The 57,671-nt window shown below is 41.4% G+C and carries 57 protein-coding genes and 3 pseudogenes; 40 read left to right on the forward strand and 20 right to left on the reverse strand.

Going from position 1 to position 57,671, the window contains the following annotated elements; genetic code table 11:
- Positions 1-262: 262 nt before the first annotated feature.
- From ACFOU2_RS15830 to ACFOU2_RS15850, 5 genes are all read left to right on the forward strand, one after another.
- Positions 263-1,765 (forward strand): spore germination protein, encoded by a 1,503-nt coding sequence (locus ACFOU2_RS15830; protein WP_377916757.1) that lies wholly within the window; start codon positions 263-265, stop codon positions 1,763-1,765.
- A 27-nt stretch (positions 1,766-1,792) separates the two neighbouring features.
- A complete protein-coding gene (locus ACFOU2_RS15835; protein ID WP_377916759.1) occupies positions 1,793-2,884 on the forward strand; it encodes a GerAB/ArcD/ProY family transporter in 1,092 nt (363 codons plus the stop codon).
- The gene (locus ACFOU2_RS15840; protein ID WP_377916761.1) at positions 2,881-3,960 is read left to right on the forward strand and encodes a Ger(x)C family spore germination protein; all 1,080 of its coding nucleotides are present in this window, start codon (positions 2,881-2,883) and stop codon (positions 3,958-3,960) included. The genes ACFOU2_RS15835 and ACFOU2_RS15840 overlap by 4 nt, the downstream gene beginning before the upstream one ends.
- Positions 3,961-4,485: 525 nt before the next feature.
- Positions 4,486-4,665 carry a hypothetical protein gene (locus ACFOU2_RS15845; RefSeq protein ID WP_377916763.1) on the forward strand — a complete coding sequence of 60 codons (180 nt, stop codon included), beginning with the start codon at positions 4,486-4,488 and terminating at the stop codon, positions 4,663-4,665.
- 155 nt (positions 4,666-4,820) lie between these two features.
- Positions 4,821-5,174, forward strand: coding sequence for a hypothetical protein (locus ACFOU2_RS15850; RefSeq protein ID WP_377916764.1), 354 nt, complete (start codon positions 4,821-4,823; stop codon positions 5,172-5,174).
- 35 nt (positions 5,175-5,209) lie between these two features.
- Here the strand turns inward: ACFOU2_RS15850 and ACFOU2_RS15855 are convergent, their stop codons facing one another.
- Both ACFOU2_RS15855 and ACFOU2_RS15860 read right to left on the reverse strand, forming a co-directional pair.
- A complete protein-coding gene (locus ACFOU2_RS15855; protein ID WP_377916766.1) occupies positions 5,210-5,767 on the reverse strand; it encodes a PadR family transcriptional regulator in 558 nt (185 codons plus the stop codon).
- Between the two features lie 66 nt (positions 5,768-5,833).
- The gene (locus tag ACFOU2_RS15860) at positions 5,834-6,451 is read right to left on the reverse strand and encodes an L-2-amino-thiazoline-4-carboxylic acid hydrolase (RefSeq protein WP_377916768.1); all 618 of its coding nucleotides are present in this window, start codon (positions 6,449-6,451) and stop codon (positions 5,834-5,836) included.
- 288 nt (positions 6,452-6,739) lie between these two features.
- Here ACFOU2_RS15860 and ACFOU2_RS15865 point away from each other — a divergent pair, with 288 nt between their 5' ends.
- A complete protein-coding gene (locus tag ACFOU2_RS15865; RefSeq protein ID WP_377916770.1) occupies positions 6,740-7,378 on the forward strand; it encodes a serine/threonine protein kinase in 639 nt (212 codons plus the stop codon).
- A 148-nt stretch (positions 7,379-7,526) separates the two neighbouring features.
- Here the strand turns inward: ACFOU2_RS15865 and ACFOU2_RS15870 are convergent, their stop codons facing one another.
- The 3 genes from ACFOU2_RS15870 to fdhF form a co-directional block, all read right to left on the reverse strand.
- Complete coding sequence (locus ACFOU2_RS15870; RefSeq protein WP_377916772.1) at positions 7,527-8,579, reverse strand: P-loop NTPase; 1,053 nt, start codon at positions 8,577-8,579, stop codon at positions 7,527-7,529.
- 299 nt (positions 8,580-8,878) lie between these two features.
- Entirely contained in the window at positions 8,879-9,358 is a 480-nt protein-coding gene (locus ACFOU2_RS15875; RefSeq protein ID WP_377916774.1) for a DUF1641 domain-containing protein, read from the reverse strand.
- Positions 9,359-9,374: 16 nt separating this feature from the next.
- Complete coding sequence (fdhF, locus tag ACFOU2_RS15880; protein WP_377917013.1) at positions 9,375-12,296, reverse strand: formate dehydrogenase subunit alpha; 2,922 nt, start codon at positions 12,294-12,296, stop codon at positions 9,375-9,377.
- 733 nt (positions 12,297-13,029) lie between these two features.
- Here fdhF and ACFOU2_RS15885 point away from each other — a divergent pair.
- The 4 genes from ACFOU2_RS15885 (at position 13,030) to ACFOU2_RS15900 (ending at position 16,600) form a co-directional block, all read left to right on the forward strand.
- Entirely contained in the window at positions 13,030-13,374 is a 345-nt protein-coding gene (locus ACFOU2_RS15885; protein WP_377916776.1) for a DUF2294 domain-containing protein, read from the forward strand.
- 29 nt (positions 13,375-13,403) lie between these two features.
- Positions 13,404-14,186: a formate dehydrogenase accessory sulfurtransferase FdhD gene (gene fdhD / locus ACFOU2_RS15890; protein ID WP_377917016.1), complete on the forward strand. Its 783-nt coding sequence runs from the start codon at positions 13,404-13,406 to the stop codon at positions 14,184-14,186.
- Between the two features lie 434 nt (positions 14,187-14,620).
- Positions 14,621-15,421 carry a formate/nitrite transporter family protein gene (locus ACFOU2_RS15895; protein WP_377916778.1) on the forward strand — a complete coding sequence of 267 codons (801 nt, stop codon included), beginning with the start codon at positions 14,621-14,623 and terminating at the stop codon, positions 15,419-15,421.
- A 264-nt stretch (positions 15,422-15,685) separates the two neighbouring features.
- Positions 15,686-16,600 (forward strand): glycerophosphodiester phosphodiesterase, encoded by a 915-nt coding sequence (locus ACFOU2_RS15900; RefSeq protein ID WP_377916780.1) that lies wholly within the window; start codon positions 15,686-15,688, stop codon positions 16,598-16,600.
- 365 nt (positions 16,601-16,965) lie between these two features.
- Here the strand turns inward: ACFOU2_RS15900 and ACFOU2_RS15905 are convergent, their stop codons facing one another.
- The 3 genes from ACFOU2_RS15905 to ACFOU2_RS15915 form a co-directional block, all read right to left on the reverse strand.
- Positions 16,966-17,295, reverse strand: coding sequence for a hypothetical protein (locus tag ACFOU2_RS15905; RefSeq protein ID WP_377916782.1), 330 nt, complete (start codon positions 17,293-17,295; stop codon positions 16,966-16,968).
- Between the two features lie 247 nt (positions 17,296-17,542).
- Entirely contained in the window at positions 17,543-17,842 is a 300-nt protein-coding gene (locus ACFOU2_RS15910) for a DUF6509 family protein (RefSeq protein WP_377916784.1), read from the reverse strand.
- Between the two features lie 385 nt (positions 17,843-18,227).
- Entirely contained in the window at positions 18,228-18,653 is a 426-nt protein-coding gene (locus tag ACFOU2_RS15915) for a hypothetical protein (RefSeq protein ID WP_377916786.1), read from the reverse strand.
- A gap of 536 nt (positions 18,654-19,189) precedes the next feature.
- Here ACFOU2_RS15915 and qoxA point away from each other — a divergent pair.
- The 4 genes from qoxA to qoxD are packed head-to-tail and all read left to right on the forward strand — an operon-like array spanning position 19,190 to position 23,097.
- On the forward strand, positions 19,190-20,164 hold the full coding sequence (qoxA, locus tag ACFOU2_RS15920; RefSeq protein ID WP_377916788.1) for a cytochrome aa3 quinol oxidase subunit II: 975 nt from the start codon (positions 19,190-19,192) through the stop codon (positions 20,162-20,164).
- 17 nt (positions 20,165-20,181) lie between these two features.
- Positions 20,182-22,146: a cytochrome aa3 quinol oxidase subunit I gene (qoxB, locus tag ACFOU2_RS15925; protein ID WP_377916789.1), complete on the forward strand. Its 1,965-nt coding sequence runs from the start codon at positions 20,182-20,184 to the stop codon at positions 22,144-22,146.
- Positions 22,147-22,149: 3 nt separating this feature from the next.
- Positions 22,150-22,797: a cytochrome aa3 quinol oxidase subunit III gene (qoxC, locus tag ACFOU2_RS15930; RefSeq protein ID WP_377916791.1), complete on the forward strand. Its 648-nt coding sequence runs from the start codon at positions 22,150-22,152 to the stop codon at positions 22,795-22,797.
- A complete protein-coding gene (gene qoxD / locus ACFOU2_RS15935) occupies positions 22,798-23,097 on the forward strand; it encodes a cytochrome aa3 quinol oxidase subunit IV (protein WP_377916793.1) in 300 nt (99 codons plus the stop codon). It begins immediately after the preceding gene.
- 102 nt (positions 23,098-23,199) lie between these two features.
- Here the strand turns inward: qoxD and ACFOU2_RS15940 are convergent, their stop codons facing one another.
- Entirely contained in the window at positions 23,200-23,388 is a 189-nt protein-coding gene (locus ACFOU2_RS15940) for a hypothetical protein (RefSeq protein WP_377916795.1), read from the reverse strand.
- A gap of 89 nt (positions 23,389-23,477) precedes the next feature.
- Here ACFOU2_RS15940 and pgmB point away from each other — a divergent pair, with 89 nt between their 5' ends.
- Positions 23,478-24,152, forward strand: a complete 675-nt coding sequence (pgmB, locus tag ACFOU2_RS15945; protein WP_377916797.1) for a beta-phosphoglucomutase — start codon at positions 23,478-23,480, stop codon at positions 24,150-24,152.
- A 47-nt stretch (positions 24,153-24,199) separates the two neighbouring features.
- On the opposite strand, the gene ACFOU2_RS15950 is transcribed toward pgmB, so the two are convergent.
- Together ACFOU2_RS15950 and ACFOU2_RS15955 are read right to left on the reverse strand one after the other, a co-directional pair.
- Entirely contained in the window at positions 24,200-25,090 is an 891-nt protein-coding gene (locus ACFOU2_RS15950; protein ID WP_377916799.1) for a YitT family protein, read from the reverse strand.
- A gap of 599 nt (positions 25,091-25,689) precedes the next feature.
- Complete coding sequence (locus tag ACFOU2_RS15955) at positions 25,690-26,205, reverse strand: DUF3231 family protein (protein ID WP_377916801.1); 516 nt, start codon at positions 26,203-26,205, stop codon at positions 25,690-25,692.
- 567 nt (positions 26,206-26,772) lie between these two features.
- Here ACFOU2_RS15955 and folD point away from each other — a divergent pair.
- Complete coding sequence (folD, locus tag ACFOU2_RS15960; RefSeq protein ID WP_377916803.1) at positions 26,773-27,627, forward strand: bifunctional methylenetetrahydrofolate dehydrogenase/methenyltetrahydrofolate cyclohydrolase FolD; 855 nt, start codon at positions 26,773-26,775, stop codon at positions 27,625-27,627.
- A gap of 231 nt (positions 27,628-27,858) precedes the next feature.
- Here the strand turns inward: folD and ACFOU2_RS15965 are convergent, their stop codons facing one another.
- Positions 27,859-28,311 (reverse strand): hypothetical protein, encoded by a 453-nt coding sequence (locus ACFOU2_RS15965; RefSeq protein WP_377916805.1) that lies wholly within the window; start codon positions 28,309-28,311, stop codon positions 27,859-27,861.
- A 265-nt stretch (positions 28,312-28,576) separates the two neighbouring features.
- On the opposite strand from ACFOU2_RS15965, the gene ACFOU2_RS15970 reads away from it, so the two are divergent.
- The 4 genes from ACFOU2_RS15970 to ACFOU2_RS15985 all read left to right on the forward strand — a co-directional run bounded on the left by ACFOU2_RS15970 (position 28,577) and on the right by ACFOU2_RS15985 (position 32,571).
- The gene (locus ACFOU2_RS15970) at positions 28,577-28,714 is read left to right on the forward strand and encodes a hypothetical protein (protein WP_377916807.1); all 138 of its coding nucleotides are present in this window, start codon (positions 28,577-28,579) and stop codon (positions 28,712-28,714) included.
- A 141-nt stretch (positions 28,715-28,855) separates the two neighbouring features.
- Positions 28,856-29,455, forward strand: a complete 600-nt coding sequence (locus tag ACFOU2_RS15975; protein WP_377916809.1) for a sigma 54-interacting transcriptional regulator — start codon at positions 28,856-28,858, stop codon at positions 29,453-29,455.
- Positions 29,456-29,650: 195 nt separating this feature from the next.
- Positions 29,651-30,799 carry an iron-containing alcohol dehydrogenase gene (locus ACFOU2_RS15980; protein ID WP_377916811.1) on the forward strand — a complete coding sequence of 383 codons (1,149 nt, stop codon included), beginning with the start codon at positions 29,651-29,653 and terminating at the stop codon, positions 30,797-30,799.
- Positions 30,800-31,155: 356 nt separating this feature from the next.
- Positions 31,156-32,571, forward strand: coding sequence for an NAD-dependent succinate-semialdehyde dehydrogenase (locus ACFOU2_RS15985; RefSeq protein WP_377917018.1), 1,416 nt, complete (start codon positions 31,156-31,158; stop codon positions 32,569-32,571).
- A 97-nt stretch (positions 32,572-32,668) separates the two neighbouring features.
- On the opposite strand, the pseudogene uraA reads toward ACFOU2_RS15985, so the two are convergent.
- Both uraA and ACFOU2_RS15995 read right to left on the reverse strand, forming a co-directional pair.
- A pseudogene (uraA, locus tag ACFOU2_RS15990) lies at positions 32,669-33,936 on the reverse strand (uracil permease).
- An 833-nt stretch (positions 33,937-34,769) separates the two neighbouring features.
- Positions 34,770-35,672 carry an aldo/keto reductase gene (locus ACFOU2_RS15995; protein ID WP_377916813.1) on the reverse strand — a complete coding sequence of 301 codons (903 nt, stop codon included), beginning with the start codon at positions 35,670-35,672 and terminating at the stop codon, positions 34,770-34,772.
- Positions 35,673-35,856: 184 nt separating this feature from the next.
- Between ACFOU2_RS15995 and nagA the strand changes: the two genes are divergently transcribed.
- The 9 genes from nagA to ACFOU2_RS16040 all read left to right on the forward strand — a co-directional run bounded on the left by nagA (position 35,857) and on the right by ACFOU2_RS16040 (position 42,696).
- Positions 35,857-37,038 carry an N-acetylglucosamine-6-phosphate deacetylase gene (nagA, locus tag ACFOU2_RS16000; RefSeq protein WP_377916815.1) on the forward strand — a complete coding sequence of 394 codons (1,182 nt, stop codon included), beginning with the start codon at positions 35,857-35,859 and terminating at the stop codon, positions 37,036-37,038.
- A gap of 2 nt (positions 37,039-37,040) precedes the next feature.
- Positions 37,041-37,799 carry a glucosamine-6-phosphate deaminase gene (gene nagB, locus ACFOU2_RS16005; RefSeq protein ID WP_377916817.1) on the forward strand — a complete coding sequence of 253 codons (759 nt, stop codon included), beginning with the start codon at positions 37,041-37,043 and terminating at the stop codon, positions 37,797-37,799.
- Positions 37,792-38,523, forward strand: coding sequence for a GntR family transcriptional regulator (locus ACFOU2_RS16010; protein ID WP_377916819.1), 732 nt, complete (start codon positions 37,792-37,794; stop codon positions 38,521-38,523). Before nagB ends, ACFOU2_RS16010 begins: the two co-directional genes overlap by 8 nt.
- A 2-nt stretch (positions 38,524-38,525) precedes the next feature.
- Positions 38,526-39,053, forward strand: coding sequence for an N-acetylmuramic acid 6-phosphate etherase (locus ACFOU2_RS16015; RefSeq protein ID WP_377916821.1), 528 nt, complete (start codon positions 38,526-38,528; stop codon positions 39,051-39,053).
- Positions 39,050-39,277, forward strand: a complete 228-nt coding sequence (locus ACFOU2_RS16020; protein ID WP_377916823.1) for a hypothetical protein — start codon at positions 39,050-39,052, stop codon at positions 39,275-39,277. Before ACFOU2_RS16015 ends, ACFOU2_RS16020 begins: the two co-directional genes overlap by 4 nt.
- Positions 39,271-40,635 (forward strand): N-acetylglucosamine-specific PTS transporter subunit IIBC, encoded by a 1,365-nt coding sequence (gene nagE, locus ACFOU2_RS16025; RefSeq protein WP_377916825.1) that lies wholly within the window; start codon positions 39,271-39,273, stop codon positions 40,633-40,635. The genes ACFOU2_RS16020 and nagE overlap by 7 nt, the downstream gene beginning before the upstream one ends.
- A 113-nt stretch (positions 40,636-40,748) precedes the next feature.
- Complete coding sequence (locus ACFOU2_RS16030) at positions 40,749-41,573, forward strand: YihY/virulence factor BrkB family protein (RefSeq protein ID WP_377916827.1); 825 nt, start codon at positions 40,749-40,751, stop codon at positions 41,571-41,573.
- Positions 41,574-41,851: 278 nt separating this feature from the next.
- A complete protein-coding gene (locus tag ACFOU2_RS16035; RefSeq protein ID WP_377916829.1) occupies positions 41,852-42,289 on the forward strand; it encodes an FAS1-like dehydratase domain-containing protein in 438 nt (145 codons plus the stop codon).
- Positions 42,290-42,306: 17 nt separating this feature from the next.
- The gene (locus tag ACFOU2_RS16040) at positions 42,307-42,696 is read left to right on the forward strand and encodes a MaoC/PaaZ C-terminal domain-containing protein (protein ID WP_377916831.1); all 390 of its coding nucleotides are present in this window, start codon (positions 42,307-42,309) and stop codon (positions 42,694-42,696) included.
- Positions 42,697-42,886: 190 nt separating this feature from the next.
- Here the strand turns inward: ACFOU2_RS16040 and ACFOU2_RS16045 are convergent, their stop codons facing one another.
- Positions 42,887-43,168 carry a diaminopimelate epimerase gene (locus ACFOU2_RS16045; RefSeq protein WP_377916833.1) on the reverse strand — a complete coding sequence of 94 codons (282 nt, stop codon included), beginning with the start codon at positions 43,166-43,168 and terminating at the stop codon, positions 42,887-42,889.
- Between the two features lie 189 nt (positions 43,169-43,357).
- A complete protein-coding gene (locus ACFOU2_RS16050) occupies positions 43,358-44,263 on the reverse strand; it encodes a LysR family transcriptional regulator (protein WP_377916835.1) in 906 nt (301 codons plus the stop codon).
- 325 nt (positions 44,264-44,588) lie between these two features.
- On the opposite strand from ACFOU2_RS16050, the gene ACFOU2_RS16055 reads away from it, so the two are divergent.
- From ACFOU2_RS16055 to ACFOU2_RS16075, 5 genes are all read left to right on the forward strand, one after another.
- A complete protein-coding gene (locus ACFOU2_RS16055) occupies positions 44,589-45,290 on the forward strand; it encodes a CoA transferase subunit A (protein ID WP_377916837.1) in 702 nt (233 codons plus the stop codon).
- The gene (locus tag ACFOU2_RS16060) at positions 45,291-45,968 is read left to right on the forward strand and encodes a CoA transferase subunit B (RefSeq protein WP_377916839.1); all 678 of its coding nucleotides are present in this window, start codon (positions 45,291-45,293) and stop codon (positions 45,966-45,968) included.
- A gap of 330 nt (positions 45,969-46,298) precedes the next feature.
- Positions 46,299-47,399, forward strand: coding sequence for a citrate/2-methylcitrate synthase (locus tag ACFOU2_RS16065; protein ID WP_377916841.1), 1,101 nt, complete (start codon positions 46,299-46,301; stop codon positions 47,397-47,399).
- A gap of 284 nt (positions 47,400-47,683) precedes the next feature.
- Complete coding sequence (locus ACFOU2_RS16070; protein ID WP_377916843.1) at positions 47,684-48,739, forward strand: extracellular catalytic domain type 1 short-chain-length polyhydroxyalkanoate depolymerase; 1,056 nt, start codon at positions 47,684-47,686, stop codon at positions 48,737-48,739.
- 187 nt (positions 48,740-48,926) lie between these two features.
- Positions 48,927-49,469, forward strand: a complete 543-nt coding sequence (locus ACFOU2_RS16075) for a DUF420 domain-containing protein (RefSeq protein WP_377917020.1) — start codon at positions 48,927-48,929, stop codon at positions 49,467-49,469.
- A 196-nt stretch (positions 49,470-49,665) separates the two neighbouring features.
- Here the strand turns inward: ACFOU2_RS16075 and ACFOU2_RS16080 are convergent.
- Positions 49,666-49,836, reverse strand: a pseudogene (locus ACFOU2_RS16080) (NAD(P)-dependent oxidoreductase); the annotation flags it as partial.
- A pseudogene (locus ACFOU2_RS16085) lies at positions 49,835-49,936 on the reverse strand (Rrf2 family transcriptional regulator); the annotation flags it as partial. The pseudogenes ACFOU2_RS16085 and ACFOU2_RS16080, both read right to left, overlap by 2 nt.
- Before the next feature lie 328 nt (positions 49,937-50,264).
- On the opposite strand from ACFOU2_RS16085, the gene ACFOU2_RS16090 reads away from it, so the two are divergent.
- From ACFOU2_RS16090 to ACFOU2_RS16115, 6 genes are all read left to right on the forward strand, one after another.
- Complete coding sequence (locus tag ACFOU2_RS16090) at positions 50,265-51,335, forward strand: sulfite oxidase (protein ID WP_377916845.1); 1,071 nt, start codon at positions 50,265-50,267, stop codon at positions 51,333-51,335.
- Between the two features lie 16 nt (positions 51,336-51,351).
- Positions 51,352-51,747 (forward strand): secondary thiamine-phosphate synthase enzyme YjbQ, encoded by a 396-nt coding sequence (locus ACFOU2_RS16095; protein WP_377916847.1) that lies wholly within the window; start codon positions 51,352-51,354, stop codon positions 51,745-51,747.
- A 286-nt stretch (positions 51,748-52,033) separates the two neighbouring features.
- Positions 52,034-53,812: a LytS/YhcK type 5TM receptor domain-containing protein gene (locus ACFOU2_RS16100; RefSeq protein ID WP_377916849.1), complete on the forward strand. Its 1,779-nt coding sequence runs from the start codon at positions 52,034-52,036 to the stop codon at positions 53,810-53,812.
- Positions 53,790-54,536: a LytR/AlgR family response regulator transcription factor gene (locus ACFOU2_RS16105; RefSeq protein ID WP_377917022.1), complete on the forward strand. Its 747-nt coding sequence runs from the start codon at positions 53,790-53,792 to the stop codon at positions 54,534-54,536. The genes ACFOU2_RS16100 and ACFOU2_RS16105 overlap by 23 nt, the downstream gene beginning before the upstream one ends.
- Before the next feature lie 329 nt (positions 54,537-54,865).
- Complete coding sequence (cstA, locus tag ACFOU2_RS16110) at positions 54,866-56,659, forward strand: carbon starvation protein CstA (RefSeq protein ID WP_377916851.1); 1,794 nt, start codon at positions 54,866-54,868, stop codon at positions 56,657-56,659.
- A gap of 273 nt (positions 56,660-56,932) precedes the next feature.
- On the forward strand, positions 56,933-57,055 hold the full coding sequence (locus tag ACFOU2_RS16115) for a hypothetical protein (RefSeq protein WP_377916853.1): 123 nt from the start codon (positions 56,933-56,935) through the stop codon (positions 57,053-57,055).
- A 62-nt stretch (positions 57,056-57,117) separates the two neighbouring features.
- Here ACFOU2_RS16115 and ACFOU2_RS16120 read toward each other — a convergent pair whose 3' ends face one another.
- The gene (locus ACFOU2_RS16120; RefSeq protein ID WP_377916855.1) at positions 57,118-57,327 is read right to left on the reverse strand and encodes a hypothetical protein; all 210 of its coding nucleotides are present in this window, start codon (positions 57,325-57,327) and stop codon (positions 57,118-57,120) included.
- Positions 57,328-57,333: 6 nt separating this feature from the next.
- The gene (locus ACFOU2_RS16125) at positions 57,334-57,507 is read right to left on the reverse strand and encodes a hypothetical protein (RefSeq protein ID WP_377916857.1); all 174 of its coding nucleotides are present in this window, start codon (positions 57,505-57,507) and stop codon (positions 57,334-57,336) included.
- Positions 57,508-57,671 lie beyond the last annotated feature (164 nt).

A 57,671-nucleotide genomic window follows, 5' to 3' on the forward strand; every position in this document is an offset into this window, starting at 1 on the left:
CTTCTCCCCCTTTTATAAATCTTCGTCTTTTTGTATAAAGATGGTTTCATTTATAGATAATAGAAGTATCATTTGCAAATCGTGACAATCGATCATAATTTTTGGGAATGGAGAAATCTATTTCCTTATTATTTTTGAAGGAAAGGGACAATTTCTCTCTATTATCCGTTTATGTACTAGAAAGCCAAAAACAAATCGAACGGGCTTTCAAGAAGGTAAAGGCTCCTTTCTAACGGCCTTGATATGGTGGGGGTGAATGAAGATGTTTAACTGGCTTCAGTCCAAAAAAAAGAAAAAAGCTCAAACAAGCAAGCCTGCTCCTACTCTATCCGGTTTATTTGATACGTTGTCAGGTTCCAGCGATTTTCTTCATTTCACTTTTGAAACAGACGGGAAGTCATGCCAGGTTACATATATTAAGACGCTTGTAAATCCAGATTTTATACATACTCATATTTTATCTCCCCTAAGTAAAAAAGACTTCAGAAACCTTGAAGATATTGGGGAGCTGCTGCCAATCGAAAACATAGTTATCACGGATTGTGTTGAAGAAATTCAGAATAAAATCATGAGTGGTCATATTTTTATTCAAATGAAAGAGAAGGACCGCAAAGGGGTTCTTATATCGGCTGTCGCTAATGAAACAAGGCAGGTAACCACTCCCGAGGTTGAGTTTAGCGTTGTTGGTCCGAAAGAGGCTTTTGTAGAGTCATTGGATACGAATATCAATTTAATTCGAAAAAGACTGCCTCTTCCTCAATTGCAAGTAAAAGAAGTTCGGGTAGGGAAAATTTCAAAGACCAGGGTAGTCGTTCTATATATTGATGGAATTGCCAATCAGGAGAATATCAACACCGTTATGCAGCGGATTCAAGACTTGGAATATGACCAGATTTCGGATAGTTCCTTTATTACTCAAATGATTGCCGATAACAGCAACTCGCCTTTTCCCCAGTTTGTTGATACGGAAAGGCCCGATCGGGTAACAAGCGTGTTGTCAGAGGGGAAAATCGCCATTATCGTTGACGGTTCTCCACACGCCTTTACCGTGCCGATCACATTAGTAGAATTCTTTTCGGCTTTTGAAGATTATTTTTTACCGTGGCACATTGCCTCAAGCTTTCGTTTAATTCGACTTGGGGCCGTTATGTTCTCGGTCTTATCAACGCCCCTGTATGTAGCGGTCCTAACATACCATTACGAAATGATCCCAACTAGATTGCTGGCTACGCTCGTTTCATCCAGAGCCGCAATTCCGTTTCCGCCCATTATAGAGGCCGTTATATTAGAGCTTACCATTGAATTGCTGCGGGAAGCCGGGGCGCGCCTTCCGACGAAGGTCGGCCAGACGATTGGTATCGTAGGCGGTATCGTAATCGGGACAGCGTCAGTGCAAGCAGGATTAACAAGCAATGTACTTCTTATCATTATTGCATTGGCAGCACTCGCTTCCTTTACAACACCTATTTATCAGATGAGTAATACGATCCGGCTTATCCGCTTTCCATTTCTTTTATTTGCCCAACTCTGGGGAATTATAGGTGTTTCGATGTGCTTTAGCTTTTTTCTAGCCCATCTGCTAAAGCTTACATCAATCGGACGTCCATATTTAGCGCCTATCTATCCTCTTCGCATAAAGGATTTAAGGGACGCTTTGTTTCGATTGCCGTTCAGCTGGCAGGCAAAGCGGCCGATTCAGATGCGCCCGGAGGATTCGGCACGATTTGACAAAGGTCGCGCTCTTGCCAAAAAAGACAATAAGTAATAAAAAGTGTGGGAAAGATGGTGGCTTATGCAGCCTGTAATAACTGAAAAAGAACAAGTTTCTTCATTTTTAACTTTTTATCTTATCCATTCCATGCAAATAGGAGTGGGCATTCTCGGATTTGAACGCTATATTGCCAAGGATGCCGGGTATGATGCCTGGATCTCCATTATTCTCGCGGGAATTGGGATGCATGTCGCGCTCTGGCTGTCTTACAAAATTCTTGATAAGAGCAATGGAGATCTTATTGAAACGCATGCCCAGTTGTTCGGGAAATGGATAGGCGGATTTTTGTCCTTTTTATTTGTCCTTTATTGCCTTGTGCTTGCGATCACCGTTTTACGGACATTTACGGAAATCGTACAAGTATGGATATTTCCAGAGTTGTCCACCTGGATTTACAGCGGTGTGTTTATTTTGCTGGCCCTCTCTTTTGTAGCGGGAGGATTCCGCGTCGTGACGGGTATTTGTTTTTTTAGCGTGCTCTACGGGCTGCCGCTTCTTGCCGTCAAATATTTTCCATTAAAGTACGGCCATTTTGAACATTTACTGCCGATTTTCGATCATTCTCCTGGAGACATCATGAAAGCCGCACAAACGATGACTCTTAATTTTATTGGGATTGAGCTTTTGTTTTTATATTATCCTTTTATCAAACATGCAAAAAGCTCTCAAAAATGGGCTCACTATGGGGTTCTTTTCACGACCGCCGTTTACTTGATCACGGCACTCGTTTCTTACGTTTATTTTAGTGAAGGGCAATTACAGCGCATTACTTGGGCTACTTTAACTTTGTGGAAAATTGTTGATTTGCCTTTTATTGAACGATTTGAGTATGCTGGTCTCGGCATTTGGGAGACGGTTGTTTTGTCCAATATTTGCTTGAGTTTGTGGGCAGCTTATCAAGGAATCAACCGCTTATTTTCCTTGAATTCCAAGATGATCATGTTCGCCCTCGGGGTTATCACTTTACTAGGGTGCGGGCTGTTGGTAACGCGTGCTCAGATTGACTTATTGAATACCCTTGTATCGAAAGCGGGATTTTATGTTCTTTACGGCTACATACCGTTTCTTTTTATTACTCAACTCATTGTATTGAAAGTAAGGAGGAACCAATGATTAAAAAAAGGAGTCTCCTATTATTCATTGTCATTGTACTGGCAGGCTGCACCCCTTCCGCAAGCATTGAAAATATCCAGCTCGTCCAAACGCTTGGGGTGGATGAAGCCGGTGAGAATAAAGTGAGGGCAACGGCTGCTACAACTATTTTCACTCAAGGACAGCAAGGCGCAAGTTCTAAAACGGAGACGTTTACGTCTGTTTCACATATAATGAAAGATGTTCAAAGAATTTTACAGGGGCAATCGCCTAAACCGATTCGGCTTGGGAAAATGAAGGTCGTCCTTTTTGATGAAGAATTAGCACGCCGGGGACTGTTTCCATTTGTTGATGCATTAGGAAGGGATCCAAGAATTGGAAGACTTCTCTATCTTTTGATCGTTGAGGAAGACACGAAAAAGTTATTGGAAGGGAACTATCCGTCCAGTTCAAATGTTTCGGAATATTTGCTGGAAATGATGGAGCATAACATGAAGCAAAATGTTCCCCATTTTAACATACATGATTTTTTTTACACTTATGACGGGAAAGGGATGGACCCTTTTCTTCCTTTAATTAAAAAAAATAAAGATAAAATTGAGATAACAGGGTTGGCGTTATTTGATGATGATAAATATGTTGATTCGATCTCTTTTCGGGACAGCTTCGTTTTTAAAATGTTACTGGAAAACTTTCAGAATGGCTTGTATGAGGTAGAAGCGGGAGAAGATGGTTATTTGGAGATTGAAACGATCAAGTCTAAAGTAAAATATGAGATCAAGAATGGAAATGATCATCCTCGTATTTCCATCTATGTAAAGATGCAGGGATTTATTGAAGATGAAATAGGGGTAAATTTAAAGGGAAACCGAAATTTACAAGAAATAGAAAAGAAAACAGCAAAGGACCTTGAAAAGAAATCACTTAACATGATTCGCAAATTCCAAGAAAAGGGCATAGATCCTCTTCGATTCGGGAGCAGAGTTAAATATGTAACCAGAAACTGGAGCGAAGAAAAATGGGAGGGACAATACCCTTCAACGGACTTTCGAGTCAATGTTGATGTTAAGATTATACAAAAGGGCATTTTAGAATAAGCGGGACACTATTTTTTCTTGTTTTCGGCAACGAGCAAGACGGCTACGGGAACAAGCATTACCCATACATGAAAAAAGCGTGTCAAGCACACTTGCACTTGATACGCTCTACACCAGGTCTGTTTAGTTCCTGTCTTTATCGGACTTGCTCAGCAGGACATTGAATAAGAGTGTACTTAATCCAATGACTACTGAAAAAATGGCACATACAGCCGTAACTGTATTGCTGTCCATCCTCAGCACCGCCTTTCTGTAAAAGTTCTTCGTTTTGTCATACGAAGGACTTTTTTTGTCATGAAAAACATAAACAAAAATGAGAAATGGTGGTATATATAGTAATGGATTAAATATCGTGCCGGTCCTGGTACTTTAAAATCCGTAAATGCTGCTTTAGCTAAATGGAAAGTACATCCTTTATTTTGTCTGAATCAAGCTTGTCCAATACCTTCGTTAGATAATATATTTTTAAGAAGATGCTGTTGTTTTGCTCACTGCCCGATTTTAATAGAATAGGAGATGTTATGGATGAAACGATTTCACTGCTGTGCGACTTGCATCCATTTTAAACCAGTTAAAACAGAAAGGGGTATGACGTATTTTTGTTCCCGCTTAGGATATGAAACAGATCCAAAGTATCAATTCAATTGCTGGAGTCCGACAGAGACGGTCCGTAAGTTGATAGAAAAGGAAAAAGGGAAGGGCTAAAATATATCAACTCTATGACAAAACAAGAAAAATTGTAAAACAATGTAATGCTCTAGAAAAGCAGCTGTAAAACAGCCTTGGTATAATGAAAGAGGTAACTAGTACCTATATTACCTTAAGTGATTTAGAAGAACGCGGCAAGGAAGGGGAGCCTTATGGATTCATACATTAAAAAATCGTTAGAGGAATGGAAAGAAGAAATCTCCGAACTATTAGGTGCAATCGATGAGGAGTATGAAAAAGTGAAACAAGAGTTAAAACTCTATTCCTATAAATACGGGATTACAAAGCAAGTGATTCAATCAACGGTAAATGATGAAATCATCAATAACATTCGGGAATTATATCATAAGCCTTTTGAGGAGAAATACAACGAATTGAAGGAAGAAATAAAAGATTTGGAAGAAAAACGAAAGGTATTCCAAATGTTTGTGAACAAAATCGATGAGGTCAGCCGAAAAGAAGATGTAAAACAGCCTTACATTCCGAATGTATTGCAAACTACATAATGAAAAAGAGGCCGTTAAAAAAACAGCGGCCTCTTTTAATGGGTATCATTTTTCATGAATTGAAGCTCTTCGATCACTTCATCTAAAAACCGCAGCTGCAAATCGTACTGGCCGAGTATATTGGTGAAAGTGAGTTCTGTCAGTTTTCCCGCTTTCATATGGCGGGCTTTGGTGTGCATCCCGGTCTCAAGTGCTTGTCGTTCCTGTTGGAGAATTCGTTTTTGTTCTTCCACAGCGTTCATCAGTTCATTCACGTTTACACGGTTATTCGGCATGCTCAGCATAGACAGACCGGTATAAAAAACGGTAGGCAGGACAACCGAAGATTGTTTAAACGAATCAATCAATAGTTGATCATATTCGTCTACGCCTTTTTCGGTCACTTTGTAAATGGCTTTTGAGCGGTGGCCTGTCGTTTCGACCGATTCGATTTCCACCAATCCTTCTTTTTCCATCTTTTTTAACGCGTGGTAAATGGAACCAGGGAGAATGCCTGCCCATTTATCGGTCTGGCTAGTTTGCAAAAGTTGCTGGATTTCATAGCCGGACATCGGCTTCATTCGTAAAAGACCTAATACCATTAATCTTGTCATAAAGCCTCCCCAATCTACATTAGTCAACGTTGAGTATATTGAGATAAAAATAACATAATTTAACTATTAATGTAAAGATTTATGTCTTAAATTTTCGAATTGAAAGGAGCAGTGAGGATCGCCTTTTGACAAAAGCTGAGGACGCTCAAAGCGAACGCCGTACTTTGGGTTTTTCAATAAATCCCCCCATATATTATCAAGGCTGCAAAAGAGAGGCATCATTTCCAATGCATCATGTGAGCGGAAAAAATCAAAGAAGAAGCATTTCTTTATATGAAAGTGATAGTTCCGATCAGTATCCGTCAAAATATCATATTGGAAATGTTGATCCCCATAATGATTCACTTGTTTCCATTTGGAGATGTTCACGATTCGTTTAAAGGGAGTCGGATCGAGCCTTAAAAACAGTTTCATGAAGAAACGCTGCTTTTCCTGGCTGTGTTCAACTAAACTGTATCGAATGATGGATTCCCAGTCTTTGATGGAACGATCCTTTAAGGTTTGGAATGTAGAAAGTACCATTGATGTGAAGATAATATTCAGTTCCGTCGGTTTATCCACTATCCATGATTGATTTTCTTGAAGAATGATTTTATAGCGTTGTTGTATCTCTTGAACAATGTCACCGTCTACCTTTTTACTTAATCCTTTAAAATACTGTTTCTCGATGAATTTTTTCATCATAAAAAAGCCACCTTTTCATTAAGATTGTTTATTCAATGTTGAGTATATAACGTTGAATTAAAAATAACACAATTTACCTTTTATTGTAAATAGGTTAAGGAAAATATAACGAAGGAGAATGACCATGATAGGAGCAGCTGTTCAATATGAAAAATAATGAACAATGTTCATCCAGCTATTGATTTAGTAGACGATAAAATTTATGATTAGAGACAATTAAAGAAAATCATAATGGATGATGAAGAGGTTTGGAATAACTAGAAGCCTGACATTTGTAAGGATGGTAACATGCGAGAACGATTAATTCAGTTAGTGGAACAAGAACTTTTACCGAATGTGAAATTGCAAGCCCCCGTTTTGAATAACCCCATTGTCGTGCAGGAAGTCCCGGATGGATGGGAATGCATCGGAAGAGGGAATTATGCGGCAGTATTTGTGCATCGCCAGTTTAAAGGTTGGGTCGTGAAAGTGTATGCCCATCATTACGAAAGTGTGGAAAAAGAAGTGAGCGTGTACCATCGGTTAGGGGTTCACCCTGCCTATTCAAAGCTTATCGCAAGCGGGCCAACATACTTGATTTTACAACGCCTAAACGGCGTAACATTATATGAAGCGGTTCACAAGGGAATTCCAATTCCCGAAAGTGTCATTAAAGACATCAACAAAGCGCTCGAGTATGCGAAAAAGAGAGGATTGAACCCGATAGATGTTCATGGGAAAAATATCATAATGAATGAAGGCAGAGGATATGTGGTCGATGTATCGGACTTTTACAAAAAAGGGCGAGACCGGAAATGGAAAGACTTAGTGAAAGCTTATTATCGCGTTTATTTGCCGTTCATTTACAAATATCGGCTTCGCGTGCCGTATTGGTTGTTGGATGTGGCACGCCATTCATACCGATTTTATCGCAGATTTAAAAAATAAAAGAAGAGGGATGTTTAAGAGGAAGCAGTAATCGTGGACATTTATATCCCAATAAAATAAAAACTTGGCAAATGCCAAGTTTTTTATGTTTCCACTGGAATACCTGTATTTTTCTTTAAAAGAGGGGAGGACATCCCCTTCTTTTATATCATCCATTATAAATGATATCTTCTGCTAAGCTCGTAAACACTTCACCGATTAATGAGTCCTCATCATATACAGAAGATCCGGTGTTTTCTTCCGGCTGAGCAAATGGAACTCGGGCAATTACATTTGTTTTTAACTGCTCTGCAAGCGCATCTCCACCGCCTTGGCCGAATAAATATTTTTTCGTTCCGTCTTTTTCTTCATAATAGGCCATGTTTTCCACGACACCAATGATCTCATGTTTTGTATGAACCGCCATCGCACCTGCTCTTGAAGCGACAAAAGAGGCTACATTATGCGGAGTGGTGACGATAATTTCTTTTGCTTGAGGAATCATGGCTGCCACATCAATCGCGACATCACCTGTCCCAGGAGGTAAATCAAGGAGAAGGTAATCCAATTCTCCCCAGTGGGTGTTGACCAAGAAATTCCGAATCCATTTGTTAAGCATTGGGCCGCGCCACATGACAGGGTTATTGTCAGGAGCGAAAAAGCCCATCGACATGACTTTCACACCATAACTTTCAATCGGAATCGCAGTTTGATCGATCATCGTCGGTTTTTGATCAATTTTCATCATGGCCGGGATACTGAATCCATAGATGTCCGCGTCAATAATGCCGACACGCTTTCCTGCACGGGCCAATGCTGCCGCGAGATTGATGGTGACTGTTGATTTACCTACGCCGCCTTTACCGCTTGTGATCGCAATGAATGTTACGCCGGAATCAGGACGCAGCATTTTCGGCACCCCCGTGTCAGTCGTTACTTCTTTTTTAAGAGACTGTGTTAAAGCGGCAAGTTCTTCTTTTGACATCACTCCAAACTTTAGCATAACAGAGGCAGCGCCAAGTTTTCGAAGGGCATCTTCGATATCTTGTTGGATTTTGGCTTTCAGAGGACATCCTTGAATCGTCAATACGACCTCTAGTTGAACATGAACGCCATCTATTATTTGAATATTTTTTACCATATTTAAATCTACAAGGCTTTTATGAAGCTCTGGATCCTGGATGGGTTTAAGAGCTTCTAATACTTGTTCCTTTGTTAACATGATAACACTCGCTTTCTAGCTCTATTAAAATTTTAAAAAGGAAGGGGACTTGTCAGCTGTCCCCTATACTTTAAGGATTTATCTATAAATGAAATGGGCCCTTTCACGAAAGGGCAGGTCAATCTATTGATAGGAGAAGTTATTTCCTAAATGGAAATAGTCTAAACAGCATTCCTTCAAAAATTTTAAGAAAAGAAATCACCGTTCCTCCTTATTCATGTTTCGTCAACAAGCTAAAGTGAACGGTGATTTATGAAGAGAAGTCAAAAGGATAGCTTGTCCTTTTAAGCACTCTTTGTTTAGTCTTTTAATCCTTTGCCCATGCCTTTAAGGAAATGCATACCGAAACCGATTGCACGGTTTATATCCGGATCTTTCATGGCTTTCATCAAATCAAAAAGTCCGACTTGTTTCTTGCTTTGTACATGTTGGTTTGCTTCGTTCATTCCTGTAACAACGCTATTGACCAGTTTTGTCGTCATTTCAGGGTCAATATTCGTTAACGCGCCTGCCGCGCCCATTGCATTGTTGATTAGATTGGTGATTGGTTTACGTGAAACCTGACCAAGGGCGATTTTGGCGATTTTGTCTTTTGCCTGAAGCATCGAATTTGCGGCTTCGAGTATGCCGCTGTTATGGAGCTCCCGGACAATTTCAAGCGTTTGGTTGAGTGCCTGATCGTTGTCGGCTAGAAGAGCTTTTAGCTCTTCCAGCTTTTGTTGTTTCATTTCTTCTTCTGTCAGTGCATTTTTTTGAATCATTGTAATCGGTTTTGCCATGTTCACACCTCCTCTATTAATCGACTAATGATACATAATCCGGGCGCTGCCACTTACGCTGTACTTCTACACCGTTTTGCGGATGGCGCTTTTTATTTCTTGGGCTTGTTTTTGGCAATGGAATCTGGCCGTCTTCACGAATTACTTCCATCCGTACCTTTGTCTGTTTATAAGCAGGTGTGTGCGTCACAACATCGAATCCATTTCCTGTAAGCAGGTTGACCGCTGTCTCATGGCTCGTGGAGTGCATTGGTACATAAATGTCTTTTCCATGAACGCGGTCAGTTATTAACGCATTGAGCTTAATGGAACCATATGGAGATGATAGACGGACAAGAGAACCGTCTTTCACACCGCGCTCACGCGCTAATTCCGGTGAAATTTCCACAAATACTTGAGGGAGCTTTTTGTTGATTCCATCTGATTTTGTGGTCAAATTTCCTTCATGGAACTGTTCAAGTAAACGTCCGTTGTTGAGCGTTAAGTCAAACTCAGCCGGATATTCCACAGGCGGAACATATTCAAACAGCGCCAGGCGTGCTTTTTTATCCGGGAAGTTAAAGCCGTCCAGGAACAACACAGGTGTGTTTGATCCATCTGGTGAACCCCAGTTAAAGCTGTTCCATCCTTCCAATACGTCGTAATTACATTGGCTGAAGAATGGTGTCAAGCTGGCCATTTCCGCAAAGATTTCGCTCGGATGCGTGTAGTTCCATTCATAGCCGAAACGTTTAGCAACCTCCATGAAAATCTGCCAGTCCGGCTTGCTGTTGCCAAGCGGATCCAGAGCTTTATATAAACGCTGAACACGGCGTTCTGTGTTTGTGAATGTTCCATCTTTCTCCAATGAAGGTGCACCAGGCAAAATAACATCTGCAAATTGGGCAGTTGTTGAAAAGAAAATTTCCTGTACAACTAAGAAATCAAGTTTTGAAAGCATTTCCTGTGTATGGTTGGAATCGGCATCAACCCATGCCATTTCTTCACCGGCAATATACATACCTTTTAGATCACCGCGGTCAATCGCTGCAAGCATCTCAATGTTATCAAGACCTGGTTTCGGTGAAATGCTGACACCATATGCTTTTTCGAATTTCGCACGGGCTTCATCATCGGCAACTTGCTGATAACCAGGGAAAATATTTGGCATTGTTCCCATGTCAGAAGCACCTTGTACATTGTTATGTCCGCGCAATGGGAAAGCACCTGCACCAGGGCGGGCCATATTCCCGGTAATAAGAAGCAAGTTAGCGATAGCAGCAGATGTATAGGAACCGGCAATGTTTTGTGTAACACCCATTCCCCAGCAGATAGCTGTGCCGTCTGCATCACGGATCATTTCGGCTACTTGAATCAATGTTTCCTTTTTAATTCCTGTTTCTTTTTCTGCAAATTCTAATGTATAACGTTCAAGGATTTTAACGTACTCATCGAAGAAATTCACTTTTTCATCAATGAACTTCTGGTCATGCCATCCCTGGTCAATCATGTATTTAGCTACCGCTGCAAGCCATACATAATCTGTTCCTTGCTTAGGACGGATGAATAGATCCGCACGATCGGCCATTTCATGTCTGCGCAAGTCAACAGAGATTAATTTTTGGCCGTGCAATTTATGTGCACGTTTAATGCGTGTCGCTAAAACCGGATGTCCTTCCGCAGGCGCACAGCCGACTAAAATGACAAGGCCGGCAGCCGCAATATCTTTAATCGTTCCAGAGTCGCCGCCGATTCCTCCTGTTTGCTGTAATCCCCATGAAGCCGGTGATTGACAATAACGAGAGCAGTTATCCACGTTATTTGTTCCAAATACTTGGCGGGCCATTTTCTGCATTAAGTAGTTTTCTTCATTTGTCATTTTGGAAGAAGAAATAAAACCGAGCGCATTGCTTCCATGCTCTTCTTTGATGGCACCTAATTTGCTGGCAACAAGGTCTAATGCTTCGTCCCAAGTTGCTTCAACAAACGCATCGCCTTTACGGATCAATGGTGTTGTAATACGTTCGCTGCTGTTGACGAAATCCCAGCCGAATTTTCCTTTTACACAAGTAGAAATGGCGTTAACCGGTCCATCGGAAGGTTGAACTTTAAGAATCTTGCGTCCTTTTGTCCAAACTTCAAATGAACATCCTACGCCGCAGAACGTACAGACCGTTTTTGTTTTTCTTGTGCGTGTGTCACGCATCGCTGCTTCCACTTCAGAAATGGCAAAAATGCCGCTGTAGCTTGGCTCTACTTCTTTTACAAGATCAATCATTGGGTTTAGCATGTCTTTTTCCAGTCCTGACATGAAACCGGCTTCGCCAAGCATTGATTTTTCCATCAAGGCATTACATGGACAAACAGTCACACATTGGCCACAGCTCACACAGGAAGAATCGTTGATGGAAACGCCATCATCCCAGATAACACGAGGACGTTCTGCTTCCCAGTCGATCGATAATGTTTCATTTACTTGAAGGTTTTGGCACACTTCCACACATTGACCGCATGCGATACATTGGTTCGGATCATAGCGGTAGAACGGATGGGACATGTCGACTTCCGTCGGGTCCACTTTCGGTCTGTACGGATATTTTTGATGCTCAATCTCCATGAGCTCGGCCGTATTATGTAACGTACAATTTCCATTGTTATTGTCACAAACCGTACAGTACAATAAGTGGTTTTCTAATAAACGATCCATCGCTTCATGCTGCGCTTCTTTTGCACGAGTTGATGATAGCTCGACATTCATGCCGCTGCAGGCTTTTGTGGAACAGGAACGAACCAATTTTCCGTCCACTTCGACGATACAGGTGTCACATGTTTGAATCGGATCGACTTCAGGCACGTAACAAATTTGCGGATGCGCGATACCGTGTTGGTTGATGACCTCTAAAATCGTCGACCCTTCTTTAGCCTCATATTCTTTGCCATCGATGATGACATTCATCATTTTGTCACTCAATCTAGAAACCTCCTTTATAAACCATAAAAAACCACCATAAGTACACAAACCTTAATACTTAATATAGGAAGGCTTGTTGTTCTTATGGTGGAATAGTTCATTAGCAGACCTTACTAATCTACCAATCCATCAATTCAATTTGTAGACCGATAGAACCATAACAGGACCTCTATCACGATTCCATCTTAGCCATGTAACATTATAGCGCTAACTTTGTAAAGATACAACAAAAACTAAAAAGATTAACGTAGAACCATTGAAATGGCAAGAACCAAAGATGAAAATTCAAGAAGTTTTAAAAAAGAAAAGCGGAAGCAAGCCACATTTCGACTAAGAACAGCCACGTCCTGTGGCTAACGTCGAAATTCTCGCCATCCATGGCTCTTACCGATAGGGTGTTGGAGCTTCAGAGAAGGAGTCGCTCTTTGACTCCGCAGGAAGAAGCGAACCAGCCGTACGGTTTGGCTTGCGAAGCTGGACAAAAAAGAAAAGCGGAGCAAGCCCGTTTAAACCGATAGGATGTTGGAGCTTCAGAGAAGGAGTCGCTCTTTGACTCCGCAGGAAGAAGCGAACCAGCCGTACGGTTTGGCTTGCGAAGCTAGACAAAAAAAATCCATCATATTACTTTTTTTTTTGTAATTGTTGATTTATGATTATGAAATTGAGAAAGAAAAAGAATATAAAACAAAAATATTCATTTGGAGGATAGGGGATTGTAAACGTGTCAAAAAAAGTACATGAATTTAACGATATTATTCGAAAACTTCGGAAAGACCTATTTGGCAAAGGGCCTGAACGCATTCACACCGTGTTTGTAGAAAATATGGCCGTTTCTACTTTATATGGGAATTTAACCCCGACGGAAAAATTTATCGCGGGAACTCCGGATGGGAGAGATGCCGTACACAACGCGAGAACGAAAATGATCCAAGAAGTGTATGCCCAAAAAACGCCGGAAGGGATGGAAGAGTTGATGGGTGCCAAGCTTGTTCATTTGTTTTCCGACATGAAGGTGGAAGAAGACGTCGCTGTTTCCGTGTTTATTTTTGAGAAAAACATAATATGAGGAGAGGATTCACCATGAAGCCGGCAGAAATGAAACGAAAGATTCTTCGTTTTGAAAACGGTCACATGAATCCGGTTGAGGATACGATTGTGACGGAACATCCGGTGACCATCAAGATTAACGAACAAGAATTTGCTACGATGGTTTGTACACCGGAATATATTGAGGATATGGTAGTAGGATTTTTGGCATCTGAGGGTGTTATTCGAAAATATGAGGATATTGAAGAAATATGGGTGCAGGAAAAGGAAGGATTTGCCCATGTGAAAACGAAAGGCATCAATCCATATTATCAAAACTTCCAAAGCAAGCGTTATATCACGTCCTGCTGCGGCATGAGCCGACAAGGCTTTGTGTTTGTAAACGATGCGATGACAGCGAAAACAATGGAAGACGTTCATGTCACCCTGTCTGTACAAGATTGCTTCCGGTTGATGAAGGAGATGCAAAGTTCGGCGACAACCTTTCAAGCAACAGGAGGCGTGCACAATGCCGCATTATGTGATGCGAATGGTATTGTGTTAAGCAGAATGGACATTGGGCGCCATAATGCACTTGATAAAATTTACGGCCATTGTTTAAAACATGATATTTCGATCCGTGATAAAGTCATTGTGTTTAGCGGCCGCATTTCATCAGAGATTTTATTGAAAGTCGCTAAAATTGGTTGTGAAGTTGTATTGTCAAAATCCGCTCCAACCGAATTAGCGCTGCAATTGGCGGAACAACTAGGCATTACGACCGTAGGATTTATCCGGAATGATTCGTTGAATGTGTATACGCGGCCGGAACGGATTCGCGTTCATTCTTAACGAAGTTCAAAAAGAATTCAAAAAAAGTTCGAAAAAGATTCAAAAAAGATTCAAAAAAAATTCGAAAAAAATTCAAAAAAAGTTCAAAAAAATGTTGATGTTTAAAATTCCTCTTGCTATAATGAGATCGCTCGAATGTGTGAAATGGAAAATATGCAAGTTCTGTGTATTCTCTATTCGATACATATAGGTGATGATTGATTTTTCTATACTAAAAACGTGTAGGGATATTAAGCAACATCCAAGTAAATCTTGTCGATCGGCAAGGTTTGTTGGATGTTGCTTTTTTTGTTACAGCCATGTTAAGGGCTACTACTGGTGATGGTTGCCTCATTCGTGCGAAATGGCCATTCCGCATAAATGAGGCAAAATAGAGAAAAATCGACATCGTTTTTTTTAAAAGCCTTTATTTTAATAATTTGGAGGAATTTTATATGGCATTTTTTAAACCAAATCAAATTGCCGAGGCGGTGGTTGAGGCAGGGGTGCAAAAAACAAAACTGCCGCTTCCTGCACTGCTTATCCTTGGGTTTATGGCAGGGGCCTTCATTTCATTGGGTTTTTTACTCGACATTCGTGTGATTGGTAATTTACCGCCGGAATGGGGAAGCCTGGCCAGCCTGTTAGGAGGAGCTGTATTCCCGGTTGGGCTTATGCTGGTTGTACTTGCGGGGGGAGAGTTGATTACAGGGAATATGATGTCTGTGTCAATGGCTCTTTATTCCCGCCGGATTGCCGCTGCGGATTTAGCGAGGAACTGGTTTTGGGTGACTGTCAGCAATTTTGTTGGAGCTTTATTTGTGGCTTACTTTTTTGGACATATTGTCGGGCTGACAGAAATGGGGCCATTTCTTGATAAAACAGCGGCGATTGCACAGGCAAAAGTGGAAGAACCTTTTGGAAAAGCCCTAGTCTCAGCAATCGGCTGTAACTGGCTTGTTTGTCTTGCCATTTGGTTGGCATTTGGCGCACAAGATTTAGCCGGCAAAATTTTAGGTATCTGGTTCCCAATCATGGCGTTCGTTGCCATCGGTTTCCAGCACGTTGTCGCAAATATGTTCGTCATTCCAGCAGCCATCTTCGCTGGAAAAGTGACATGGGCCGAATACTTCCAAAATTTCGTTCCTGTCTTTATCGGCAATGCAATTGGAGGAGCGCTGTTTGTCGGGTTTGCGTACTTTATGGCATACCAAAAACGTACTGTGCAACAATCAGCTATGAAAAAAGCTTCGTAATGATTTAAAAAATGTCTGCAGTCCTTGAAAAAAGTTCATATTTTCAAAGGGCTGCAGACATTTTTTACGGGGGAAAGGAGATTAAGCTACTTTCTATGAATCCAAAGTTATAGGTTTCTTCATTTCGCCCTATAAAGAACTAGAATATAATGGGTTATTTTACCTGTTTTTTGTTTGTGAATGTAAGTTTTACAATCTATTAGAATTGTCTTTACATTTCTCTTTTACAGTAAATGTTGTAATAAATGAGAGGAGAAATGTTCTATGAAAAATTGGGTAAAAAAATCAGCATTCGTTCTGTTAAGCGCCGGGGTTGTCATGCAAACAACGGCACCGGTTTCCATGGCGGCAGGTACGACATCTGCACAACCTGAACTGTCTTCACCTGAAACGAAAATTATTACAGCCGCTCATCGCGGTGCCTCGGGTTATGCGCCTGAGCACACACTTCTTTCATATGAAATGGGAGAGAAAATGAAAGGTGACTACATTGAAGTTGACCTGCAAATGACAAAAGACGGCGAATTGATTGCCATGCATGATGAAACGGTAGACCGTACGACAAACGGAACAGGCCTGGTTAAGGATATGACGTTAGAAGAGATCAAAAAGCTTGATGCAGGCTCATGGTTTAATGAAAGATATCCGCAATATGCAAAGCCTGAATATGCAGGACTTCAGGTACCGACGCTGGAAGAAATATTCAAGAAATTCGGACGGGGAGCGCAATACTACATAGAAACGAAATCTCCGGGAGTATATCCGGGCATGGAAGAGAAGTTACTGGAACTGCTTGAAAAGTACAAGCTAACAGGGGAAAATGGCTGTTCAAGCCATGTATTGATTCAATCGTTCAGTCCGGAAAGTTTGAAAAAAGTTCATGAAATGAATCCATCGCTACCTCTTGTACAACTTCTTTGGTACGATGCTCCGGCTTCTATCTCTGATGTAGAGTTGGAAGACATTAAACAATATGCCATTGGGGTAGGACCGAACTTTGCCAAAATCGATCAGGCATATGTCCAAAAAGTAAGAGATCATCACTTATTGATCCATCCTTATACTATCAATGAAAAAGAAGAGATGAGAAAAGCATTGGAGTGGGGAGTTACGGGTGTGTTCACCAATTTCCCAGATCGTTTCAACGAAGTGATCCAGGAGTATAAAAGCCAAAAATAGTCTTAATATATAAATCCAATTTAATTTTTTAACCTCTGTCACCGGTCCTTCTTCTATTTGCGCCTTTCTGTTTTTTTTATCTTAGATGAGCTTACAAAGGTCTTCGTATAAGCGGCTGGCAAGAGCCCTTAATGTCGATTGGCAGCCGCTTATGCGTAAAGAATTTGACATGGGCGTTTTGTCCATGTCAAATTCTTTATGTGGATTTATATAGAAAAGGACAAGGAACCAGGGGCTCCTTGTCCTTTGTCACCCCATCCAATCCGTTCTGGTTAAGTGTCCCGCAACGATCGCGAAATTGAGGGGATAGGGTAACAATTTTAGTATATCCTATTTTTAACTTTTTATCATCATTCATGATTGAGTCATGCGAGCATGCGCTTTTTCTCGAAGTTTCCCCGGACGAGCTTTAAGTCTTGTCCCTCTATAATGAGGTTTATTAATACACCATTAAAGATGTCATGATTTGTTTTTTTGTAGTTGGATTGCAAATATTGAACGCGATACCATTTCTCTTCATGCTGAAAATACATATAACGTCCCCATGTATAATCAATCCAAAATTTCACTGCTTTTCCGTTCAACCTTTTTGGCACATAGCCCCATGTCCGCCCTTGATGAGACCCTCCCATTTTTGGTTCCGATGTATTGATGGCTTTATAGTATAATCTATTTTTCAAATCGTATAACATCATCCCGAATCTCCCTCCTTCACGAACCTTTATTAGTAGCATTATAGTCAAACTTCGAAAATATTAGACTAGCTTATCTCGATTTTTTTTCATGAAGACCAAAAAAATCAGGAGAAGGGGGATAGCGTGAACTGATCACAACACGACTTCTACATAGTCGTTTGATGTTACTTAAATAATATGAAAGGATTGCTATAAAAAAGGATGGCTTCGTAGTGGACTGTTACAGTCTTGAAGTCATCCTTTCATATTATTCCGAAGGCAGATTTTCCTTACAATACGCGGCGATTATTTCTTCTTCTTCCTCGTCAAGCCAAATGTCGATGTATTTTTCTTCTCCTTTTTCGTTCCTTTCGAACACATGGTACTGATTAATATGGGAGCCTTGTTCATCGACTACATAAATGACTTTGATGCCTAATTCATTTTCTGTATGAAGCTCATCATCTTCAGGAACAGCTATGTTTAAAAAGAATTCATACCGGTTTCCTGATAAGATTCCAAACGGATCATCCAATAATTCGACTGTATGACCTAAAATGGTTAACATGATCTCATCCTTTCATTGTTACGCACGCCAACGACTGCGGCAACATCTATTATAGCCGTATTTCAAGTAATATAAAAACAGGATCTAACAATCTTTCTGTTAAACAGGCATCACATAAGAAACGGCCCTAAGTGCAACTTTCTTTAAAAACTTTTCACTGCAACGGTTTTACCTTATCATAACTCCCCAAAATATCAAGTACATGGGAGAGCGGCTCGTTCCTTTCAGTTTTAAAACCTGTTTACTTTGGTTTTCCCCCATGTTGGTGACTGTCTGTTAAGTACTCCCATTCTTCGAGCATTTCTTGCTTGACTTTTTGTCCCCATTTCTCCATCGCATCACCCGTGAATTGCATAATATCTTTTACTTCCTCCGAGACATGATTTCATTTTTTCTGGACCGCTGCAAGAGGAACGACTTGATCGAGAAGGACAAAACCTGTACTGTGCGTAAAAAGTGTTTTTAGAAAGTCAAGTGCTTCTTTTCTGGTAAGGGGATGCCACTCATCGGTGCTGCTCTGTTCATGAAATAAGAAAAATTTAAAATTAGAGGGGTTCATTTTCCCTAGAGTCGGGTTTACTTTCATCGCTGTAAAGAACGTTTTTTTACCTGCCGCGTAGGCCGAATAGAAGAGGCCGGGTAGTATAGCCGGTATAGAAGGGGGAAACGCCTCCATGGCCATAATTTCAGCGGCCGCAATACCTGCCGCTGCGGTGATGGAGACCTTGACGCATCGTTCAAGGGCATCGATGAATTCTTGTTCATCCATTTTTGGATAAATAATGCGGATATGGATTGAAAGAGTCGACATTCGGGTAAATACACACTGATTTAGGCTTTTATTTCGTATTATGGTGAATTGTGGAACATGGTCTCTTTCCCAAACGAGGAAGCAATCTTTGGTATTGACAGTGTGTTAAAGAGGGAGAAAGAATAAGGCGGATGGATGTACAGTGGTAAAACATAGAAACAGGCTGGCGGGACATGAAACGTATAAATTCCATATGCATACATGGAAAATTCTCCTTATGTGTTTTTTCTTATTGATTTAGCCTTTTTAAAGGTCCTATCTACTCTCTGTTTTTTGATTTCCAGGGGTTGATAAATATGAAGGATGATAAAAAGAAAGTTTATTAATATAGCAGCATATAAAAAAATTTCCAATTTTGTTACGAAAATGTGAAAAAAATTTGTCTACTTTTCGAAAAAACGTCAAAAAGTGATAAAAATCACAGATATAGTGTTCCGTTTTTTACAGCTTCTGATACTATATGTACGTGAACATTTAATCTAATAGTAGTATGAACTTATTTACTTATGAGTTATTAGAAAGGAAGGTGAACAAAGGTGATGAAAAAACTTAAACCATTTTTAAGTATGATGGTTGGGGCACTTTTTTTATTCGTTTTAAGCGGCTGCAGCCAATATGCTATATTCGACCCAAAAGGTCCTGTTGCTGAAACACAAAAAGACCTGATCATGTATTCGATCTACTTTATGATCTTTATTATGGTTGTTGTGTACGTCTTATTTACCTTTGTTATTGCAAAATACCGTGACCGTAAGAATTTCAATGAAAAGGATTATGATCCTAATTTCCACCACAGCACGAAGCTGGAAGTTCTTTGGACGATCATTCCTTTGATCATTGTTATCGCTTTATCCATTCCGACGGTTAAATCGCTTTATGAATTGGAGAAAGCGCCAAAAGCGACTGCACATAAAGAGCCGCTTGTTATCCATGCTACTTCTGTTGACTGGAAATGGATCTTCAGTTATCCGGAAGAAAATATCGAAACGGTGAATTACGTAAATGTGCCGGAAGATCGCCCGATTCTTTTCAAAATCACTTCTGCAGATTCTATGACTTCTTTCTGGGTTCCGCAGATTGGCGGTCAGGAATACGGAATGCCTGGAATGACTAATGAATTGTTTCTACAGGCTGACGAACCTGGAACATATGACGGAATGAATTCCAACTTTACAGGTAAAGGCATGGCACATCAAAAGTTTAACTTTGTCGCTATGAAAGAAGCGAACTATGAAAATTGGGTAAAAGAAACCCAAAAAACAGCACCAAAATTAACAGAAGAAACATACGAAAAATTAATGTTGCCTGAAACAGTTAAAGAAATGACATTCTCAAACACTCACCTGGGTATTGTCGACCATGGTATCGATTCAGGAACATATGCGATGAAAATTCGTGAAAAATATGGGGTTGAAACAAACCCTCATGGTGATGAAGGAAACAGCCATAATGCAGAGTCTTCCCATGGCGGCTCTCATGCTCATCACGAACATCACGAACATCACGAATAAGAAAGGGGGAGCACAGAATGTTTGAGTTTATAAAGGACAATTTAATCCTTAATGATCCAATGATTATTGGAGCGAATATTTCCATTTTGTTAACAACGGTTGCCATTATCTTCGTTCTTACTTATTTCAAAAAGTGGAAATGGCTTTGGACTGAGTGGCTAACAAGCGTTGACCACAAAAGAATCGGAATCATGTATATCATTGCGGCCATCTTGATGCTTTTCCGCGGCGGCGTGGACGCATTATTGATGAGAGCGCAATTAACAGTGCCTAATAATGGATTTTTGACATCTCAGCACTATAATGAAATTTTCACAACACACGGTACGATCATGATTATTTTCATGGCTATGCCGTTCATAATTGGATTAATGAACGTTGTTGTTCCATTGCAAATTGGAGCAAGGGACGTAGCGTTTCCATATTTGAATGCATTAAGTTTTTGGGCATTCTTCTTTGGAGCTATTCTTTTCAACATTTCCTTTGTATTTGGCGGATCGCCGGATGCAGGTTGGACGAACTATGCTCCGTTAGCAATTGAAGGAAGTACTGGACCTGGAATCAACTATTATTTACTTGGTCTTCAGATTTCAGGGATCGGTACACTTATGACAGGTGTTAACTTTATCGTAACAATCATTAAAATGCGCGCACCTGGCATGACATTAATGCGTATGCCTATGTTTACATGGACAACGCTTGTTACTGCGTTTATTATCGTGTTCGCGTTCCCGGTATTAACAGTTACGTTAGCATTAATGACATTTGACCGTTCATTTGGCACTCACTTCTTTACATTAGCCGACGGTGGAATGCCGATGCTTTGGGCGAACTTGTTCTGGGTTTGGGGACATCCTGAAGTATATATTGTTATTTTGCCGGCGTTCGGTATTTTCTCTGAAATTATTTCGACGTTCGCCAAGAAAACATTGTTTGGTTATAAATCAATGGTTATCTCCATTGTGACTATCTCTTTCCTTAGTTTCTTGGTTTGGGTTCACCACTTCTTTACAATGGGTGGATCTGCGGCAGTTAACTCTGTATTCTCGATCACAACAATGGCGATTGCCATACCGACAGGGATGAAGATCTTTAACTGGCTGCTTACTCTTTATAAAGGCCGGATTGAATATACTGTACCGATGCTTTGGGCTGTCGGATTTATTCCAACTTTCCTAATCGGTGGGGTAACAGGGGTTATGCTTGGAATGGCATCAGCCGATTTCCAATATCATAATAGTTATTTCCTTATTGCCCACTTCCATTACACATTAATTGCCGGAACTGTATTTGCATGTTTCGCAGGTTTTGTGTTCTGGTATCCAAAAATGTTTGGTCATAAATTAAATGAGCGAATTGGAAAATGGACATTCTGGTTCTTTACAATTGGATTTAATGTCTGCTTCTTGCCGCAATTCCTATTAGGATTCGACGGTATGCCAAGACGTATTTACACGTATGGTGCAGAAGAAGGCTGGACTTCTTTAAACGTTCTTTCAACTGTTGGAGCTTTAGGAATGGGTATTGCCTTCCTTATGCTTGTATATAACGTATACTACAGCTTCCGTCACGCTGAAAGAGAGCAAACAGGAGATGCATGGAACGGACGTACACTTGAATGGGCAACATCATCTGCCGTTGCTCCTCACTATAACTTTGCCGTTACTCCTGTAGTAAAAGGCCTTGATGCATTCTGGCTTATGAAGCAAGAGCAAAAAGAAAGCAAGAAAGCAGAAAAAGTAGAATACAAACCGATTCATATGCCTAGCAATGCGGGTACGCCGTTTGTTATGTCAGTATTCTTCTTTATTGCAGGTTTCGGATTAGTATTTGATTTATGGTGGATGGCTATACTTGGCGGCATCGGTGTATTAGGATGCATGGCAAGACGCTCACTTGTCTCCCATAGAGAAGATGAAGGATATTATGTCAGCGTAGAAGAAATCATAAAAACGGAACAACCGTTTCGTAAGGAGGCGTAAGTTATGGCACATGCAAACGAAAATATAAGTCCTAACACGCCCTTGGAATACCAGTCTGGAATAGGCAGACTGAATATATTTGGATTCTGGATTTTCTTGGGTGCGGAAGTGGCTTTATTTGCTACCATTTTTGCAACGTATTTTACGATTTATAAAATGACAGTGGGGAGCCATATGCATATGCATGAACATGCCGGCGGCGCCCCAATGCCTATGGAAGTTTTTGATCTCCATAACACATTGTTAATGACAATCGTGTTGCTGGTAAGTAGTTTCACTTGTGGTTTAGCAATTCATGAAATGAGAAAAAGAAACGTAAAAGCAATGAATGTTTGGCTGGTCATTACATTATTGTTCGGTCTAACATTCCTTTACTTGGAAATCACTGAGTTCACTCACCTTGTACATGAAGGTGCTGCACTTAGTACAAATGCTTACTGGTCTGCCTTCTATTTCTTGACCGGAACGCATGGACTTCACGTATCTGTTGGTATTTGCTGGATGCTTTTACTTCTTTTCCAAATATCAAAACGAGGTTTAACACCGGATACAGCCAAGAAAGTCTTTATTGCCAGCTTATATTGGCACTTTTTAGACTTTGTATGGATCTTCGTTTATACTGGTGTTTACCTATTAGGGTTGGTGGGATAAATGGCAAATAAAACAAATACTCATCATGGCTTCCCGTGGGGACACATCATGGGCTTAATTTTATCTATTGCGCTAACGTTGTTGGCAGCCGGATTAGCCCTCTATACAGATTTAGCGATCAAGACGATTGTCATCCTTATATTCGGTCTTGCTTTTTTACAGGCAGCTATTCAGCTATTCATGTTCATGCACATCAAAGAAGGAGAAGGTGCATGGCAGGTTGGTAAGATGGCGTCTGCCGGGTTTATTGCAATCGTCATTGTGTACGGTTCTGTTTGGGTTATGACGAATATGCACTAACAGTTACAATAAATCAAAAAAACACCTTCCGGATACACGTGGAAGGTGTTTTTCTATAGAAAAATAAAAAAGGACTTTAAACCAAGATATGTTCAAGTCCTTTCACATTTGTTTCTTTTTATATTCTATGAAACTGATAATCCCTATAATAAATGACACAATCGCACAACCCAAGTAAAAATAAGTGGTGGGCCTGGCATTGATATAATTCCCAACCGCTGCAAGCGCCATTAATAGTGAGTAACAAAACGTTAACACAATGATAATAAAACTAAATTTTCGTTTGTTCACGGCATCACCTTCAACATACGACTTCTTTAATAGTTTATCATATAATTAAGACATATTGAAATTACGAGAATTGAAAAAGGATGAAAAAAATGTCGATGTTAAAAGCTGTCATTTTTGACATGGATGGAGTCATTGCTGATACGGTCCAGCTTTATTATTTTGCCAATAAACACATTGCTGACCAAATTGGTGCACCGTTTGACCGGGATCTCAATCAACGGCTCCAGGGAATTAATCGAATGAAAACAGTCGAGTGTTTAGTCGAGCTAAGCGGCCAAACGTTTTCAGATGAGAAAAAGAGAAGTCTGGCTGAGGAGAAAAACGAGCATTATAAAAAGCTTATTCAAAACATGTCACCGAAAGACATGCTCCCTGGTATTTTACCCTTGCTCATGGAGCTAAAAGAAAACAAGGTCAAGACTGCTGTTGCCTCCTCAAGTTCCAATGCATTTACCGTTCTTGAAAAGTTGGAGTTGATACATTGGTTTGATTACGTAGTCGATGTAAAAACCATTCAAAACGGAAAACCTCATCCTGAAATTTTTATGAAAGCCGCTGATGAATTAGGGATACGGTATAAAAACTGTGCAGCGATTGAGGATGGGGAAGCAGGATTGTCAGGCATTCAAAAGGCAGGAATGTTTTCCATCGGGGTAGGGGCTCATCAAGCGATGGAAAAAGCCGATTGGCATGTTATGTCTACCGGCAAATTGAATTATCGTGAGCTGAAAGAAAAATTCGAAAAATGGTACAGCCGACATTAAAAATGGGAGGTGCATAGTTAAAAGCACGCTCCCGCTCCGCTTTTCTCTTAGTGAATCCCTTTCTTTTTGAATCGTCCCCCGCGCACTTCTGCGATATCCCCAACGGCCAGAAACGCAGTTGGATCTAAATCTTCTACAATGGATTTGAGTTTTGCTTCTTCAATTCGTGTGATGACACAGAAGATCACTTTTTTATCATCCCCTGTGTAAGCACCTTCTCCTTGCAGGTATGTGACGCCGCGGCCCAAACGCGCAAGGATGGCATCTCCGATTTCTTTATGCTGGTCACTGATGATCCAGGCTGTTTTCGACTGTTCCAGCCCTTCTATAACGATATCAATCGTTTTAAAAGCAATGAAATAAGCTATCAATGAATACATGCTGCGGTCCCATCCAAAGACAAAACCAGCGCTTCCAAGAATGAAAATGTTGAAAAACATGACAACTTCTCCAACCGAAAACGGTGTTTTGTTATTGAGTAAAATGGCTAAAATTTCAGTGCCATCAAGTGACCCGCCGTAGCGAATGACAATTCCTACCCCGATGCCAAGAATCAGTCCTCCAAATACAGTGGCAAGCAATATATCATCTGTTAGTCCAGGAACAGGATGCAACAAAGCTGTCCCAATCGATAACATCGTGATCCCATACAAAGTCGAAAGGGCGAATGTTTTTCCAATTTGCTTATAACCTATAAAAAAGAACGGTAAGTTTAAAATGAAAATAAAAATTCCAAGTTTCACTCCCGTTAAGTGGGAGAGGATGATCGAAATCCCTACGATACCGCCGTCAATAACATTATTCGGTACTAAAAAAATCTCCAGTCCGACGGACATTAAAATAGCTCCGATCGTGATTAAAAATATGCGTTTGAAGAGCGCTTTTTTGCTTAGCTTTCGGTGCTCTGTTTTTTCTTTTAACTGTGAAGTTAATTCCATAATTGTCTCCTATCTTTGTTAGATATTGAAATAGCTGATTAAGAAGTTCATCAGGTGGCTAGTGTCTCCTTTGCCCATAGTCACATGTGGTGTCATCAATTGGATGCCAATCCATACTCGTTCAATAGAAAAACGTAATAAAGATGAAGAAAGATATTTTCTGTATATGGTGGCAAGAGGGAAGAGTCGTAAAGAAGATAAGCCGGTAAAAAACTAGATTAGGGAAATAATAAAGACGAGGCTAAACGTGAAATACTTCACAAAATCCAGGCTGTATAAGACGAATGTAGATGATTGGATCAATCCGGTAAGAAAAAATAAGAATCGTTTTACTATGTATATGCCTCTTATCGCCGCCTTTTTCTTTATTATATCGGAATTTTCGGAAACAAATCCAATGATACGACTTGAAAAACCAATTCAAAGGCACTGACCTGACTATAGGTAAATAATATGACGGCACATGAAAAGGAGGGGACAGCGGCATTCGTGGAGCCATTACAGGGACGTAAAGTACCCATTATAAAAAAAGCTGGCAATTTTTCATTGCCAACTTTTTATGTCCTTTGATGAATGTGTTCTCCGTTTTTCGACAGACTTTACGCTTGCTCAGATTGCTGCACATGAAGCGGCGGCGGGATAAGCCATCCTTTTTCTTTGTTCAATCTAAGTAAAGTTGCACCAAACTGTGCTTTTTTCATATGAAATTGGCCGAACATAGCACCAATGTCTTCACGAATGCTCGTTCCCATGATTGTGCTGCAAGCCACTAATCCGGCAGCAATGTCCATTGATACTTTTGCAGCCACCTCGGGATCGGTGATACGAGCTCCCGGAGGTATGCTTTCAATGGTTGCCGAAGGGCGTTCCGGCGGAGCCGGCGGCAAGGCAATGCCGTTTGCTTTTAACAATTCTTGCAGCTGTTCTACTTCCGGTTTTAATTCATTTTTGATGACGTCTTCAAGGAACGACTTTAAATCTTCATCACCGGTATGATTGATCAGTACCTGATACCCGGCAATCTTTCCTTGAGCTGTCATTAAGTAATTCCATGCGCCAAATACTTCTCCGTAATGCATTGGTTCATTTTTTGGATTTCCGCTTAAAATACCCATCATTGTCCTCCTTATCGACGAAAAATTCATGATTGACTCCTTTTGCAACTGTGACTCTAAACCACAACGTTTATTGTTTGTTCAATTTGTTTTTTTATCCGTGATTTTTTTTCGTTTTGAGGGGACATTGGTTAGAAGAAGGTTCTCCTTCTCCGCTTGTTTAGGACGGTCCATTTTATACATATATTTCGGTTAGGCGTAAACGACAAAAAAAAGCCCAATGATAGAATGGACTTCTTCACGATCAATTGGAGATACTGTAACAAACATTATACGATGTAACAATTTATGATAAAGATATTTTGAATCGTTTATCTTTTGTTTGAACAGCATTATTCCGAATGAAATCTGTACATCGTTCTATTTGTGTTAAATTGAACTACCTCCCACTTATTTTTGGGCGTTGCCCTGCACAAAATTTGAAGTGGGAGTCTTCTCGCCTAAAATGATAAAAAAAATCGAATTAAATTGGTGTCTTTCAACAATTATAGGTTTATTTTATTTTTCCGAACCATTATAATAAAAGTGGTAATAATGTTCGTTTTTTAGAAAGAGAGGTTTTTGATGATGAGTGCAACCATTATTAAGGGAAAAGAAGTGGCAGCTGAAATGAGAGCAGCATTAAAAGAGGAAGTAGCTGCACTGAAAGAGAAGGGGATCGCCCCGGGTTTATCGGTTATTTTGGTAGGGGACAACCCAGCATCTCAGTCATATGTAAAGTCTAAAGCGAAAGCGTGTGAGGAAATCGGGATTGTATCAGAGGTCATTCGCCGGGATGCGGATATTACCGAAGAAGAATTGTTAAGGGAAATTGATGGTTTGAACGAAAATCCGAATGTTCATGGCATTCTCGTACAACTGCCGTTACCGAAGCACATTAACGAAAAATCGGTATTAAACCGAATTAGTCTCGCAAAAGACGTAGATGGGTTTCATCCGATGAGTGTCGGAAACTTGGTTATTGGGGATGAATGCTTTTTGCCATGCACTCCATACGGTATTATCGAATTAATCAAGCGTTCCGGGGAAGAAATTGCGGGCAAACATGCAGTGGTGGTTGGCCGAAGCAATATTGTTGGTAAACCTGTGGCACTTCTTCTTTTACAAGAAAATGCAACGGTTTCGATTGCTCACTCACGTACACAAGATTTGCCTGGATTAACAAGACAAGCAGACATTCTCGTCTCAGCAGTTGGAAATCCTCGTTTTATCAAAGCGGAGGATATTAAGCCGGGTGCCATTGTCATTGATGTAGGCAATGGCGTTGATGAAAACGGAAAACTTGTCGGGGATGTAGATTTCGATGCCGCGAAAGAAGTGGCAAGCTACATTACACCTGTTCCCGGCGGAGTGGGTCCTATGACGATTACGATGTTACTGAACAATACGGTGGAAGCAGCAAAGAGAATGAACCGATTATAGATGGTTCGAGTCCATTTAGGCCCACTTCTAGATAAAGGCATATATATGTACAAAAAAGAGCATTGAGATTCAATGCTCTTTTTTGTATGGAGAGAATGACTGCATATGGTAGTAAGGAATATGAATGATGTAGTAAAATTCGGGAAAATCAAGCATGGCGGTGACGGCCCATCAAAGAAAAAATGGATGATTACCGCCAGCTGGAGGCTTTTGGGTCAGCCCCTTTTTGCATTACATTGATCGATGACGCCCGGTGCGAGTCGAGGTGTTTTCCGATATTTTCTTTTTCTTCTGTTTAAATAGGTTTTTAATAGCCAGCAGGATGAGAGCAAAGCAAGCGTATACCATGAAAAAGACAAGAAACCCCCACAAACCGATTACAGCATCGGAAAACTCCATATGTCCGCGGTCCGTGATAGCTTGTTGGATTTCGATGGCAAAGACCAAAACCGTCATGATGGTAAAGGTGTAAACAAAGGAAATCGCGGCAACGCTCCAGCGCCATTTGGATAAAATTTTAAAAAAGATGTAAACAGGAAAAAAGGTCACCATGCCAATAATGCCAATAATCCAAAAGTGCAAATCTTTATCTGTCATCTGAAAACCAAATGTTTCAGTAATTGCAATTAAAACATCATGAATATTGTTGACAACTTCAGTGAGAAACAAAATGATATCTCTCAATTCCTCACTCCTCTCTTTAAAATGGTTATAAAAATCATGTACGATCGGTAAAATATCCCGCTCGGTATGATGATAAGACTTATCCCCATTCCTACATTATAGACGATTACCAAGAAAAGTTGATAACAAAAGATTGGAAATAAAGACGTCTTTTTTACTTTTAGTTGACGAAACGATTCGGAAAAATAGAAAATAATAGGATAAGATCAATCAATAAACCATAATTATATTATGTTAACTATATAGTGGAATAAGGAGAATCAATATGAAACTATATCACACCCAGACCGTTCAAGAGGCGATAGCAGTCTTTTATTATTTTCCGAAAGAATACTCCCACTTCAAGGAATGTGCAGGGCATAACCCAATGAGTAAGTGGGAGATGGATTTCGATAGGCGTTAGCCTGAGTTTTTGGTATAATATTCCTGAACGAATTCTAGTATGGTGCTAGTTGCGTAAATAGAACTTGTCTGGTTAAGAAACTGACGGTTACGTTGGTGTTCGCAGGAATCTCTCACTTCAAACAACTCGTAAGGGTGTTAAGTGGGAGTAGTTCAAGTGATCAGCAGCGTAAGAGATATTACGGAGTTGTTGAAGCTTAAACATGAGTTAGATGGTCTGCAATTTTGGTTCAGGCAAACTACGGTTGAGTCTGTTTCAGAACAAGAGAACTTAGCAGATTTGGTGACAAGCGAAAAAACGAGTCTTTTATACAAACTTGCGGCAAAAGTAGCAAAAACCGATGTGAAGGTATTGCTGCAAGGAGAAACAGGTGTTGGTAAAAGCATCCTGGCGAAGTTCATTCACGACCAGAGCTACCGGCATAATCAAGTATTCATGGAATTAAATTGTGCTGCCATTCCCGAGAATTTAATAGAGGCAGAATTATTCGGGTATGAACCAGGGGCATTTAGAACGTCTTGTTGTGACAACATTCCAGGAAGAAATCCATGTTCAAGATTTGCCGGAAGAATTAAGATTTCAAAAGAAGAGAGTTTGCCTGACCATGATATTATCCCGCTGAAAAAAGCTGTGGAACTCGTAGAAAAGAAAATGGTCATGCGTGCGATGGAACAATATGAAACGACAAGAAAAGCGGCCGAAGTCTTGCAAGTCAGCCAGGCACCATTGTACAGAAAATGAAAAAATTTCATATACCATTAAATAAATAATCATAGTGGTTGTTGTTGATTAGAAATATAATCGATAAATTCCACTATTATTGAAAGCGTTTAAAATGATAGGCGCTTTTTTCAATGGTTCATGAACCTTTCACATTGATTTTAAAAGTTGGCATGGATTTTGCAAGTCTATAAACAGCGAAAGGGGAAATGTATAATGAATATTTCACAATTTACCATAGCCAATAAATTGATTACAGGAAAAGACGCACTTGTTTCTCTTTATGAGGAGGCAGTAAAACTCGGGATGAATCGCCCCATCATTGTCACAGATGAAATCCTGCAAAAAGCAGGCGCTGTGGCAAAAGTGGAAGAGCAGTTAGATGGGCTTGCCGTCGGAATTTTTAATAAAGTCAAACCTGAACCAGAGGTAGAAATTGTTGCTGACTGTGTGAAGGCCATAAAAGCCGGAAAACATGATGGCGTCATTGCTGTTGGGGGAGGAAGTGCAATGGACATCGCTAAATGTGCAGCAGCTATTGCCCATACGGAAGATTCGATCGAACAATTTTTTGGAGTCGACTTAATAAAAGAGAAAGGCCTTCCTCTTATTGCTATACCGACAACAGCGGGAACCGGTTCAGAGGTAACAAACATTGCGATTTTATCAGACAAAAACGAACAGTTAAAAAAAGGCGTCGTAAGTCCTTATTTATTACCGGATGTGGCGCTCGTTTCACCAGAAATGACGTTAACATGCCCTCAATCCGTGACGGCGGCAAGTGGAATTGATGCACTGGTCCATGCTGTAGAAGCCTATATTTCGGTTTATGCTTCGCCCATTACAGATGCTTTAGCCATAAAAGCAATGGAGATGATTGCTAAATATTTACCAAAAGCGTATGCAAATCCAAACGATGTAACAGCAAGGGAGCAAATGGTTACAGCAAGCCTAATGGCAGGAATGGCGTTTGGTAATGCGGGAGTGGGGGCCGTTCATGCACTTGCCTATCCGCTGGGTGGCCGTTATCACATGCCGCATGGGGTGAGCAATGCCCTGCTTCTTCCTTATGTGATGGAGTGGAATAAAGTGGCTTGCCTGGAGAGATTTTCGGATATGGCAGCAGCTTTAGGACAGGATGTACGTAACCATTCGCTGGACGAAGCTGCGGATAAAGCGATAGAGGAGATGGTTCGTTTGTGCCGTTACGTCAGAATCCCTTCCTCGCTGCGGGAGTTTGACATTCCTGAAGAGGCAATCCCGGATATGGCAGTGGATGCAAGCAAAGTGACAAGATTATTGAAAAATAATCCGAGAGTATTGACCGTCCGTGATATTGAAGAAATCTACAGGGCTGCGTATTAAACAAAATACAGGGGATAATGGGGGAAGAAATATATGTTATGGAAAAGGGCTTAGGGTTCCCGCATCTTTCCCTGTTCGTTCAGTCCGTTCCGATGGCACTGGCAACATATATTGTTTATTCGGGGATGTTCTGCAAAACAAGACAATTGTCAGTGAAGCAGATGACGTGCGCCAAGATGAAAAAATGGATTATAATCCAAATAGAGCCCATCTTATTTTTGGGGGACGCACTACCATCATGAGCATGTTGGGACCGGATGCTTGCTCATTTATGGGAAAAACTTCTTCAAGGATGAAGAATCGGAGCAATTATTTGAAAGTGGGAAGGAGCAAAAAGCGGGATGAAACATTACAGTATGTTTATAAACGGAGAGTGGATGGATGCCGGGGGTGTCATTGAAGTGAACAATCCGGCAACAAAAGAGATGATCGCTACAGTCCCAAACGGCGGGAAAGAAGAGGCGAAAGCAGCCGTCGATGCGGCACATGAAGCTTTTAAAACATGGTCCAAGACGACAGCCTATGAGCGAAGCGAGTATTTGAAAAAGTGGTTTGATTTGATTGATCAACATAAAGAAGAAATTGCAAAGACCATGACGATGGAGCAAGGAAAGCCGTTAAAAGAAGCGATGGGTGAAGTTCAATATGCAAACAGCTTCTTAACATGGTATGCGGAAGAAGGAAAACGTGTTTATGGAGAGACCATTCCAGCAAGTGCTCCAAATAAACGAATTCTTGTTCAAAAACAGGCAGTAGGTGTAGTGGCGGCAATTACACCCTGGAACTTTCCTGCAGCCATGATTACCCGTAAAGTCGCTCCTGCATTGGCGGCTGGATGTACGGTCGTCATTAAACCCGCGGAATCAACACCGCTGACAGCTTTGTTGCTGGCTAAATATGCGCAAGAAGCGGGCATCCCAAAAGGGGTCGTCAATGTGGTGACAGGCGACCCGAAAGAAATCGGCAACGTATGGCTCGATGATTCCCGCGTCAAGAAAATCACATTTACAGGTTCTACGGAAGTCGGGAAATATTTAATGAGACGTGCAGCGGATACAGTGAAAAAAGTGTCGCTTGAACTGGGCGGACATGCCCCGTTCATCGTTATGGATGATGCTGATGTGAAGAAAGCCGTAGAAGGCGTTATTCAATCAAAATTCCGCAATGCCGGTCAAACGTGTGTTTGCGCTAACCGCATTTATGTGGAAGAGGGAATTGCGGAGAAATTTACTGAGGAATTTGTAAAAGCTGTCGGTAAACTGCAAGTAGGAAGCGGATTAGAAGAAGGAACAGACATCGGGCCGCTTATCAATGACAAAGCCCTGGAAAAAGTTCAACAACATATTTCTGATGCAATCAATAAAGGAGCCAAAGTTCTAACGGGCGGCAAGGAATTAAGTGAAAAAGGCGGCTTTTATTTTGAACCAACCGTATTAAGCGGGGTAACAGACGAGATGATATGCATGAATGAGGAAACGTTTGGGCCGCTGGCGCCGATTACCACATTTAATACGGAGGAAGAGGCCATTGAGCGTGCGAACAACTCTCCATTCGGCCTTGCAGCATATGTCTTTACCGAAAACTTAGGCCGTGCTTTTCGCATAAGCGAAGGACTCGAGTATGGCATTGTTGGTGTCAATGATGGTCTGCCATCGGTTGCCCAAGCACCGTTTGGGGGCTTTAAAGAAAGTGGATTAGGGCGTGAAGGCGGTCACTACGGCATCGACGAGTTTTTAGAAGTGAAGTATATCTCATTGGGCATTTCCAATTGAGGATTTATCCATGATTTTTGCTTCATTGAATTAAGATCCAAACAGTAAAAGAGGCTGATCCGAAAGCATGTTCTTTATGCTTTCGGATCAGCCTCTTTTATTCATTCAATAAGTGGAGCTTTTCAAGGATTTTAAAGAAAAGGCTTAAAAGGATACCAACCACGGTTGCAAGTGCCATTCCTTTTAAGGAGACGGCTCCTATTGTGAGAGTGGCGCCGCTGATGCCAATGACCAACACGACAGTCGTCAATATAAGATTAACGGGTTTCGAATAATCAATTTTTGAGTCGACCAGTATTCTGATGCCGGAAGAAGCAATGACTCCAAACAAAAGCAGTGATATACCGCCCATGACCGGAGCAGGAATGGTTGAAATAATGGCCGCCAGTTTGCCGAAAAAGGATAAAATGATGGAAAAAATCGCAGCCCCGCCAATCACCCAGGTTGAATAAACTTTTGTGATGGCCATCACCCCTATATTTTCTCCGTAAGTTGTATTGGGCGTCGAACCTGCAGCCCCCGAAATGATGGTGGATAACCCGTTTCCTATAAGTGAACGGGATAGGCCGGGGTCTTTCGAAAGATTCCTGTTCACAATATTTCCAGTTACGATCAAATGACCGATATGCTCAGCGATGACCACAAGAGCGGCGGGTGCGATAACGGCAATACTTGCTAAATCGAAACGCGGCGCGTAAAAATCGGGAATGGCGAACCATTTGGCTTCCGCCACTTTATTCCAATCGATCATCCCCATTATAGACGCAACTATGTATCCAGATACCACTCCAAAAAGGATGGGGATAATCTTCAGGAACCCGCGAAACATGACGGTGCCTAAGATGGTCACTAATCAAGGGGTCATTGAGGCGATAATGGTTTTTGGATCATACATCCAATTTTCGGGAGGATTATTCAAAGGTTTAATCAGTCCGGCCATTTCCGCTGCTACAGGGACAAGTTCCAACCCGATGACAGCGACAATGGCACCCATGGCAGCAGGAGGAAACACCACATCTATCCAACTCGTGCCTGCAAGATGAACAATCATACCGACTAACAAAAAATGAGTCCAACGATGATAAAGCCACCTAAAGCATCATGATAACTAGAGGTGGAAAGAACCACAAACACCGGGGAAATAAATGCAAAACTGGAGCCGAGATAAGATGGGATTCTCCATTTGCAAATAAATAAATACAGCAATGTTCCAATCCCATTCATCAATAAAACAGTCGCTGGATTAATCCCAAACAATATAGGCACAAGTATGTTTGAGCCAAACATCGCAAACAAATGCTGCAGGCTAAGGGGAATGCTTTGTAAAATCGACGGGCGGTCTTCAACTTCCATTACTCGCTGCATGTTATACCTCCTAACTGATTTTGGTTCCTCATCTACAAAGTTTTTTAGTAACGCGCCACAGCTCTAATGCTCCAGTCAACAAAATCCCCCTTCCTAGCCTTCTTTTTGTTAGCTATTTTTTTCGTATATATTTAGAATTATTTGTAAATCATTATTTTGACTAAACTTTAATCATCTATATCATGTAAAACAAAAAAGTATGTTCCGGACGTAAGTTAGGCAAACAGGATGATTACTAAGAACATTTATAAATGTTTTAATTGTTTATCAAGCTGTTCTCGATAAAGCTTTAGGTTAGCAAGGTAAGGCGCCAAAATCGCTCTTGCCGTGTCCAAATCGACTTTATTCCTGTGAGCAAGCGAACGAATGGACTCTTCCAAGGGACGCCAAACAAACACATAGGTAATATCGGTGATTCCCTCTAGATGAAGTTTCGAAATATCAAATGTTAAGGTGGTCCCAGGGTCTTTTAATCCCCAGACAGGCTTGATTTGTGTAAATAGGAAAGAACGGATTTCACTTTCTGGAAAGCTGGAAGATTATTCAAATCTCTTCCCCCTAATGGTAAAGAAAACATATAGTATGTCCTAATCTATTCTATTTTTTCTAATAAAAAAAGATTGGACAGATGGATTGATAGATTTGCGTATTTTTTGTTGGAGGAGAATTTATCAATATAACATGGGTGAGATTATGTTGCTTTATAAAAAGCCGAACGGATAAAGTACATATGCGAAAAAAGGGCAGTACTTGCCCTTTTTTCGTTCTTCGCTTGAAATTACTGGCTTCAGGGAAAAAATAGGAAGAATGAAAGCAAAAAGCTTTACGGCACATTAAGGTACTTCATGTCCCATGGAGCTATGTAAAATCTCAAACCATTGATCAAGTGTTAGTTTGTATTGAAGCGCATCAATCGCAGCGTCAATGCGTTCTCTTTTTCCGGAACCGACAATCGGCATGATGTTTGCCGGATGATTCAACAGCCATGCGTACAATACGGTATCCATTCCCGGCGCTCCGATTTCTTCTGCCACTTTCTCCAGTGTATCACGAAGTCTCTTCGCTTTTTCATTGCCGGCAGAAAAGATTTCGCCTCCTGCAAGAGGGGACCAGGCCATCGGAGGGATGCGCTTTTCGAGGCATAAGTTAAGCGTTCCGTCATCGAAATTCTCCAGGTTATAAGCAGACAGTTCAATTTGATTTGTGACGATCGGGAAGTCCAAGTAAGATTGTAACATGTTAAATTGGTGATGCTTAAAGTTAGAGACGCCGAAATATCTCACTTTTCCTTCTTCTTTTAATTGAGTAAATGCTTCCGCTACTTGAGCAGGATCCATAAACGGGTCAGGACGATGGATGAGCAATACATCAATGTAGTCTGTTTGCAAGTTTTCCAGTGATTGCTTCACCGATTTTAAAATATGTTCTTTGCTTGTATTGTAATGATGGGACTTATGTTCCGGACGATTTGGAGACTTCAGTACAATCCCGCATTTTGTGACGATTTCCATTTTGGAACGAAGCTCAGGTTTTAGTGCGAGCGCTTCACCAAATAATTTTTCGCATGTATAGCTCCCGTAAATATCCGCATGATCAAATGTCGTGATGCCTTTTTCCAAACAATGTTCGATCAAGGCGAGTGTTTCTTCTTTTGATTGCTTCCAATCAGCTAGACGCCAAAGCCCGTGAATAATTCTTGAAAATGATAAATCGTTTGCTAGTTGAATTCTTTCCATATGTATCCCTCCTCAAGTGTTAGTTGTAGCATTGAATGGTCTTAATTGTCAATTAAATCGTTTACATATAGGAAAAGGGATAGGAGGATACTGAACCTATAGAAAATTGTTCAAATTGGTATAGACAACTAGTTGTATATATGATAAGATGAGGTCGAAATCGAAGAAAGGATGAGATTTCAATATGAAAACTCTCATAAAAAATGTCCAAATTTATATGAATGCGCAAAAGATTGAAACCGGTTACCTGCTGATAGAAGAGGATGTGATCGCAGAGATAGGACCCATGGAAAAATGTCCAACCGTGCCGGATTCATATACATCGATAGAGTTATCTAATAAGTACAAACTTATACCGGGATTCATTGATCTTCATATTCATGGCGCGGCCGGTGCTGACACGATGGATGGCACGAAAGAAGCGCTTGAGACGATGGCGATCGCTTTGCCGAAGGAGGGAACAACTAGTTTTCTTGCTACTACCATGACGACGGCGCAAAGTGATATTGAAAGAGCTTTAAAAAACGCGGCCTCCTATATGAATGAGCATAATGAGAAAGGAAAAGCAGAAGTGATCGGAGTCCACCTTGAAGGTCCGTTTATTTCGCCAAAGAGAATAGGGGCTCAACATCCCGATCATGTAATATTGCCTAGCGTTGAGTTGTTTCGTAACTGGCAGGAAATTGCTGAAGGCCATATTAAACTGGTCACGATGGCACCTGAGCAGCCGAACGGGCTGGAGCTTGTGCGATATTTACGGAAGGAAGGGGTTGTCGCTTCCATCGGCCATTCCGACGCAACATATGAGCAAGTTATTCAAAGCATTGAAGCAGGTGTCAATCATGCGACTCATTTATTTAATCAAATGAGACCGCTCCATCACAGGGAGCCGGGTGTCGTGGGAGCGGCTCTTCTGCATGATGAAATCAAGTGCGAAATCATCGCAGATGGCATTCACGTCCGTCCGGAGATGGTCCGTCTTGCCTTTAAGAATAAAGGGAAGGACGGCATGATCCTGATCACCGACGCCATGAGAGCGAAATGTCTCGGGGAAGGAATGTATGATTTAGGTGGACAGGCAGTGACGGTGAAAAATCAAAAAGCGACTTTGGAAGACGGAACACTGGCAGGAAGCATTATTAAACTGAAGGATGCAGCAAAAAATATGCAAGCATTCACGGATTGCGGACTTGAGGCGGTTATTCAAATGGCAAGCGCAAATCCGGCCAAACAGTTAAACATATATGATCGCAAAGGAAGCATTGAAAGAGGGAAAGACGCTGATTTAGTTGTTTTAGATGAGAATGATGATGTGTGCATGACATTCTGTCGAGGGCGTATCGCTTATTCAACTTTGGAGGGATGAAGATGAACATCATTGCAGTAAAAAATTATGAAGAAATGAGTAAAAAGGCAGCGGAGTTCATTATCGACACCGTTAAAACCAAACCAAATGCGGTATTGGGAATGGCAACAGGCGGGACAGCTGTCGGAACATATAAGTGCCTCATCCAGGATTTTAATCAAAACAAGACAAGTTATAAACAGGCTTATACCGTTAACTTAGACGAATACATTGGAATAGATCCGGAACATGAACAAAGCTATCACACGTATATGGACAACCATTTATTCCAGCACATTGATTTACCGAAAAATCATCAATATATTCCAAACGGAAACGCGAAAAATCTTGAAGCGGAATGCAAGCGCTATGAAGAGGCAATCGAGGCGCTGGGCGGAGTCGATTTGCAAATTTTAGGGATTGGCCATAATGGACATATCGGGTTCAATGAACCGGGGACTTCATTTGATTCCAAAACGCAAGTCGTGGAGCTGGCTGAATCAACACGAAAAGCTAATGCCCGTTTCTTTGAAGATCTGAATGAAGTGCCGACACAGGCCATAACAATGGGCATCGCCACCATTTTAAAAAGCAAAAAAATTTTATTGCTGGTGTCAGGTAAAGGGAAAGCGGAAATTCTACAGAAGCTGCTTACATGCGACATAACCGAGTCCATTCCTGCCACTGCTTTAAAGAAGCATCCGAATGTGACAATCATCGCAGATAAAGAGGCGCTTAGTTTTTTGGCTGACACGGAAATGAAGGTGAGAATGAGTGTTTAAAGTAGATAAGGACTCCCTTTTGCCCATTTACTATCAAATCGAGGAGGGGCTTAAGGAGCTCATTGCACGAGAGGAATTAAAGGCAGGGGATATCGTTCCTTCCGAGCGGGAATTGGCGGAGCGATACAATGTAAGCCGCATGACCGTCCGCCAAGCGATTAACAACCTTGTGAATGATGGATATTTGGTGAGGCAGCGGGGGAAAGGCACATTTGTCGCAAACAGCAAAATTGAGCAAGGACTGCAGGGCTTAACGAGTTTTTCGGAGGATATGCGAGCGCGGGGCATGAATCCAAGCTCAAAACTGCTGGAGTTCAATCTTATACAAGCACCTGTCACGATCGCTTCAAAGCTAGCGATTAATGAGGGCGAATTCATTTGCGAAATCAAAAGGGTAAGGCTTGCTGATGATATTCCGATGGCTTATGAAAGGTTGTATATTTCCAGGAAGCTCGTTCCCGATTTAACGGAAGAAATCGTTAGCTCTTCCATGTATGAATATATTGAAAACACGCTGAACATCAACATTGTAAAAGGTGAGCAAACATTGGAAGCGTCCATTGCGAGAAAAAATGAAGCGGCTATTCTTCAAATTAATGAAGGAGCACCTGTACTTCTCATTGAGAGAACGAGTTACATGGACAATCAAAAGCCGCTTGAATTCGTTCAATCCGTTTATCGCGGAGACCGATATAAATTTAAGATTGAGATGGAGCGGCGTTAACAATGGTCAAAAAGACGGAAGAGAGAAATCCACGCAGTCTTAAATTGGATGAAATGACGTCACAAGAAATCGTTTCGCTTATGCTGGAGGAAGATCAGCACTTATCATCCTGTATTATGCCGAATATTCCTAAGATTGCTAAAGCCATTGATGAAATCGTCACACGGTGGGAAGAAGGTGGACGAGTTTTTGTGATCGGTGCCGGGACAAGCGGTCGATTAGGAATGCTGGATGCAGTGGAATTGGGACCTACCTTTTCGGTTGAAAGTGATCGCTGGCTGGCGATAGTAGCGGGCGGAAACGAAGCCATGTGGAAACCGCTCGAAGAAAATGAAGATGATGAAATGATCATCCAAACAGAGTTAAAGACCCATGGCATCAGCAAACAAGATACAGTTATCGGTATAACGGCAAGCGGAAGTACACCGTTCGTTGTATCTGGTTTGAAGTACGCAAAGCGGATGGGGGCTTTAACAATCGCAATCAGCAATAATGCTGAAACGATCGTGTTAAGCGGGCCGCTGGCATGATCCAAAACGTGGCCGGTTTGTCAGAACAAGAAGCCGGGCGCATTTTACAGGATAGTCAATTTCAGCTGAAAGAAGCACTTTTTATGGCATTGACGAATGCTTCTTATGAGGAAGCGGGACATTATTTACAAAAAGAAAACGGCCATTTAAAGAAAGCGCTTAAGTTATTTTTTAAGACAGATACTAATCAAGATGAAGAAAAGGGGGATTCCTTACGATGTTAGGGTTTCTACAACGAATTGGGAAAGCGTTAATGCTGCCGATCGCGGTATTGCCGGCAGCCGCATTATTGCTTCGATTAGGTCAAGATGATTTATTGAAAATCCCGTTTATGGCGGCTGCCGGGGATGCGATATTTGCCAACCTGGCATTGTTGTTTGCCATCGGGATTTCCGTCGGACTGGCGAAAGACGGAAACGGCGCAGCGGGACTCGCCGGGGCTATCGGGTATTTTGTGTTGACAAAAGGAACGGCTGCCATTAATAAAGAAATCGATATGGCGATTCTCGGAGGAATTATTTCAGGGGTAGTTGCAGGTCTTTTATATAATCGTTTTCATAATATTAAACTTCCGGAATGGCTTGGTTTCTTTGCCGGAAAGCGTTTTGTCCCGATTGTTACATCCCTGGCTATGTTGATTCTGGCCGGTTTGTTCGGAGTAATTTGGCCGCCTATTCAAGAAGGTATCAATAATGTGGGTGACTGGATTACAGGAGCGGGTGCATTAGGAGCCGGGGTATTTGGATTCTTGAACCGATTGCTTATTCCGGTCGGTTTACATCATGTATTGAACAGCTTAGTATGGTTCGTGTTCGGTGAATACAACGGGGCAACAGGGGACTTGAAGCGCTTCTTCGCCGGAGATCCGACAGCGGGAACATTTATGACGGGATTCTTTCCTGTGATGATGTTCGGCTTGCCGGCAGCAGCATTTGCGATGATTGCAGCAGCGAAAAAAGAGAGAAGAAAAGCGGTGGCAGGTATGTTAATCGGTCTTGCCTTCACTTCTTTCTTAACAGGGATTACAGAACCGATCGAATTCTTGTTCATGTTCATCGCACCTGTATTATACGGAATTCATGCAGTTCTAACGGGTATTTCGATGGCGCTTTCTGTAGCCTTGGGCATCCATCATGGCTTTGGTTTCTCAGCCGGTGCTATTGATTATTTCCTCAACTTCGGGATTGCACAAAAGCCGCTTCTGTTAGCGCTTATCGGTGTTGTGTATGCAGTTCTTTACTTTGTCATTTTCTATTTCTTAATAATAAAGCTGGATATCAAAACACCGGGTCGCGAAGACATCGTTATGGAAGCGGAAGATGCTGCAGGCCAACCTGGAAATATGCAGCATGTGGAACTTGCCAAACAATATTTAACGGCCCTTGGCGGAAAAGAGAATCTTGACAACCTTGATAACTGTATTACCCGCTTACGCTTAAAGGTAAAAGATATGAACAATGTTGACGAAGCGGCCTTGAAAAAATTAGGGGCTAAAGGGGTTATTAAGTTAAATAAAACGGATCTTCAAGTTATTGTTGGAACCGATGTAGAATTTATTGCAAATGAAATGAAGAAGGGGTAAAAACAATCTTTTGAATGATAAAACAGGGAGGTCCCCCGCTTGCATGCGGGGGGCTTTTATTTATGTATGACAAAGGGGATATAAAAGTAGAATAATTTTTAGGGGGTGATCGATTGAAGCTGATTAACGGCATAGGGAACATTTTTTATCGCTTCTTTGCAGAGGACTTTTATGATCTTTGTGCTCAGATGGCCTATTATTTTATGCTTTCCATGATTCCTTTTTTGATTTTTATGTTTTCAGTGATTGGCTTCTTGCCTTTTAATGCAGATAACGTGTTGATGATGATTGAGCCCTTTGCTCCTGCCAACACATATGGGATTATTCACCATACTCTTCACAGCATTCTTGATGAAGGGCAAGGACAATGGCTCCCGATTAGTTTTATCGCTACATTCTGGCTGGCCTCTATGGCTGTACAATCACTGGTCCGGTCATTAAACTATGCATATCGATTCAAACGTCAGGAGCCTTTTATTCATGCACTCTTAAATGATCTCTTTTTAACATTTGGCTTTATGATTATTTTATCGTTGTCCTTGTTTGTTCCGATTGTCGAAAGAATTGCCCATACTTTTGTCATGTCACAGATGGATGTTCCCGGTTTTTGGTTCAAAATGTGGAATATGATTAAGTGGGGGATGGGTACAGGTTTTTTATTTATATTCTTTCTATTCCTATATAAAATCGTTCCGAGTATAAAATTGGCCTGGATCAAAGTAATTCCCGGCGCACTTTTTGCTACATTAGGCTGGCAGTGGGTTTCCGTCATCTTTTCCTATTACGTCAATTTAGGAAATTACTCGAAATTTTATGGACAACTCGGAAGCATCATAGTGCTGATGACATGGTTCTATCTGACAGCGGTCGTACTGCTTACCGGTGGACTAATCAATGCTGAGATTTATCATAAAAATAGTGAACGGTTCACAAATTGATTGAGGAGTATACATATGGTACGTCAAACCTTTTACATGTACATCAACCCTTCGATCATATTCCATTAATAAAAAATACAATGATCTGTTTTCGGAAGGCAGGAATTTTCAGGAAAAGGAAAGAAATGGATATGGCAGGAGCCCATGATTATTTTTCCGCTAGAAACATTTCATGGTTATGGCAGATTATAAGGCGGGAAGGATAAAAGACATTTGGATTTGTGCTGATTAGGCAGAAACTATCATCATAAAAACTTAGGGAGAGAGGAGGGGATTTGATGAAAAGCCGGGTGGATGAAACAGCCGTTGTTTTTCAGCCGTTTACCTTCACGGTTGAACGCGGAAAAATTAAAGAATTGGCGATGGCCATTGGTGATCAAAATCGGGTTTACTATCATGTGGAGGAAGCAAAAAAGGAAGGGTATCGTGATATTCCGGTGCCGCCTACTTTTGGAACGGTCATGGATTTTTGGGGAGGTCTCGATTTTGATACCCTTGTCCAAACGCTGCAATTAAACCCGTTAAAAGTACTGCACGGAGAACAAGAGTATCAATATGAAGACATCGTTTGTGCAGGTGATGTCATTACGGCTCAAGCAAGGGTTGTGAAACAACTTGAGAAGAAAGGGATGAAAATGATCAAGCTTGAGACGGAGTATAAACGGGACGGCGATACGGTCATGGTTGCCCGTTCGACCATTATTGAGAGACCTTGATGAAGGGGGAAAAGAATATGACGACATTACAGACAATTGTTAAGCCACCCGTCACCCATACCCAGCTTGTTCGTTATGCGGGTGCCTCAGGTGACTTTAACCCAATTCATACGGTTGTTCCAGCAGCAGAACAAGCGGGATTGGGAGGAGTGATTGCCCATGGCATGCTTATTATGGGAATGGCGGGCGAAGCGCTCACAAAATGGTTTTCGCATAAGCAGCTTCGCTCGTTTAAAGTGCGATTTTCTGCGATGACACGTCCCGGAGAATCTCTGGTCATCGAGGGGCGCTGTTTGGAACAAACCATTCATTACGGTGAGCGTCGAACAAAAGGAGAGCTGATTGTAAAAAACGAAGAAGGTGAAGTGAAGTTAAAAGGAGATTTTGAAGTGGCGCTTTCATCATGAAGATATGAATCCACATAAATCATTTGACGTGGATACAAAACATCCACGCAAATGATTTACGCACAAGCGGCTGCCAATCTCCCTTACGGGTTCTTGTCAGCCGCTTAATGGAGAAAAAACAGTCTGTACCCGGTTTTTTTCTGCTGCAAATGATGGCCAAACCAAAGCTTTACCAACAAAGTCTCCAGGACTATAAAAATTTTCTATGTGGTTTTACATACCGCTTTAGTTCGGACATTAACAATCTTCTTACAGTCGAGTTCGACACAGCCTTTGCTACATCTTGAATGGACGGGAATACGCCGAATTGGTTAAACTTTACCTTTATGTTGCCTTCATAAAGGGTGTGTTGTTCCATGTCTTTTATGGTCGTCGCTACCCTGATCTCTTTGGTGCCCGCTTCATCGATTACAGATGGATAGTTGTCAAGAATATGAAACTTAAACTTATAGCTATCATCGCGCTTCGTCATAGATCCTCCTCTTTGCAAGACTCGTGCATTTAAAAGGAAAGAAGTGAATGGAGTGATTTTTTTATTGACCGGGAAATAATTTCTGAATTTTTCGATAAATATATAATGGCATCCTACATTTTGCAGATGGTTAAGCGGCCGGAACCATCCACAAGATAAGGTAACATCTCTTCATTCACTCATAAATGGTTATTCACCGAATAATGCGTATGGATTTTTTTCGGTTGAAGTAAGAAACTCCAATAATTTTCTCACGGCAAAAGAATTGTACCCGTCTTTTTTCGTAATAATACCTAGTTCCCACATCGGAGTGGGGTTTACGAGAGGGATTGTTTTGATATTGGCATGATTCAGCTTATTAAAAATCGATTTTGGAAGAATCGTAATGCCCAGCTCGGCTGCCACAAGTTCTATAATCAAATCCCATTGGGAGCTTTTATAGGAAATGGTCGGATCAAATCCGGCATTGCGGCATTCCTGAATGATTCGATCGTGCAAAGTAAAACTATTGCTGAACAAAATGAACTTCTCATCCTGCAGCTCGTTTAGAGATACGGATTCCCGATGGGCAAGGTGGTGACTGGTGTGGGTATAAAAAACAAATTCCTCTTTTATGAATGGATAAACCGTAAACTTTTTCTCATCGGCAGGCAATACAATGATGCCTAAATCCACTTTTCCTTCTTCTACTGTAGCAATAATCTGTTTTGCTCCATGCTCTACCAATTCCAATGCAACTTTAGGGTAATGTTTATGGAATTCTTTTGCGATGAATGGAAAAAACAATGTTCCAATAAGGGGAGGTATGCCGATTTTTATTTCTCCGGTCGGAAGATTCATTAAATCGTCTAACAGTGCTGTAAGATCACTTAACGTATTAAACACTTTAACCCCTTGGTTATAAACGATTTTTCCTGCATCCGTCAACTCCAGCATGCGTGTCGAGCGATCAAACAGCTCCACTTTCAGTTCCTCTTCCAATCTTTTTACGGCTTTGCTTAAAGCCGGCTGTGATAAATGAATGGTAGAGGAGGCTTTCGTGAAATTTTTCTGATTTGCAACTTCCATGAAATGTCTTAAATCTCTAATATCCATTTCAATATTCCTTTCTATTCCTTTCATTCATGATATTTATTCCATTTATTCATTTTACTTATATTAGAATGTTCTGTAAACTTTAAATGAAGAGATGAATCGAAAAATGTTCTTCAAAGCAAGATGAAAAAATTTCTCGTCTGTTTTATTCAGGATTGTTTAATTGCTTGAGTAACATTTACATCTCTTTGCATTGCCGCAAGCTAGCATGAATAGGGGAAATACTCTTAACCTCTGCGTAGCAGAGATTTTTAATCACGGCGATTGTAAGCGTTAACACCAATTTAGATACATGACCATTTTTGGAGAATGAAAGGAGATTCCAATGAAAACAATTTATTCTTCTTTTATCGAAGCAGTAAAAGATATTCAAGATGGATCCACCCTTATGGTTGGAGGATTCGGGTTATGCGGTATTCCAGAAAATCTCATTCTTGCTCTTGCCGAGACGGGGGTAAAAGATTTAACCGTTATTTCCAATAACTGCGGTGTTGATGATTGGGGATTGGGGTTGTTGCTTGCCAACAAGCAAATTAAGAAAATGATCAGTTCTTATGTGGGGGAAAACAAAGAGTTTGAACGTCAAGTATTGCAAGGCGAGATTGAAGTAGAACTCGTACCCCAGGGAACATTGGCGGAAAGAATTCGTGCAGGAGGTGCGGGAATACCAGCTTTTTATACTCCTGCCGGGGTAGGAACGCCAATTGCAGAAGGAAAAGAAGTGCGTGTTTTTAACGGAAAAGAGTATGTTTTGGAGCATGCACTAAAAGCGGATTTTAGCTTAGTCAGAGCCGCTAAAGGGGATAAAATGGGAAATCTCATTTATAACAAAACAGCTCAAAATTTCAATCCGATGATCGCAGCGGCAGGAAAGATTACCATCGCCGAAGTGGAAGAATTAGTGGAAATCGGGTCCCTTGATCCGCAATACATCCATACCCCGAGCGTTTATGTTCAACGTTTGATCGTCGGGGAACAAAAGAAAAGAATTGAACGTCTAACAACTCGTGAAGCAGGGGTGATGTAAATGTCAGTGAAACTGAATGATAAAGGACTTGTGCGCGAAAAGATAGCCAAAAGGGCAGAAAAAGAAATTCAGGATGGTTTTTATGTCAACCTCGGAATTGGAATGCCGACTCTTGTCGCCAACTATATCAGTGAGAACAAACAAGTTGTCTTGCAATCTGAAAACGGTCTTCTTGGGATTGGGCCTTATCCGACAAAAGATGCAGTAGATGCCGATTTAATCAATGCCGGAAAAGAAACAGTGACAGCTATTCCGGGAGCCGCTTATTTCAGCAGCGCCGAATCTTTTGCCATGATTCGCGGCGGTCATATAGACATCGCCATCTTAGGAGGAATGGAAGTATCCGAGAAAGGCGACTTAGCCAACTGGATGATTCCAGGCAAAATGATTAAAGGAATGGGCGGAGCGATGGATCTTGTTCATGGTGCCCGAAAAATCATTGTCATCATGGATCATGTCAATAAAAATGGCGAATCCAAAATTTTAAAGGAATGTACACTTCCTCTTACAGGTAAAGCAGTCGTAAACAGAATCATTACAGACATGGCCGTCATTGATGTGACAAATGAGGGACTGGAGCTTGCGGAGGTCGCAGCAGGGTATACGGTAGAAGACGTATTGAACGCAACCGAGGCGAACTTAACCGTGAAAGACGGTGTAAAACTGGATGCGTATTAACCCTGGACATAATTTCATCACTTCATTTTTTTAAAAGCCTTGCATGATTGTTTTGAATGATATAAATCCACATAAAGAATTTGACATGAGCCATAAGCGCCTATGTCAAATTCTTTACGCATAAGCCTATTCAAGAGGCAGGAACAGAAAGGCCATGAATAGCATAAACGGCAAAAACTGATGTTCACTCATGAAGTTGGATTTATATAAAAAGATAAATCGATTAAGCAGGGATTTTCCTCAGGATCATTTATAAATCCCATTCAGCTATGTTCACCATTTTATCCAGACTGGAAAAAATCCCGTTAATGATGATAAGGAGTGGAAAATATGACCTATGCAAAAGGGTTAGAAGGAATTGTGGCGGCTGAAACAAAAGTTGGCCACGTGGACGGAGAAAAGGGGCAGCTCATTTACAGAGGGTACTGGGCAAAAGATTTAGCGATCCATTATTCTTTTGAGGAAGTGGCTCATTTAATCTGGCATAATAGTTTGCCAAACAGTACGGAACTGGCTGGGTTAGAGGAACAGATGAAGAACGAGAGAGACCTGCCTTCCTATATCCTTACGATCATGGATCATCTGCCTAATAATACGGAAATGATGAGTGTATTGAGAACATGCATATCAGCCCTTGGAGATTCAACCTATTCGTGGCCTCCTACCATCGATCAGGCGATCAGGCTTACTTCCATTACACCGACGATCATTGCTTATTGGTTCCGAAAGCAGAACGGTTTAGAGTATATCAAACCAAACCAAAATCTCGACCATGTAGCGAATTACATGTATATGATCACAGGCGAGATTCCGAGTGAAAACTCTGTTAAGGCGCTAAGCGCTTACTTTATTTTAACAATCGAGCACGGCATGAATGCTTCGACATTCTCATCAAGGGTTGTTTCTTCCACAGAGTCCGATATGGTATCGGCCATCTGTGCAGCCATCGGTGCCATGAAGGGTCCTCTTCACGGTGGTGCTCCTTCGGGTGTCATCGAAATGTTAGAGGAAATTGGCTCTGAAGACAACATTGAGACATGGGTGAGAACGAAATTGGAGAGCGGAGAAAAAATTATGGGATTTGGTCATCGTGTTTACAAAACCCATGATCCACGCGCAGAAGCACTTAAAGTCGTTTCTGAACAAATTGCCGGGAGCGATGATTGGTTCAAGTTGATTTTGCAAATCGAGAAAGAAACATTAAAGCTTTTAAACGAATATAAACCAGGCAGAGAAATTTATACGAATGTTGAATATTTCGCTGCCGCTGTCATGAAGTCTATTAATCTGTCGGCTGAATTATTTACTCCTACTTTCACGGCAAGCAGAATGGTAGGCTGGACGGCTCATGTGCTTGAGCAATCAGAAGATAACCGAATTTATCGACCGCAATCCAATTACATTGGTTTCATTCCGGAAATAGGGAAGTAATTTCTATAGGAAGACGGTCATGAAAAAGGATAAAATAAGCGGTCTAATCAATGAAAGGTGATCGTGCAAAAATATCCCGGGAGCCGAAATGCGATGGCTCCCGGGATATTCTATTTATAAAAGGACCAGGCTTTACGTTTATTATGTTGAGTTTGCAGCCAAGTAAAAACAAGTTAATATTTCATTACGAATATAGGAAAAGGGTTGGAATGTCATATTTCAAGCAGGGTTCTGTTTGGTTCGCAGAGTATTTTGTTTTGAGAGTTTTTTAAAAGGAGAGAGTTATGGTGAAGTTTAATAGGTTAGAAAGTTTGAATGGGATCGATCGTGCACCTGGCAGGTTTCTTCATCATTCCCATCAAGGAAACCGATATAAATTGTTTGTACCGGGCGGGTATAACCCGAACCAGCCTGCCCCGTTAGTCGTGATGCTGCACGGATGCACACAGGATGCCGATGACTTTGCGGCAGGTACAAAGATGAACGAATTGGCTGAAGACCAAAACTTTTTTGTCCTATATCCCGAACAATCGTTTACTGCGAATTCCAATAAATGCTGGAATTGGTTTTATTGGTCCCATCAGGAAAGAGGGAAGGGGGAACCAGCGGTCATTGCCGGGATGGTGAATGAAGTGAAGTCTCATTACTCGATTGATGATAATCGGGTTTTCATAGCGGGACTCTCGGCCGGCGGTGCGATGAGCGTCATTATGGCGGTTGCATATCCCGACCTTTTTTCGGCTGTCGGGGTGAGTGCAGGGCTTGAATATAAAGCAGCCCGCAGTGTCTGGAGGGCGTATGCCGCCATGGAAAACGGGGGACCGAATCCTGTCAGGCAAGGAATGCTGGCTTATGAAAAAATGGGGCAAAACGCCGCTGTCATGCCCATCATTGTTTTTCACGGAACAAATGACCAAACGGTAGCATTAAAGAATGCCAACCAATTGATTACCCAATGGAGCATAACAAATGATTTGGCGAAAAACGGAAAAGTGACGGGCTGGATCAATGATCAGCCGGATGAAACGGTCGATGGTCATGTCCCTTCAGGCAGAAAGTATAAGCACCATAAATATCAGAATGCAGATGGTAAAATATTAATGGAGAAGATTGTCGTGGAAGGAATGGAACATGCATGGTCAGGGGGAAGTCCTGAAGGTAGTTATACGGACTCTCAAGGGCCGGATGCAAGCCGAATCATGTGGGAATTCTTCATGGAGCAAACGAATGATGCAACAGAGACGGAACAACACGTATCCGTTCCTCAACGAGATTCATGGTGGAAAAGATTATGCGATTTTTTTCTTAAAATGATAACCAACAGCGAAAGAAAAAATTAATGGCAGAAAGGACGATATGGAGAGCAAGGGATGCTGGCTTCTGTAAAAATCATATGAAATTGTGAACATTTTATCTCAATTGACTGAAATGCTTGTTTAATGGAGCCGAACATTTTATTATATAGCATAAGTGAATGTTGATATAATAAGGTTGTAACTCTATAAAGGAGGCGAATTGATGAGCAGCATGACCGATTCTTCAAAGAAAGATCGTAATTTTACACCACTTGTCGTCATTCTTTCAATCGTCGTAAATGCCATCATTCTTTTATTGTTCTTTTCTCCGATCGGGTATTCTGGAGAAGTGAATTTCGATATTAAAATTTTTCCGCGCTTGAATGCAGTGTTTAACAGCTTTACCTTTATCTTTTTACTTGCGGCGTTGTATGCGATTAAAAAGGGGAATGTCAAAGTCCATAAACGATTTGTTCTTGCCGCTTTTACGACTACATTGCTGTTTTGCGTTTCCTATTTGACATATCATTATTTGTCGGCGGAAACAACACGCTACGGCGGTGAAGGGTTCCTTCGATCTTTGTACTTCTTCATCTTAATCACGCACAGTGTTTTGGCGGCCATCATTGTTCCTCTTGCATTGTTCTCTCTTATTTGGGGTTGGACAAATCAATTGGACAAACATCGCAAAATCGTCCGCTGGAGTATGCCGATCTGGTTATATGTAAGTTTTACAGGCGTGCTTGTTTATTTAATGATTTCTCCGTATTACTAAAAGAAACAGGCATCACCATTATCGTTGGATCGTGTAGGTTCAGAACATGGGGAGCAAGAAGGGGGGGTGACTCAAAAAAAGGGGGGAATCGCCCCTTTTGAGTCAAACATAAAACGCATCATTTTTTGAACTTATGGGTCACATCCCCTTTTTTCTTGGTCCTGTTGTTGTTTGGTGTTGATTTACTTCTTCAATTAAAGGTCCATCGAATAGAATCCGTTTGTTGTAAAATCTCTAAACTTTTCCCTTGGTTTTGTGGAGTTGGGAGAACTTCTTTAGGGAATTCCGGTGTACCCATTACTCGTATTGCCTTTTCCTCGTCTACAAATAAACTTCCTCCACCTGCTACTGCGATTAATCTTGTATTATGAAAAGAGATGATCCATTACCTCTTTAAGCGATTTGCTTACTAATTCATTTTCCATTGCTTTTTGGACACGATCAAAGGTTTCATCAAGTGTGTTTTGTTTTTATCCAATTCCCATTATATTAATTTACCTCGTGACATAAAAAGAGAACAGAAACAGTTCAGATGTTTATAAACCGAATGCCCATTTAGATGCAGTCGCACCTGGTGGAAAGATTGTATCTACCTATCTGAACAACCAATATGCAGTTTTAAGTGGTACGTCCATATCCAATTAATGATGTGGATTTATAGTGCCTGCAGGAGCAAATGGAATGATAAGGATACAAGATGGCGAACCTTCATATATTTTATTTTAAGGGTGACTTTCTATAATCAGTGGGAGTCTTACTGCCCGTTAACGCGGGATAAATATATGGGGGGAGAAAATGAACAATCGAGCAGATTGGTTTATCGAGCCTTTTTTACATACTCGTAAACTGAAGCCTGAAAATCAAGAAACACCCATTTCATTTGTGGGAGGAGATAAAACTCCTGCTCATCTTTTCTATCTACGCAACCATTTTGACTATCCTCATCTTACGGTTTCCGCTTACTTTCTTCCGGTTAACGGTTTAGTGAAAACTCCGAGAATATTTTCGATACAGGAGATTATGTCCCTGCCGGCAAAAAGATTAAAGATGACACTGGAATGCTCAGGAGACAAACGGAGCTTGTTTAAGCCGAAAGTATTCGGGGAGCAGTGGGAAAAAGGGGCAATCAGTCAAGGATACTGGAAAGGGGTGTCCTTAAAAACAGTATTGCAATATACAGGGCTATCGGATCAAGCCGTCGAAGTAGTGGTTGAAGGATATGATTTTGGGGAAAGAAAAGATCTAATCCAAGTAGTGCCTTACAAGCGCAGCCTGCCCCTTAGAAAGGCTCTGCACGGGGATACCCTCATCGCTTACGAGTATAATGATCAACCCATTCCGTTCAAGCACGGGTTCCCATTTAGATTGATCGTTCCAGGGTGGTATGGGATGGCTTCCGTTAAGTGGATCAAGCAAATCACCGTTGTAGGAAAGCCGTTTCAAGGACCATTTCAAACAATTGATTACGTATATTTTCCCAATCCAAAAAGTGATGTCGGAAAATTCCCTGTTACGACCATGAATGTTAATTCAACTATCCAACAGCCGTTAAATATGGATATTCTTCAAACCGGAACCCACTTTATTTATGGAATAGCCTGGACTGGGGAAGGGAAGATCAAAAGGGTGGAAGTTAGTTTTGATAATGGATTAACATGGGAGGGGGCGAACATCGAGCAAAAGCCGAAGCATCCCTACTCTTGGGTATGGTGGACATATGAGTGGAATGTGTACGAAAAAGGAGAGTATACCATTTTGTCCCGTGCGGCTGATTCGGCGGGAAGGACCCAGCCGTTACAAGCCGTTTGGAACCGAAAAGGGTATGGCTATAACGCGGCAGATAAAATTTGTGTGAAGGTAGAATAATGAAAGGAAGAAAATGATGCTGAAAAAATTTACATTACAAACGAACAACCGCAATCAAATGATAGACGTGACAGAACAAGTTCAAGCTTTCATCAAGGAAAGAGAAATACAAGATGGAGCGGTCCTCGTGTATTGCCCGCATACAACGGCAGGCATTACGATTAATGAAAACGCCGATCCGGATGTGAAGCGCGATATGATTCGCCGTTTTGACGAAGTGTATCCGTGGCACCATGAGCTGGATCGTCATATGGAAGGCAATACCGCTGCACATATGAAGGCAAGTACGGTGGGAGCGTCCCAGCATGTGATTGTAACAGATGGACGCTTGCTTTTGGGGACGTGGCAGGGAATTTATTTTTGTGAGTTTGACGGTCCGCGTACTCGTACGTTTTATGTGAAAATAGTATAAGGCCAAGTAAGAGGAACACCGTTACAATCAGTCCTGCTGGAAATGCAGGGGGGGAAAGGGAAAGATAAAGGTGTGAGGGGTGACTCAAAAGGGGCGATTTTTCCCCTTTGGGTCACCCCCTTTTTTTATTTTAACGAACCCCTGCCTCAAGCACGTGCAGGTGCAGCCATCGATAGGGAGGGGGCTTTCATGGGTATAGCAAATGAAGAAGTTGATGAAACAAGATTAGACAGCGTTTTCTTTCTTGTAGTAATATGGAACAAGATTAAAATAAAGGGTGAAGTCAGTGATTTCATTATTGCCATTAATGTTAGAAAGAGTTGGAATACTTGTCATTGTGGCCTTCCTGCTTTCACAGTCGAAATCTTTTCGGCAAATCGTCCAAACTGAGCATGGATTAACAGGGAAAGTGCTGCTGATTGCCGTTTTCGGAATATTTGGAGTCATTAGCAACTATACCGGGATTGAAATTCATCATAGGTCGATTGTTGAGCAAACATGGCTGATGGCCGTCGGTCCGGACAGCGCGATTGCCAATACGAGAATTATGGGAGTTGGCATTGGCGGACTGCTTGGAGGGCCGCTTGTCGGATTTGGGGTCGGCATGATTGCAGGACTGCACCGCTATACGCTGGGAGGTTTCACGGCAGGCGCTTGTGCCATCTCCTCTATTCTGGCTGGAGCAGCGGCGGGGTATATCGGCAGATGGTATAGAAAGCAAAGGCCGATTACTCCATGGTTTGCCGTTGCTGTCGGTGTATTGATGGAAATGGTGCAAATGGGAATTATTTTGCTGGTGACGAAACCGTTTGCAATAGCATGGGAGCTCGTGAAGATAATCGGTATTCCCATGATTGTCATCAATGGTTTTGGTACGCTGTTATTTATGCTTATCATTCAAACGATTTTAAGGGAAGAAGAGCGAACACGTGCTTTACAAACGCATAAAGCCTTCTTCATTGCCGATCAAACACTTCCCTTTTTCCGTCAGGGGCTAAACCCCGAATCCTGTAAAAAGGTAGCGGACATTATGTTAAGGCTAACAGAAGCGGATGCAGTGGCGATCACGGATCACCGGCAAGTGTTAGCCCATGTTGGGGCCGCTTCCGATCATCATATTCCGATGCAAGGGTTAGCGACAGGGTTAACGAAAAAAGTGCTGGAGCAGGGGAAAGTCATTACAGCTAGATCAAAGGACGAGATCTTTTGCTTTCATGAACATTGTCCTTTGCAGGCGGCCGTCGTTCTTCCGTTACAAGTGCACCAAAAAACGGTTGGAACACTAAAGCTCTATTTTACAAACTCGAGTCGTTTGAGTCATGTTCAGCAAGAACTGGCTGAAGGATTGGCAAAGCTGTTTTCCACTCAGTTGGAACTGGCAGAAGCAGAGTTGCAAAGCAAGCTGCTTAAGGATGCGGAAATCAAGGCATTACAAGCCCAGGTTCACCCCCATTTTTTGTTTAACGCGATTAATACGATTTCAGCCTTGTGCCGGACAGATGTCGAGAAGGCAAGAAAGCTTTTATTAGAACTCAGCGTATTTTTCCGCAGTAATTTACAAGGGGCTCGTCAAATGGTCATTCCGCTTGAAAAAGAATTGGAACATGTCAGGGCTTATTTACATTTAGAACAAGCCCGCTTTCCAAATAAGTATCATGTTGTTTTTCAGATTGAGCCAGGACTTGAAAGGGTGTGTATTCCGCCGTTTACATTGCAGCCGCTCGTAGAAAATGCCGTTCGCCATGCCTTTTTGCGTACTAAAAAACAAGGCGACATACTGATCAGTGCCTGTAAAAAGGGAGAAAGCCTCTGTATAGCGGTGGAAGATAACGGAAAGGGAGTTGTAAACGAAAAGCTCGAGACACTGGGACGGGAAACGGTACAATCCAAAGAAGGAACGGGAACCTCCCTCTATAATATACGAGAACGCCTGGAAGGAATTTATGGTTCAAAAGCCCGCTTCTCTATTGAAAGTAAGGAAGGAGAAGGAACGAAAGTGCAAATTACCATACCTCTAGGTGAAAAAGGAGTCAATGAGAATGATGTTGAAAGCTTTCATCGTTGATGATGAACCATTGGCAAGGGATGAATTGAAATATCTCCTGCTTAGAACGAAGCAGGTGGAAGTGGTGGGAGAGGCGGAATGTATAGAAGATGCATTGGATGATATCCGTTCTTCCGCTCCGGATTTGGTTTTTTTAGATATCGAACTTGCTGAAGACAGCGGATTGAAGCTGGCAGAACAATTGCTGTCATTTGACCATACACCTGCCATCATCTTTGCAACGGCTTATGATGAATATGCCTTGCAAGCATTCGAACTGAATGCCATTGATTATATTTTAAAACCGTTTGATGAAAGGCGCATCCGGCAAACCTTGGAGAAAATTACAAGGATGCAAACGATTGGCGAAAAAGAAGCTGCAGCAGCTCCTGTATCTGTCAGAATCCCGATTGAACAAACTGGTAAAATAGCGGTAATGGTAGAAGAACGGATCGTGTTAGTAGATATACCGTCTATTATTTTTGTAGGCTCTGTAGAAGGAAAGACTGTCATTAAAACGGGGGACTCTGAATATAAGATTGGGGAATCCCTTGTCACGATCGAAAAGAAGTTGAATAGTGCCAGTTTTATGCGGGTTCATCGGAGCTTTCTCGTAAATATCAATCATATTTCGGAAGTCCAGCCATGGTTTAATTCAACATATAATTTAATCATGACAGACAAATCGAAGGTTCCGGTCAGTCGGACATATGTTAAAGAGTTGAAACAACTGCTTGGATTTTAAGTTCAATCGGGCTGTCGCATAGGCTTAGAATAGATAGCCAGAAACGTTTTTGCTAAAAGGGAACCGGCAGAAAAATATTTGGTTGTACGTGATTTCACGTATCGGATCCTTTCAGGGGGATGACTCAAAAGGTATGGTTTTCTGCCTTTTGAGTCATCCCCATTTTACATGTCTAACGTTTTTTCATAGAGGTATTGCCAGATGTATTTCACCCTCGTATTCTTGTAACTCATCATTTGAATTTTGCATTCTATCTTGAAAACTGAATGATGGCGTTTTCATTTAGTATGATGATGTTACAAAATAGAAGGTTATGGGAGGTCACAAAAATGAATGCGGTTACAATTGTGATTGGGGCTATGTGTATACTAATGATTGCCTACCGTTTATACGGAACGTTTATGGCAGCCAAAGTATTGAAATTAGATGATTCAAAACCAACGCCTGCTCATACTTTAGAAGACGGCAAAGATTATGTACCGACAAACCGTTGGGTTTCATTCGGTCACCATTTTGCTGCCATCGCTGCAGCGGGTCCCCTTGTAGGACCGATTTTAGCGGCGCAATTCGGGTATTTGCCAGGTTTATTATGGCTATTGATAGGGGCCGTTATTGGAGGCGCTGTCCATGATGCGGTCGTGTTGTTCGCTTCTATGCGCAAAAACGGTCAATCATTATCAGAAGTAGCAAAAGAAGAATTGGGCCCTGTAGCAGGTTTTTGTACAGGCTTAGCGATGTTATTCATTATTACCATTACGATGGCGGGTTTATCCATGGTTGTATTACACGCCCTGGAACATAACCCATGGGGAACATTTGCAGTAGGAATTACCATCCCGATTGCAATGGGAGTTGGCCTGTATCATAAAAAGACGGGAAATTTAAAAGCGGCTTCCATCGTTGGATTTATCCTTATTATGATTGCGATCATCGCTGGTCCGTCTATTCAAAATACCGTTATCGGTGATTGGTTAACGCTTGATATGAAAACGCTCGCACTTATATTGCCGATTTATGCATTCTTTGCAGCGGCCCTGCCGGTGTGGTTGTTGCTCGCACCTCGTGATTATTTAAGCAGTTTCATGAAAATTGGTGTTTTCATTGCGCTCATTGTTGGTGTATTTATTGTAAACCCTGCCATTCCATTCCCTGCTGTAACGGAATTTATCAATGGCGGCGGTCCCATTTTAGCGGGTCCTGTTTGGCCGTTCATTTCCATTACGATTGCGTGCGGTGCGATTTCCGGATTCCATGCTTTTGTCGGTTCGGGAACAACGCCAAAAATGCTTGATCGCTGGAGCGACATTAAGGCTGTTGGCTTTGGAGCCATGCTTGTCGAATGTTTAGTTGCCATTATGGCCCTTATTGCTGCAACAGCATTGCAGCCTGGTGATTATTTCGCCATCAACTCCACTCCGGAAGTATTCAAAACGTTAGGAATGAACGTAGAGCATCTTCCACAGCTAAGTAAAGAAATCGGATTGGATTTAGAGGGAAGAACAGGAGGAGCCGTTACCCTTGCTGTTGGAATGACGTATATTTTTACAGAGATTCCTTGGTTCAGTAAGCTGGCATCCTACTTTTTCCAATTTGTCATCATGTTTGAAGCCGTCTTCATTTTAACGGCCATCGATGCAGGTACACGTGTTTCCCGTTATCTTATTCAAGATTTCTTCGGCGAATTTTATAAACCGCTGAAACAAGTCGATTGGCTGCCGGGATCCATTTTCGCTAGTGCACTGGCATGTTTCATGTGGGGATATTTACTATTCTCAGGAGACATTGGCTCTGTATGGGCACTCTTTGGTGTATCGAACCAATTAATGGCATCCATCGGATTGATTATCGGAGCAACTGTTATCTTGAAGATTGCTGATAAGCGCCGGTATGTCCTAACCTGCCTTGTACCTCTCGCTTACTTATATGTAACGGTAAACTATGCAGGTTATTGGATGGTCAAAAACGTTTATTTAAATCCGGAAGCTGCCGGTTACAGCGTCTTAAATGCTGCTTTATCCATTATCATGCTGATCCTGGGAGTTGTCATAATGGTTACAGCCATCAATAAGTGGATCAAGCTTTGGAATAAGCCGGAAGTTCAGCTTGGAGCAAAAACAGCATAATAAAAACAGGCGATAATATGTAACACTGAATCTATAAGGGACAAGAACTCATTTTAGATTTCCTGGATATTTAGTGGGTTTTTAAACGACGACAATATGTTGGTAAACAAATTAATTTGTTGGTACATCAACAATATGCTTGATGTACCTTTTTTTATGGTTTTATGATTACTTTTATCACTACATGTTTAACGCCACATTTATTTTAATCGCTCTGTTAATGATGTTGATTTTCTTGTATCCTATCTTCCAGAAAACTTAGAAGGAAAACCTGTGAAAACGGAGGGTCGAGCACCTGTAGACAATCCTGATGAAATTGACCGGGTTATATTCCATCATCTGTGGTGCTTCGGAGTGTGGCATGATTGGCTAACGGGAGCGTTGAAGAAGGCATAAAAAAAGACCGCTAATCGATCTTTTTTCTTTGATAAAAAATCAACTAAGAACAGAGCCTTTTATTAAATCCTATTGCTCAGTCCTTCACGGTTTGCAATTGAATTGCCGGCTATTTCCATACCACGATTTAATATTGAATTTGGTCTTTGTAAACTTTCTCTAGCCTGTGCTGGCGGAACTGCACCTGTATCTAAATAATCTGCGTCATTCCAAGAACTGCCGCCAGCATAATTATCAGATATTCTTGGTGGTTTATGATCTTGATTTGGCATAAAAAATCACTTCCGTTCGCTTGTTATATCAGGCATATTTAACTCTCTTATAGGTTGCAAATTATCCAAACCCGGGTAATATTCGTTTATCCTTCTTGCATTGCCCAAATTAGGGTAATCGGGATAGTTGGTAATATCTTGTTCAGTATCTCTGGGTGCGTTAAAATCGTTGTCTGGCATAAATACCACCTCCATCATTATATTGTGAGGGTTGTGAAGAAAAATGAGAGGAAGTATGAGGAAATGACGTATACAAGGTGAAGAAAGAGCAGCCGGATGCTCTTTTTTATTAGCTCGTTTAAAGAATATTGTTGATTTTTTTGTTAAATTAACGGGGTTAAATG

The organism is Bacillus songklensis, assembly GCF_042649685.1.
Classification (GTDB): domain Bacteria; phylum Bacillota; class Bacilli; order Bacillales; family Bacillaceae_H; genus Bacillus_BA; species Bacillus_BA songklensis.

Bases quoted from the DNA above. Each gene is read 5' to 3' on its own strand.
- ACFOU2_RS15830 (WP_377916757.1), top strand. From the start codon at position 263: ATGTTTAACTGGCTTCAGTCCAAAAAAAAGAAAAAAGCTCAAACAAGC.
- ACFOU2_RS15835 (WP_377916759.1), top strand. From the start codon at position 1,793: ATGCAGCCTGTAATAACTGAAAAAGAACAAGTTTCTTCATTTTTAACT.
- ACFOU2_RS15840 (WP_377916761.1), top strand. From the start codon at position 2,881: ATGATTAAAAAAAGGAGTCTCCTATTATTCATTGTCATTGTACTGGCA.
- ACFOU2_RS15845 (WP_377916763.1), top strand. From the start codon at position 4,486: ATGAAACGATTTCACTGCTGTGCGACTTGCATCCATTTTAAACCAGTT.
- ACFOU2_RS15850 (WP_377916764.1), top strand. From the start codon at position 4,821: ATGGATTCATACATTAAAAAATCGTTAGAGGAATGGAAAGAAGAAATC.
- ACFOU2_RS15855 (WP_377916766.1), bottom strand. From the start codon at position 5,767: ATGACAAGATTAATGGTATTAGGTCTTTTACGAATGAAGCCGATGTCC.
- ACFOU2_RS15860 (WP_377916768.1), bottom strand. From the start codon at position 6,451: ATGATGAAAAAATTCATCGAGAAACAGTATTTTAAAGGATTAAGTAAA.
- ACFOU2_RS15865 (WP_377916770.1), top strand. From the start codon at position 6,740: ATGCGAGAACGATTAATTCAGTTAGTGGAACAAGAACTTTTACCGAAT.
- ACFOU2_RS15870 (WP_377916772.1), bottom strand. From the start codon at position 8,579: ATGTTAACAAAGGAACAAGTATTAGAAGCTCTTAAACCCATCCAGGAT.
- ACFOU2_RS15875 (WP_377916774.1), bottom strand. From the start codon at position 9,358: ATGGCAAAACCGATTACAATGATTCAAAAAAATGCACTGACAGAAGAA.
- fdhF (WP_377917013.1), bottom strand. From the start codon at position 12,296: ATGATGAATGTCATCATCGATGGCAAAGAATATGAGGCTAAAGAAGGG.
- fdhD (WP_377917016.1), top strand. From the start codon at position 13,404: ATGAAACGAAAGATTCTTCGTTTTGAAAACGGTCACATGAATCCGGTT.
- ACFOU2_RS15895 (WP_377916778.1), top strand. From the start codon at position 14,621: ATGGCATTTTTTAAACCAAATCAAATTGCCGAGGCGGTGGTTGAGGCA.
- ACFOU2_RS15900 (WP_377916780.1), top strand. From the start codon at position 15,686: ATGAAAAATTGGGTAAAAAAATCAGCATTCGTTCTGTTAAGCGCCGGG.
- ACFOU2_RS15905 (WP_377916782.1), bottom strand. From the start codon at position 17,295: ATGATGTTATACGATTTGAAAAATAGATTATACTATAAAGCCATCAAT.
- ACFOU2_RS15910 (WP_377916784.1), bottom strand. From the start codon at position 17,842: ATGTTAACCATTTTAGGTCATACAGTCGAATTATTGGATGATCCGTTT.
- ACFOU2_RS15915 (WP_377916786.1), bottom strand. From the start codon at position 18,653: ATGTCGACTCTTTCAATCCATATCCGCATTATTTATCCAAAAATGGAT.
- qoxB (WP_377916789.1), top strand. From the start codon at position 20,182: ATGTTTGAGTTTATAAAGGACAATTTAATCCTTAATGATCCAATGATT.
- qoxC (WP_377916791.1), top strand. From the start codon at position 22,150: ATGGCACATGCAAACGAAAATATAAGTCCTAACACGCCCTTGGAATAC.
- qoxD (WP_377916793.1), top strand. From the start codon at position 22,798: ATGGCAAATAAAACAAATACTCATCATGGCTTCCCGTGGGGACACATC.
- pgmB (WP_377916797.1), top strand. From the start codon at position 23,478: ATGTCGATGTTAAAAGCTGTCATTTTTGACATGGATGGAGTCATTGCT.
- ACFOU2_RS15950 (WP_377916799.1), bottom strand. From the start codon at position 25,090: ATGGAATTAACTTCACAGTTAAAAGAAAAAACAGAGCACCGAAAGCTA.
- ACFOU2_RS15955 (WP_377916801.1), bottom strand. From the start codon at position 26,205: ATGGGTATTTTAAGCGGAAATCCAAAAAATGAACCAATGCATTACGGA.
- folD (WP_377916803.1), top strand. From the start codon at position 26,773: ATGAGTGCAACCATTATTAAGGGAAAAGAAGTGGCAGCTGAAATGAGA.
- ACFOU2_RS15970 (WP_377916807.1), top strand. From the start codon at position 28,577: ATGAAACTATATCACACCCAGACCGTTCAAGAGGCGATAGCAGTCTTT.
- ACFOU2_RS15980 (WP_377916811.1), top strand. From the start codon at position 29,651: ATGAATATTTCACAATTTACCATAGCCAATAAATTGATTACAGGAAAA.
- ACFOU2_RS15985 (WP_377917018.1), top strand. From the start codon at position 31,156: ATGTTTATAAACGGAGAGTGGATGGATGCCGGGGGTGTCATTGAAGTG.
- ACFOU2_RS15995 (WP_377916813.1), bottom strand. From the start codon at position 35,672: ATGGAAAGAATTCAACTAGCAAACGATTTATCATTTTCAAGAATTATT.
- nagA (WP_377916815.1), top strand. From the start codon at position 35,857: ATGAAAACTCTCATAAAAAATGTCCAAATTTATATGAATGCGCAAAAG.
- nagB (WP_377916817.1), top strand. From the start codon at position 37,041: ATGAACATCATTGCAGTAAAAAATTATGAAGAAATGAGTAAAAAGGCA.
- ACFOU2_RS16015 (WP_377916821.1), top strand. From the start codon at position 38,526: ATGGTCAAAAAGACGGAAGAGAGAAATCCACGCAGTCTTAAATTGGAT.
- ACFOU2_RS16020 (WP_377916823.1), top strand. From the start codon at position 39,050: ATGATCCAAAACGTGGCCGGTTTGTCAGAACAAGAAGCCGGGCGCATT.
- nagE (WP_377916825.1), top strand. From the start codon at position 39,271: ATGTTAGGGTTTCTACAACGAATTGGGAAAGCGTTAATGCTGCCGATC.
- ACFOU2_RS16035 (WP_377916829.1), top strand. From the start codon at position 41,852: ATGAAAAGCCGGGTGGATGAAACAGCCGTTGTTTTTCAGCCGTTTACC.
- ACFOU2_RS16040 (WP_377916831.1), top strand. From the start codon at position 42,307: ATGACGACATTACAGACAATTGTTAAGCCACCCGTCACCCATACCCAG.
- ACFOU2_RS16045 (WP_377916833.1), bottom strand. From the start codon at position 43,168: ATGACGAAGCGCGATGATAGCTATAAGTTTAAGTTTCATATTCTTGAC.
- ACFOU2_RS16050 (WP_377916835.1), bottom strand. From the start codon at position 44,263: ATGGATATTAGAGATTTAAGACATTTCATGGAAGTTGCAAATCAGAAA.
- ACFOU2_RS16055 (WP_377916837.1), top strand. From the start codon at position 44,589: ATGAAAACAATTTATTCTTCTTTTATCGAAGCAGTAAAAGATATTCAA.
- ACFOU2_RS16060 (WP_377916839.1), top strand. From the start codon at position 45,291: ATGTCAGTGAAACTGAATGATAAAGGACTTGTGCGCGAAAAGATAGCC.
- ACFOU2_RS16065 (WP_377916841.1), top strand. From the start codon at position 46,299: ATGACCTATGCAAAAGGGTTAGAAGGAATTGTGGCGGCTGAAACAAAA.
- ACFOU2_RS16070 (WP_377916843.1), top strand. From the start codon at position 47,684: ATGGTGAAGTTTAATAGGTTAGAAAGTTTGAATGGGATCGATCGTGCA.
- ACFOU2_RS16075 (WP_377917020.1), top strand. From the start codon at position 48,927: ATGACCGATTCTTCAAAGAAAGATCGTAATTTTACACCACTTGTCGTC.
- ACFOU2_RS16090 (WP_377916845.1), top strand. From the start codon at position 50,265: ATGAACAATCGAGCAGATTGGTTTATCGAGCCTTTTTTACATACTCGT.
- ACFOU2_RS16095 (WP_377916847.1), top strand. From the start codon at position 51,352: ATGCTGAAAAAATTTACATTACAAACGAACAACCGCAATCAAATGATA.
- ACFOU2_RS16105 (WP_377917022.1), top strand. From the start codon at position 53,790: ATGTTGAAAGCTTTCATCGTTGATGATGAACCATTGGCAAGGGATGAA.
- cstA (WP_377916851.1), top strand. From the start codon at position 54,866: ATGAATGCGGTTACAATTGTGATTGGGGCTATGTGTATACTAATGATT.
- ACFOU2_RS16120 (WP_377916855.1), bottom strand. From the start codon at position 57,327: ATGCCAAATCAAGATCATAAACCACCAAGAATATCTGATAATTATGCT.
- ACFOU2_RS16125 (WP_377916857.1), bottom strand. From the start codon at position 57,507: ATGCCAGACAACGATTTTAACGCACCCAGAGATACTGAACAAGATATT.